This window comes from Desulfomicrobium apsheronum, assembly GCF_900114115.1.
Classification (GTDB): domain Bacteria; phylum Desulfobacterota; class Desulfovibrionia; order Desulfovibrionales; family Desulfomicrobiaceae; genus Desulfomicrobium; species Desulfomicrobium apsheronum.
The window spans coordinates 1-54,128 of record NZ_FORX01000025.1 but is presented as its reverse complement, the minus strand read 5'-3'; the positions used below and the strand labels follow the sequence as shown (position 1 = coordinate 54,128).

45 protein-coding genes are annotated in these 54,128 nt (G+C 60.0%); 20 read left to right on the top strand and 25 right to left on the bottom strand.

Going from position 1 to position 54,128, the window contains the following annotated elements; genetic code table 11:
• The 4 genes from BMZ40_RS19830 to BMZ40_RS17705 form a co-directional block, all read left to right on the top strand.
• Positions 1 to 186, top strand: a 186-nt coding sequence (locus BMZ40_RS19830) for a hypothetical protein (protein ID WP_218143796.1), incomplete at its 5' end; no start/stop codon positions are given.
• A gap of 96 nt (positions 187 to 282) precedes the next feature.
• Positions 283 to 996 (top strand): AlbA family DNA-binding domain-containing protein, encoded by a 714-nt coding sequence (locus BMZ40_RS17715; RefSeq protein WP_092379094.1) that lies wholly within the window; start codon positions 283 to 285, stop codon positions 994 to 996.
• Positions 997 to 1,038: 42 nt separating this feature from the next.
• Positions 1,039 to 2,175, top strand: a complete 1,137-nt coding sequence (locus BMZ40_RS17710; RefSeq protein WP_177193260.1) for an ATP-binding protein — start codon at positions 1,039 to 1,041, stop codon at positions 2,173 to 2,175.
• A gap of 150 nt (positions 2,176 to 2,325) precedes the next feature.
• Positions 2,326 to 3,117 (top strand): ATP-binding protein, encoded by a 792-nt coding sequence (locus tag BMZ40_RS17705; RefSeq protein ID WP_092379088.1) that lies wholly within the window; start codon positions 2,326 to 2,328, stop codon positions 3,115 to 3,117.
• Positions 3,118 to 3,166: 49 nt separating this feature from the next.
• On the opposite strand, the gene BMZ40_RS17700 is transcribed toward BMZ40_RS17705, so the two are convergent.
• Positions 3,167 to 4,168: a DMT family transporter gene (locus tag BMZ40_RS17700; protein ID WP_092379085.1), complete on the bottom strand. Its 1,002-nt coding sequence runs from the start codon at positions 4,166 to 4,168 to the stop codon at positions 3,167 to 3,169.
• A 101-nt stretch (positions 4,169 to 4,269) separates the two neighbouring features.
• Between BMZ40_RS17700 and BMZ40_RS17695 the strand changes: the two genes are divergently transcribed.
• Positions 4,270 to 5,787 carry an AAA family ATPase gene (locus BMZ40_RS17695; RefSeq protein ID WP_092379083.1) on the top strand — a complete coding sequence of 506 codons (1,518 nt, stop codon included), beginning with the start codon at positions 4,270 to 4,272 and terminating at the stop codon, positions 5,785 to 5,787.
• Between the two features lie 75 nt (positions 5,788 to 5,862).
• Here the strand turns inward: BMZ40_RS17695 and BMZ40_RS17690 are convergent, their stop codons facing one another.
• From BMZ40_RS17690 to rpsF, 5 genes are read right to left on the bottom strand one after another with little or no spacing between them, the layout of a single operon-like run.
• Positions 5,863 to 7,155, bottom strand: a complete 1,293-nt coding sequence (locus tag BMZ40_RS17690) for a phenylacetate--CoA ligase family protein (protein ID WP_092379080.1) — start codon at positions 7,153 to 7,155, stop codon at positions 5,863 to 5,865.
• Between the two features lie 39 nt (positions 7,156 to 7,194).
• Positions 7,195 to 8,643 (bottom strand): replicative DNA helicase, encoded by a 1,449-nt coding sequence (dnaB, locus tag BMZ40_RS17685; protein WP_092379077.1) that lies wholly within the window; start codon positions 8,641 to 8,643, stop codon positions 7,195 to 7,197.
• Entirely contained in the window at positions 8,615 to 9,124 is a 510-nt protein-coding gene (gene rplI, locus BMZ40_RS17680) for a 50S ribosomal protein L9 (protein ID WP_177193258.1), read from the bottom strand. The genes dnaB and rplI overlap by 29 nt, the downstream gene beginning before the upstream one ends.
• 11 nt (positions 9,125 to 9,135) lie before the next feature.
• On the bottom strand, positions 9,136 to 9,399 hold the full coding sequence (rpsR, locus tag BMZ40_RS17675; RefSeq protein WP_015774011.1) for a 30S ribosomal protein S18: 264 nt from the start codon (positions 9,397 to 9,399) through the stop codon (positions 9,136 to 9,138).
• 1 nt (position 9,400) lies between these two features.
• The gene (gene rpsF, locus BMZ40_RS17670) at positions 9,401 to 9,715 is read right to left on the bottom strand and encodes a 30S ribosomal protein S6 (protein WP_177193261.1); all 315 of its coding nucleotides are present in this window, start codon (positions 9,713 to 9,715) and stop codon (positions 9,401 to 9,403) included.
• 148 nt (positions 9,716 to 9,863) lie between these two features.
• Here rpsF and BMZ40_RS17665 point away from each other — a divergent pair, with 148 nt between their 5' ends.
• Together BMZ40_RS17665 and BMZ40_RS17660 are read left to right on the top strand one after the other, a co-directional pair.
• Positions 9,864 to 12,248, top strand: a complete 2,385-nt coding sequence (locus BMZ40_RS17665; protein WP_092379071.1) for an ATP-binding protein — start codon at positions 9,864 to 9,866, stop codon at positions 12,246 to 12,248.
• Positions 12,245 to 13,606, top strand: a complete 1,362-nt coding sequence (locus tag BMZ40_RS17660; RefSeq protein ID WP_092379068.1) for a sigma-54-dependent transcriptional regulator — start codon at positions 12,245 to 12,247, stop codon at positions 13,604 to 13,606. Before BMZ40_RS17665 ends, BMZ40_RS17660 begins: the two co-directional genes overlap by 4 nt.
• Before the next feature lie 28 nt (positions 13,607 to 13,634).
• On the opposite strand, the gene BMZ40_RS17655 is transcribed toward BMZ40_RS17660, so the two are convergent.
• Genes BMZ40_RS17655 through BMZ40_RS17645 form a run of 3 tightly spaced genes read right to left on the bottom strand, consistent with a single transcriptional unit; the run spans position 13,635 to position 17,776 of the window.
• A complete protein-coding gene (locus tag BMZ40_RS17655; RefSeq protein ID WP_092379064.1) occupies positions 13,635 to 15,017 on the bottom strand; it encodes a sigma-54-dependent transcriptional regulator in 1,383 nt (460 codons plus the stop codon).
• Positions 15,017 to 17,227 carry a sensor histidine kinase gene (locus BMZ40_RS17650; protein WP_092379061.1) on the bottom strand — a complete coding sequence of 737 codons (2,211 nt, stop codon included), beginning with the start codon at positions 17,225 to 17,227 and terminating at the stop codon, positions 15,017 to 15,019. Before BMZ40_RS17650 ends, BMZ40_RS17655 begins: the two co-directional genes overlap by 1 nt.
• Positions 17,228 to 17,248: 21 nt before the next feature.
• Positions 17,249 to 17,776, bottom strand: coding sequence for a DUF4390 domain-containing protein (locus tag BMZ40_RS17645; protein ID WP_177193257.1), 528 nt, complete (start codon positions 17,774 to 17,776; stop codon positions 17,249 to 17,251).
• A gap of 230 nt (positions 17,777 to 18,006) precedes the next feature.
• On the opposite strand from BMZ40_RS17645, the gene sucD reads away from it, so the two are divergent.
• Complete coding sequence (gene sucD / locus BMZ40_RS17640; protein WP_092379056.1) at positions 18,007 to 20,076, top strand: succinate--CoA ligase subunit alpha; 2,070 nt, start codon at positions 18,007 to 18,009, stop codon at positions 20,074 to 20,076.
• A gap of 109 nt (positions 20,077 to 20,185) precedes the next feature.
• Here sucD and BMZ40_RS17635 read toward each other — a convergent pair whose 3' ends face one another.
• The 7 genes from BMZ40_RS17635 to potA form a co-directional block, all read right to left on the bottom strand.
• Positions 20,186 to 21,511, bottom strand: coding sequence for a UDP-glucose dehydrogenase family protein (locus tag BMZ40_RS17635; protein WP_092379053.1), 1,326 nt, complete (start codon positions 21,509 to 21,511; stop codon positions 20,186 to 20,188).
• 32 nt (positions 21,512 to 21,543) lie between these two features.
• Positions 21,544 to 22,851 (bottom strand): L-cysteine desulfidase family protein, encoded by a 1,308-nt coding sequence (locus BMZ40_RS17630; protein ID WP_092379050.1) that lies wholly within the window; start codon positions 22,849 to 22,851, stop codon positions 21,544 to 21,546.
• A gap of 69 nt (positions 22,852 to 22,920) precedes the next feature.
• Entirely contained in the window at positions 22,921 to 23,112 is a 192-nt protein-coding gene (locus BMZ40_RS17625; RefSeq protein WP_092379047.1) for a hypothetical protein, read from the bottom strand.
• A 211-nt stretch (positions 23,113 to 23,323) separates the two neighbouring features.
• Complete coding sequence (locus BMZ40_RS17620) at positions 23,324 to 24,352, bottom strand: extracellular solute-binding protein (protein ID WP_092379044.1); 1,029 nt, start codon at positions 24,350 to 24,352, stop codon at positions 23,324 to 23,326.
• Positions 24,349 to 25,113 carry a spermidine/putrescine ABC transporter permease PotC gene (potC, locus tag BMZ40_RS17615; RefSeq protein WP_092379041.1) on the bottom strand — a complete coding sequence of 255 codons (765 nt, stop codon included), beginning with the start codon at positions 25,111 to 25,113 and terminating at the stop codon, positions 24,349 to 24,351. The genes BMZ40_RS17620 and potC overlap by 4 nt, the downstream gene beginning before the upstream one ends.
• A complete protein-coding gene (gene potB / locus BMZ40_RS17610; protein ID WP_092379038.1) occupies positions 25,113 to 25,964 on the bottom strand; it encodes a spermidine/putrescine ABC transporter permease PotB in 852 nt (283 codons plus the stop codon). The genes potC and potB overlap by 1 nt, the downstream gene beginning before the upstream one ends.
• Positions 25,954 to 27,099 (bottom strand): spermidine/putrescine ABC transporter ATP-binding protein PotA, encoded by a 1,146-nt coding sequence (gene potA, locus BMZ40_RS17605; protein WP_092379035.1) that lies wholly within the window; start codon positions 27,097 to 27,099, stop codon positions 25,954 to 25,956. Before potA ends, potB begins: the two co-directional genes overlap by 11 nt.
• A 267-nt stretch (positions 27,100 to 27,366) precedes the next feature.
• Here potA and BMZ40_RS17600 point away from each other — a divergent pair, with 267 nt between their 5' ends.
• Genes BMZ40_RS17600 through BMZ40_RS17585 form a run of 4 tightly spaced genes read left to right on the top strand, consistent with a single transcriptional unit; the run spans position 27,367 to position 31,092 of the window.
• A complete protein-coding gene (locus tag BMZ40_RS17600; protein ID WP_092379032.1) occupies positions 27,367 to 28,923 on the top strand; it encodes an NAD(P)H-hydrate dehydratase in 1,557 nt (518 codons plus the stop codon).
• Entirely contained in the window at positions 28,899 to 29,354 is a 456-nt protein-coding gene (locus BMZ40_RS17595) for a CBS domain-containing protein (RefSeq protein ID WP_092379029.1), read from the top strand. Before BMZ40_RS17600 ends, BMZ40_RS17595 begins: the two co-directional genes overlap by 25 nt.
• Complete coding sequence (gene tsaE / locus BMZ40_RS17590) at positions 29,351 to 29,827, top strand: tRNA (adenosine(37)-N6)-threonylcarbamoyltransferase complex ATPase subunit type 1 TsaE (RefSeq protein ID WP_092379026.1); 477 nt, start codon at positions 29,351 to 29,353, stop codon at positions 29,825 to 29,827. The genes BMZ40_RS17595 and tsaE overlap by 4 nt, the downstream gene beginning before the upstream one ends.
• A 14-nt stretch (positions 29,828 to 29,841) precedes the next feature.
• On the top strand, positions 29,842 to 31,092 hold the full coding sequence (locus BMZ40_RS17585) for a replication-associated recombination protein A (RefSeq protein WP_425429373.1): 1,251 nt from the start codon (positions 29,842 to 29,844) through the stop codon (positions 31,090 to 31,092).
• 233 nt (positions 31,093 to 31,325) lie between these two features.
• On the opposite strand, the gene radA is transcribed toward BMZ40_RS17585, so the two are convergent.
• Genes radA through BMZ40_RS17560 form a run of 5 tightly spaced genes read right to left on the bottom strand, consistent with a single transcriptional unit; the run spans position 31,326 to position 37,337 of the window.
• Positions 31,326 to 32,657 carry a DNA repair protein RadA gene (gene radA / locus BMZ40_RS17580; RefSeq protein ID WP_092379023.1) on the bottom strand — a complete coding sequence of 444 codons (1,332 nt, stop codon included), beginning with the start codon at positions 32,655 to 32,657 and terminating at the stop codon, positions 31,326 to 31,328.
• A 53-nt stretch (positions 32,658 to 32,710) separates the two neighbouring features.
• Positions 32,711 to 33,835, bottom strand: a complete 1,125-nt coding sequence (locus BMZ40_RS17575) for a DUF3426 domain-containing protein (protein ID WP_092379020.1) — start codon at positions 33,833 to 33,835, stop codon at positions 32,711 to 32,713.
• 38 nt (positions 33,836 to 33,873) lie between these two features.
• Complete coding sequence (gene hpt, locus BMZ40_RS17570; protein WP_092379017.1) at positions 33,874 to 34,398, bottom strand: hypoxanthine phosphoribosyltransferase; 525 nt, start codon at positions 34,396 to 34,398, stop codon at positions 33,874 to 33,876.
• Between the two features lie 31 nt (positions 34,399 to 34,429).
• Positions 34,430 to 34,897, bottom strand: a complete 468-nt coding sequence (locus tag BMZ40_RS17565) for an N-acetyltransferase (RefSeq protein ID WP_092379014.1) — start codon at positions 34,895 to 34,897, stop codon at positions 34,430 to 34,432.
• A gap of 28 nt (positions 34,898 to 34,925) precedes the next feature.
• Positions 34,926 to 37,337: a homocysteine S-methyltransferase family protein gene (locus tag BMZ40_RS17560; RefSeq protein ID WP_092379011.1), complete on the bottom strand. Its 2,412-nt coding sequence runs from the start codon at positions 37,335 to 37,337 to the stop codon at positions 34,926 to 34,928.
• Between the two features lie 178 nt (positions 37,338 to 37,515).
• Between BMZ40_RS17560 and BMZ40_RS17555 the strand changes: the two genes are divergently transcribed.
• Genes BMZ40_RS17555 through glpX form a run of 8 tightly spaced genes read left to right on the top strand, consistent with a single transcriptional unit; the run spans position 37,516 to position 45,592 of the window.
• Positions 37,516 to 38,586 (top strand): sigma-70 family RNA polymerase sigma factor, encoded by a 1,071-nt coding sequence (locus BMZ40_RS17555; RefSeq protein ID WP_092379008.1) that lies wholly within the window; start codon positions 37,516 to 37,518, stop codon positions 38,584 to 38,586.
• Positions 38,576 to 39,349: an HD domain-containing protein gene (locus BMZ40_RS17550; protein WP_092379005.1), complete on the top strand. Its 774-nt coding sequence runs from the start codon at positions 38,576 to 38,578 to the stop codon at positions 39,347 to 39,349. Before BMZ40_RS17555 ends, BMZ40_RS17550 begins: the two co-directional genes overlap by 11 nt.
• Positions 39,346 to 41,043: a tetratricopeptide repeat protein gene (locus BMZ40_RS17545; protein WP_092379002.1), complete on the top strand. Its 1,698-nt coding sequence runs from the start codon at positions 39,346 to 39,348 to the stop codon at positions 41,041 to 41,043. Before BMZ40_RS17550 ends, BMZ40_RS17545 begins: the two co-directional genes overlap by 4 nt.
• Positions 41,040 to 41,810 carry a hypothetical protein gene (locus tag BMZ40_RS17540; RefSeq protein ID WP_092379000.1) on the top strand — a complete coding sequence of 257 codons (771 nt, stop codon included), beginning with the start codon at positions 41,040 to 41,042 and terminating at the stop codon, positions 41,808 to 41,810. The genes BMZ40_RS17545 and BMZ40_RS17540 overlap by 4 nt, the downstream gene beginning before the upstream one ends.
• A 20-nt stretch (positions 41,811 to 41,830) precedes the next feature.
• On the top strand, positions 41,831 to 42,157 hold the full coding sequence (locus BMZ40_RS17535) for a hypothetical protein (RefSeq protein ID WP_092378997.1): 327 nt from the start codon (positions 41,831 to 41,833) through the stop codon (positions 42,155 to 42,157).
• Entirely contained in the window at positions 42,158 to 42,607 is a 450-nt protein-coding gene (gene rpiB, locus BMZ40_RS17530; RefSeq protein WP_092378994.1) for a ribose 5-phosphate isomerase B, read from the top strand.
• Positions 42,608 to 42,636: 29 nt separating this feature from the next.
• Positions 42,637 to 44,610, top strand: a complete 1,974-nt coding sequence (gene tkt, locus BMZ40_RS17525) for a transketolase (RefSeq protein WP_092378991.1) — start codon at positions 42,637 to 42,639, stop codon at positions 44,608 to 44,610.
• A 1-nt stretch (position 44,611) separates the two neighbouring features.
• Positions 44,612 to 45,592 carry a class II fructose-bisphosphatase gene (gene glpX, locus BMZ40_RS17520; RefSeq protein ID WP_092378988.1) on the top strand — a complete coding sequence of 327 codons (981 nt, stop codon included), beginning with the start codon at positions 44,612 to 44,614 and terminating at the stop codon, positions 45,590 to 45,592.
• A 456-nt stretch (positions 45,593 to 46,048) separates the two neighbouring features.
• Here the strand turns inward: glpX and BMZ40_RS17515 are convergent, their stop codons facing one another.
• The 4 genes from BMZ40_RS17515 to BMZ40_RS17500 form a co-directional block, all read right to left on the bottom strand.
• On the bottom strand, positions 46,049 to 46,579 hold the full coding sequence (locus BMZ40_RS17515) for a DUF6691 family protein (RefSeq protein WP_092378985.1): 531 nt from the start codon (positions 46,577 to 46,579) through the stop codon (positions 46,049 to 46,051).
• Complete coding sequence (locus tag BMZ40_RS17510; RefSeq protein WP_245751141.1) at positions 46,576 to 47,115, bottom strand: YeeE/YedE thiosulfate transporter family protein; 540 nt, start codon at positions 47,113 to 47,115, stop codon at positions 46,576 to 46,578. Before BMZ40_RS17510 ends, BMZ40_RS17515 begins: the two co-directional genes overlap by 4 nt.
• A gap of 877 nt (positions 47,116 to 47,992) precedes the next feature.
• Positions 47,993 to 49,462, bottom strand: coding sequence for a TolC family outer membrane protein (locus BMZ40_RS17505; RefSeq protein ID WP_245751140.1), 1,470 nt, complete (start codon positions 49,460 to 49,462; stop codon positions 47,993 to 47,995).
• A gap of 461 nt (positions 49,463 to 49,923) precedes the next feature.
• Positions 49,924 to 54,128: cadherin-like domain-containing protein (locus tag BMZ40_RS17500; RefSeq protein WP_177193254.1), on the bottom strand; the 4,205-nt coding region annotated here is incomplete at its 5' end.

Sequence of the window (54,128 nt, the reverse complement as noted above, 5' to 3'; positions counted from 1 at the left end):
CGAAAATCGAGATTTCTTCATCTTGCCCTCCGTGAGGCAATCTTTACCAGAAATCTCTATTTTTCAATGGCCCTGTTTTACGGGAAGGTTACAAACAAAATAAGAAACTCAAATGATATAATCTACTATTTCTCCAAGTCTTTTATCTTTGAGAAATTTGGAGTGCTTCGCGGCTGCGGTGCATAGTCGGTGATTTGAGTTGAGCGATCTGATATTTTTGTCCACTGTCGTACATGGCAAAATCGATGTTCACTGATTCCAAGCCATAACTGAGGAGACCGCATGAACGCTACGGAAGCCATCAATCCAATCAATATTCTTGAAAAACTGGACTGGCTCGAAAAGGATGACTTGGAATTCAAGTCCGCGCGTGGAGGTGTGCCAAAAAGCCTCTGGGAAACATACAGCGCCATGGCAAACACCCACGGCGGCGTGATCTTGTTGGGCGTGGAAGACGACGGCCACATCAGTGGCGTCAGCAACCTGAAGAACATCAAAAAATCGTTCTGGGACACCATCAACAATCGCGGAAAAGTGAGCATTAACCTGCTGGCCAGCCAGGATGTCCAAGAGGTTGTCCATCCTTCCGGAACCATTCTCGTCATCAAAGTGCCGCAAGCCAACCGGTATCAGAGGCCTGTTTTCCTAGAAAGAAACCCCCTTACAGGTACCTATCGTCGCAATTGTGAAGGCGATTATCACTGTTCGGAACAGGAAGTCAGCCGCATGTTGTCGGACCGGGCCGAAGATCCAGCCGACAGCAGGATACTGAAACATTTTTCTCTGGCAGACCTTGATCAAACAAGTGTGCAGCAATACCGGCAACGGTTCGCGTCGCATAAACCGACTCATCCTTGGCTTGGCGAAGATGACCAGGGACTGCTGCTGAAGCTCGGAGGTTGGCGTCGCAATCGTCATGACGGAAGCGAAGGACTCACAGTGGCCGGTTTGTTGATGTTCGGCCGGGAGGAGACAATCCGCGAAGTTCTTCCTTAATACCATGTGGATTTTCGGGAAAAGCTTTCAGACGATCCCCAAGTGCGCTGGACTGACAGGCTGACTTTAGACGGTACGTGGGCAGGTAACCTTTTTCAATTCTATTTGCGTGTCATCCAACGACTGTCAGTCGACCTCAAACTTCAATTTCAACTCGATACAGATCTTTTTCGAAAAGGAGAGACAGTTGTCCATGAGGCCATTCGCGAAGCTCTGGCCAACGCCCTGATTCATGCCGACCACCAAGGTCAGGGAGGCATCATCGTTGAACGGTACCGCGACAGATTCGAGTTTTCCAATCCCGGCACCCTACTCATTTCCATCGATCAATTGCTACGAGGAAATGTCAGCGAATGCAGGAATAAATCCTTGCAGCTTATGTTCATGATGATCGGCGGCGCGGAAAAGGCGGGTTCAGGTGTCGACAAGATCCGCCGTGGTTGGGAATCCCAGCATTGGCGCTCCCCCAAAGTCAGTGAACAGGTTCAGCCTGATCGTGTTTTGTGGATGCTGCCGATGGTCAGCATGATCCCGGAAGTGTCGTTGGAGCGTCTGAACGCGCTGTTCGGAGCAAGGTTTCTAAAATTCGACAAACTTGAAGTACAAGCTCTTGTAACAGCGGATCTAGAGGGGAGCGTGGACAATGCCCGCATGCGACAGATCACAGATGGACATCCCGCCGATATGACGAGGCTGCTACAATCCCTGGTTGCAAGAGCGGCATTACTTCAAGAAGGTCACGGTCGCTGGAGCCGTTATCGCCTTCCAGTTTCAACCGGTCTTTCCGCGAAGAAAAGTCACTCCCTACATAACGACGTTGACTCCCTACATAGCGACGTTAACTCCCTACATAACGACGTTGACTCCCTATATAAAGGCGACCATTCCTTATCCAAGGTCCAGAACTCCCTGCATAACGAAGAACTTCTGACCTTGGCTGCTCCGGCCAGAGAGCGTCAACGTATCTCCCCGAAGGATATGGAAAAAATCGTATTGGATCTCTGCCGGGGAAGATGGCTCTCACGCAATGAAATCGCCACGCTTGTAGCCCGCAATTCCGAAGGTTTGCGCCAGCGTTTTTTGAATCCCATGGTTGAACATGGACTCCTGCGGCTACGTTACCCTGACAAACCAAACCGGACCGATCAGGCATATACTGCGGCAAATGGGGAAAATTGATGTCCCAAACCATGCGCGCATCGTTTAAAGATCAATAGCACGAGCCACTGATCCTCCCCCCCCCAAATCTCTTCATTTTTGACATGGCTCAAAGCGACCATATCTCAAAGCCCATAGACAGGACTCACGCAACAAACAGCGGAGGAACACATGAAAAGAAAAATCATCGAAATAGACGAAGAAAAATGCACGGGCTGCGGTCAGTGCGTGACTGGATGCGCCGAGGGCGCTTTGGCCATCATCGACGGCAAGGCCAAGATTGTAAGGGATATGTTTTGTGATGGGCTTGGGGCCTGCATCGGGCACTGCCCCGAGGACGCGCTGCATATCATCGAACGCGAAGCCGAAGAATTCGACGAGGACGCCGCCATGGAACATGTGCGCAAGATGGGCGGATCGGGCCATCACTCGGGATGCCCCTCGGCCCAGGTCTCGACCCGCGCTCCCGGTCACGGGGGATGCCCTTCGGCCGGCATGATGCAAATGAGCCCCTGCGAGCAGGCCAACGTGCCCGCCGGGCAGGTCGGTTCCGCCCTGGCCCACTGGCCGGTTCAGATTCGACTGATTCCGCCTCACGCGCCCTTCCTGCAGGACGCGGATCTTTTGATCGCGGGCGACTGCTGCCCTGTGGCGGCCCCGGACTTCCACGCTCGGTTCCTGGCGGGCAGGACCATCATGCTCGGTTGCCCGAAATTCGACAACGCCGGGGAATACGTGGAGAGATTGACGCAGGTCTTTGCCCAGAACAGGATCAAGTCCGTGACCATCCTGGAGATGGAAGTGCCCTGCTGCTCCGGACTTTCGCGCATCGTCGCCCAGGCTCTGGCCGGAAGCGGCAAAAACATCCCTTGCGTGCGGGCCATCGTGGGCCGGGACGGCAAGACCACCGAAGAAGCGTTTACTCCCGCCGTGGCGGCTCCTGCAGGACTGACCCGGCTCTAGACTCAACCGCCGGTTCACGACGCACCCCTTGAACCGGGCGCCCGTTCAATCAGTCCTTGCCGCGCACCGGGACAAGGACACTTTCAAGAGACGTCCCGTCGAGGGAGACCGTCACGGATTCAACCAGAGCACCCTCTTCCGACAGATCGCGGACGAGGGTGTTTCTGTTTTCAGTCTCCGGCCACTGCTGACACAGCAGCACGCCGGCAAAAACCACTCCCACTCCCGCAAGTTGCGAAAAATTGAGCCGCTCATCGAGGCAAAGCCAGCCCAGGAGCATGGAAAAGACCGGGATGAGGTTGACAAAAGCCGTGGCCTGCCAGGCCGGAAGCTTGCTGATCCCGTAATTGTAGAAACCGTACGCGCCTATGCTTATGAACACGCACAGGTAGAGCACGGCCAGACTTGGGCCGACGGGAAAAGCCACCGGCAACGCTGTCGATGGCAGAAAAAGCAGCGGAAAAAAGAAAACCGTGCCCACCATGGACTGCACGGCGGTCAGGAACCATGGGGAATAGCGGGCGCAGAGCTTTTTCATGCTCACGGTGTACCCCGCCGCGCAAAACATGGCGAGCAGCTCAAGAAAATTGCCCAATAGCGGACGTGGAGCCGTTTCCGTTGCAACACCCGAGATGCTGACCCAGACCACCCCGGCCAGGGCCAGGACAAGTCCGGTCCATGAGCGCGAGGTCAGTTGCTCGCCAAGAAAAAAGCCCGCGCAGACCGCCACCAGAATCGGCAGCGTGGCCGCGACCATGCCTGCCTGGGAAGCCGAGGTCAGGGTCAGAGCCTGGCCCTCGAACACGAAATAGAAACACGGTTCGCACAGGGCCATGAAAACCATGAACCCCAGATCCTCCCTGCGCAGATTACGGGGACGCCAGCGCGGCAGCACGAGCAGAAACAGAAAACCCGAAAGGGCCATGCGCATGAAGACGACGACAATGGGGTCGAAAAACATCACGGCGTACTTGAATGCCACAAAGGAGCTGCCCCAAAGCAGCATGCCGACAAACAGAGAGATAAAGGGAAGAGCTGGAAAAAATGCCATCGTGATCCACCAAACCATGCATAATAGCAGTATATTTTAAAAAAAAGCTTGCATAGAATTAAGGCTGCACCTACGTATTAAGCGAAGGCTCATAAATAATCATGAGTATCAGGCGCTACCCCGATAACTTTTCGAAAAGCAGACATTCCATGCACGACTCACCTTTTGAAAACATGTCCGAAACTGCACAGCACTTCAGTACTCCGCAGCTTGAAGACATTTTTCAATCTGTCTTGAGTGACATACAAAACCATCGTCTGCTGAGCTGTGTGATCGGATTTCCAAAATCAGGCAAGACTTTTTTTCTGAACCGTCTCAAGTCTGCCCAAAGCGCCCATACATTAAGCATCACCGCATCATCAGGACTGACACTTTCTCAAACTATAAATGAAAATTTGTCTCCTGAGAAAGAAAATAAAGCGGCTTTGACCCAACTGCTTCGCGAGAAGAAGCACGTCATTCTGTTTGTCGACAATGCCCATCTGCTCACGGATGCGGATTTCGCCTTTCTTGGAGGTCTTTTCAGCCTGACAAAGCACCTTACAACAGTGCTTCAGGTTGTCCTGGTCGGAAACGGCGAGATCGTGCACCGGCTGGCCCGGCCCGAAAACAGGCCCATCTACAACATGCTTGGAGCCATCTGGACTCTTCCCAAGCTGACCCGCGAACAGTCCCTGGCCTACATCCGCTTTCTCCTCGACGGAGCCGGACTGGCGACAGACCTCATCGGCAATCCCGAAGCGGTGGCCAAACGCGCGGCCGGAGTGATCGGCATCCTGCGCATGCTGACCATGACGCTCGCCTTGAAGGCCTTGCATTCGGATCAATCATGCGACGCGGAAGAAGCGCTGAACTTTAAAAGCAACTGCCCCGAAGCTCAGGCACAGGTGCCGGACGAAGCCATGCCTACCCAGAACATGGCCTCCGGCAACTCCTGGATGGCAGGCGTGGTCCTGGCCCTGAGCATGGCGGCAATCATCGGAACATTTCTATTCTTTTTTTCCTGGCTCATGCCGGAGGCGCGCCTGGGAGATCTTTTTCATGACTTCACCGGAACGCCACGGGAAACGAATGTCGAACCCGCGCCAAGCGCTCCAGTCCGCCAGCAAGACATCCACACCGCATCCGGCCCCGTGCACTGGCAGAGCGTGGCCAAAACCGTCTTCCGCAAGCGTACCACCGACGGCCCCTATTCGCTCCAACTCGGCGCCTATCCAACCATGGAATCCCTCTTGCTGCACCTGCCGCGCTTCATGGACCAGAAACAACCCCTGTTCTGGAACCAGGACCAGAGCGGCGAAGCCCCATTCACTCTGTTCGTGGGCCGCTTCGAAAGTTTCGAGCAGGCCGGAAAATTCGCGTCCCAAAACAGCCTGTCCGATACGCCGGTGGTCTTCAGGCCCTTTGTGGCCACGGTGGGTCCGCTCACGGATCAGCAGCAGATCGACCGCGCAAGCATGAGCCTTGGACTGCCAGAGCAGCTGAACATTTTCGAACGCGAACTGGTCAGCGGCATCGAGATCCAGTTCGCCCTCGAACGGTCCCGCGACGATGCCCTGGCGCATTGCACCCGCGCCGAGAAAAAAGGGCTGTCCTGCGCGGTCACGCAATACGAATGAAAAAAGGACGACTCCGGCCTTTTGCGGCCAGGGTCGTCCCGAACGTCTGATCTGAAATCAGTTGGAGACAGCTCTTTATTCGCGCAGGTCCAGCACCCGCTGCGCCTTGCCTTCCGACTTGGGCAAGGAATTCTGCTCCACCAGATCGATGCGCGCGGTAATGAGGATCTCGTCGCGCAGCCTGGAACTGATGCGACTTTGCAGGCTCTTCAGTTCGCGCATGTCTTCCACGAAATACTCTTCCTTGACCTCCACCTTGACGCGCATCTGGTCCAGATAGCCGTCCCGCTCCAGCACGATCAGATAATTCTGTCCGACCTCCGGAATGCTCATCAGCACCTGCTCAACCTGCATGGGGTAGATGTTGACCCCCTTCAGGATGATCATGTCGTCGGCGCGGCCCATGATGCGGTCCAGGCGGCGATGCTTGCGACCGCAGGCGCAGTCGCCGGGAATGAAGCGGGTCAGGTCCTTGGTGCGATAGCGGATGAGCGGCATGCCCTCGCGACAAAGGGTGGTGATGACCAGCTCGCCGACTTCGCCGTCCGGCAACTGCTCGCCCGTTTCCGGATCGACGATTTCGGCCAGGTAGGCGTCTTCCCATATGTGCATGCCGTTCTGCTCAAGGCACTCGAAAGCCACGCCCGGCCCGTTCATCTCGGACAGCCCGTAGGAATTGTAGGCCTTGATCCCGTAGACTTCCTCGATGCGCTCACGGATGGCCGCAGTGTGCGGCTCCGCGCCGATGAGGGCCACGCGCAGGTTCAGGCGATCGGGAGTGTAGCCAAGCTCGTCTTTGACCGTGCCCAGGTGCAGGGCATAGGACGGGATGATATGAACGACGGAAACCTGAAAATCCTCCAGAAGCTTGAGCTGGCGCTTGGAATTGCCCGCCCCGGCCGGGATGGTCAGGCAGCCCAGACGCTCCGCGCCGTAATGGATGCCAAGGCCGCCGGTGAAGAGGCCGTAGCCGGACATGTTCTGAAAAGTGTCCTCGGCCCTGATTCCGACCATGTGCATGCACCGGGCCATGAGATCGGCCCAGGAATCGATGTCGTTTCTGGTGTAGTAGATGACCGTGGCCGAACCCGTGGTGCCCGAGGAAGCGTGCAGGCGGACCATATCGGTCACGGGCCGGGTCAGCATGCGCGCGGGATAGGCGCTGCGCAGGTCATCCTTGGTGGTGAAGGGCAGCCGCGTGATGTCGGCGGCGCAAGTGATCGCCTCGGGGCGTATTCCCATTTCGGCGAAACGGTGGCCATAAAATTCGGATTTGGCGGCACGTTCGAGAGTGGTTGCAAGACGCGTTTTCTGAACCTTGTCCAATTCGCTGCGCGAAAAAAATTCTTCCGGGCAATAGGCTTTCATGGGTTTGTCCGCTCTTGAGTTGAAGGTACGCGGGATTGATCAGTACACGCCGCCGTTCTCGGACGGCAACCCCACTTCCGTAAGATTCTCGAAAACCGTGTACTGACCGAAATAGCCCAGACGGATGGCCCCGACAGGGCCGTTACGCTGTTTGCCGATGATGATCTCGGCGATATTCTTGTTCGGATTGTCCTCGGCCTTGTTGTAGGCCGCGTCGCGGTAGATGAAGACGATGACGTCGGCATCCTGCTCGATGGCTCCGGATTCGCGCAAATCCGAGATCATGGGCCGTTTGTCGGAACGCTCCTCGACCTTGCGGTTGAGCTGCGACAGGGCGATGACCGGCACCTCAAGCTCCTTGGCCAGGGCCTTGAGGTTACGCGAAATGTCCGAAATTTCCTGCTCGCGGGAGTCGCTCTTGTGGGAGGAGCGCATGAGCTGCAGATAGTCGACGATGATGAGCCCGACGCCCTTCTCGGCCTTGAGGCGCCTGCTGCGGGCCCGTATTTCCATGGTCGAGAGGGCCGGAGTGTCGTCGATGTAAATGGGCGCCCGGGAAAGATCCTCGGCGGCCTGATAGAGCCTGCTCCAGTCCTCGTCGTTCAGGTAGCCGCTGCGCAGACGGCTCAGGTCCACCCGTCCGTGACAGCCCAAAAGGCGCATCATGAGCTGGTCCATGGACATTTCAAGCGAAAAGACCGCCACGGGAACATCGTGCTGAATGGCCGCGCGCATGCCCATGTTCAATGCCAGGGCGGTCTTGCCCATGGACGGACGGGCCGCGAGAATGATCAGGTCGGACTTCTGCAGTCCGGCGGTCATCTGATCGAAATCGGTGTAGCCCGTGGGCACGCCCGTGACCAGCTCGCCCTGCCCGGCCCGCATCTCAAGCTGCTCGAAGACCCGCTGGACCAGGTCCTTGCTGCTCATGAAGACGGGCTTGCCCTTGGATTCGGCGATGGAGAAAATCTGCTGCTCGGCCTGATCCAGCAGGGATTCGGTCTGCTCACCAGCTTCGAAGCAGCTGGTCAGGATCTCGGAGGAAGTCTGGATGAGCCTGCGGCGCACGGACTTGTCACGCACGATCTGGGCGTGAAAGACGGAATTGGACGCCGAGGCCACGGACTCGGCCAGGGAGGCGAGATAGACCGTGCCGCCGACCTCGTCGAGCTGACCCTTGGTCTGCAGATATTCGGCTACCGTGACCAGATCGACGGGTTCGCGGCGACGGTAGAGTTCCTGGAAGGCCTGATAGATGGTGCGGTGCACCGGAGAATAGAAATCCTCGTCGTTTATCGTGTCGACCAGGGTATGAAAAATGTCGTTACGCAGAAAAACCCCGCCCAGCACCGCCTGTTCGGCTTCGGTGTTATGCGGGGGGACTCGGCGCAACAAATCAGAAGAGGCCTTTTGCAAGGCCTCCTCTGGTTGGATTCGAGTTTCGAGGCGCTGCCCGAACTTATTCCGCGGTGGCTTCTTCGGTTGCATCGGCCTGCGGTTCGGGTTCGTTCACCTGCTCAGGACGACCAAACTTGACCACGTTCACGGTCAGCTTGGCCACAACTTCAGGATGCAGCTTCACGTCGATGACGTATTCGCCTAGGGAGCGGATGCCGTCTTCGAGCTGGATCTTGCGGCGATCCACTTCCACGCCCTGCTCTTCCAGGATCGTGGCGATCTGGGGAGTGGTGACGGAGCCGTAAAGCTTGTCGCCGTCGCCAACGCGCACTTCGATCACGACCTTGGCGGCCTCGATCCTGGCGGCCAAAGCGGCAGCCTCGGCCTTGACGGCGTCGTTCATGGCCTGCAGCTTGCGGCGTTCCTGTTCAAAGACCTTCAGGTTGCCGGGAGTTGCCATGGAGGCAAGACCCTGAGGCAACAGATAATTTCTGCCATAACCGGGACGGACCGCGACGATGTCGCCAAGTCGGCCCAGATTATCCACGTCTGCTCTCAAAATGACCTTCATGATCAAATCTCCTAGACTCTAGATTTTTTGAGCACGTCGGTGCTGTGGGTAGCCGTGTAGAACATCAGAGCCATCTGGCGAGCGCGCTTCACTTCGCGGGTGAGAGCCCGCTGGTGCTTGGCGCAGGTGCCGGTGATGCGGCTGGCAATGATCTTGCCGCGATCGGTCACGAAATCGTTCAGGACTTCGGGATGCTTGTAATCAAGCAGAATCTCGGGATTCTCGCAGAAACGGCAGTACTTTCTCCGGGGTGCGAATTTCTTCTTAAAGGACATGCTATGCCTCCTCGGTTGCCGCAACAGGAGTCTCGGCGAGTCTGACGGTGATGAACTTGAACACGCCATCGGTGATGCGGACATTACGTTCCAATTCCGCGACAGCCTTGCCGGGCATGTTCAGTTCCATGCGGACGTACCGGCCACGGTTGAACTTGCGCACCGGATATGCCGTATCCTTGACGCCCCAGTCGTCAATCTTGAGGACGGTGCCGCCCTCGCGCTCGACAATGGCGCTGAAGTTGTTCACGATTTCGCGACATTCTTCCACACCCAGCTCAGGGCTGAGCAGGATCAATTCCTCGTACCTGGTCATCATTATAAATCCTCCTTACGGGTAAAAGCCCACCCCATTCCATTCGGGGGAGCAAGGAAACAAGGATGGTTATTCCCATCCTCCCAGCCTGTCAAGGACAGCGGCTCTCAGACTTGAAGGTCGCAAGGATTGCGCTTACACCGTGCCCATGACGCGCATCATTCTTTTCCTCCTGCTGCTCCTGCCGCCCCTGCCGCTCCTGGCCGCACCGCCAAGCGTACTCGTCCTGCACTCATATCATCCGGGCCTGTCCTGGACCGACACCCTCAACATGGGCATCAGCGAAACGTTTCACGCCGAGCTGTCCGGAGCCCTGCTCTGGGTTGAATATCTGGACACCAAGCGCAACACCGACACGTCCTATCTCTCCCTGCAGGCCGCGCTCCTGCGGCACAAGCTCGCCGAAAGCACCTTCAACCTGATCATCACCACCGACAATGACGCCCTGGAGTTCGTGCTCGAATACCGGGACAGCATCTTTCGCGGCGCGCCCGTCGTGTTTTGCGGCGTCAACGATTTCACGCCCGGGCAATTGCGCGGCCAGAAGGACATCACAGGCCTGGCCGAGAATCCGGCCTTTGCCGAAACCATGCTCTCGGCCCTCTCCCTGCACCCCGGCACACGGGAGTTCGTGGTCATCGGCGCGGACCAGTCCATCACCGACCTGCTCACGGACCGCTCCCTGCACGCCCTGGAACGGCAATTTCCCGGCATCCGCTTCACCTACTGGAACAACCTCGACGCGCTGGAACTGCGCGAACGGCTCAAGGAACTGGGCCCCGGCCAGGTCATCCTCATCCACGGAGTCATGCGCAACGAGGAGGGGGTGCTGGTCGATTATCGCGGCAAGAATCTCTTCCTCTCCACCCACACCAAAGTGCCCATTTACGGATTCTGGGATTTCGAGATGGGCACGGGCTGCGTGGGCGGAAAGATGGTGCAGGGGCGCACCGAGGGCGAGCGCGCGGCCCGGCTGGCCATGGAGGTCCTCGGCGGAACCGACCCTGACGACATCCCCGTGCACACGAAGACCCCTTCGCGCTTCATCTTCGACTACATCCAGTTGCAGCGCCTTGGAATCAGCGAGAAGGCCCTGCCTGCGGGCAGCCTCGTGCTCAACCAGCCCGCCCGTTTCTACCAGATCGACAAGCGCTACATCTGGACCGCCACCGTGGGCGTGGCCGTGCTGCTGGCCGCCCTGGCCATGCTCCTGAGCTCCATCCGCCGCCGTCAGGAGGCCCAGGCCGTGCTGCGCCGTCACAAGGAGCAGCTCGAAGAGGCGGTCCGCGCCCGTACCGAGCATCTGCGCACGGCCAATGACGAGCTCGAACGCGAAGTCCACGAGCGCATCCGGGCCGAAGGCGATCTGCGCAAGGCGCGCGCCAGCCTGGAGATCGAGGTGGATCGCCGCACCACCGATCTTCGCTTCGAGATCGAACAGCGCCGCCTGGCCGAGGCCCATATCCGCGACCGCGAGGCCAAGGCCCGGGCGCTCATCAACGCCCCGACAGAAACCCTGCTGCTCATGGATCAGGCCGGAATCATCCTCGACATCAACGAAACCGGGGCATCGCGCCTGGGCAGAAACCGGGAGTCCCTCTACGGCTTGTCCCTGTACGCCCTGCTGCCCGAAACGCACGCCGGACGGTTCCGTCAAGTCGTGGACAAGGTCTTCGCCACCGGAGAAGTCCGCTCCATCAACGAGTACGGGGAAGAGCGCGATCTGGACCTGCGCTTCTACCCCGTCCTGGACGATCTCGGACAGGTCACGCGCGTGGCCGTGTTCATGGCCGACGTCACCGGAGCCCGGCGCATGGCCCGGCAGATCATGCTCCTCGACAAGATCAATTCCCTGGGCCGCATGGCCGCCGGCATCGCCCACGAGATCCGCAACCCCCTGACCGGCATCCACGGATATCTCTACGCCATGGACGAGATCTGCGACGACCTTCCGGTCACGGAGCCCGCCTCGGTCCTGCGCGAGACCATCGCCAAGATCCGCAAGGCCGCCGGCAAGATGGAGTCAGTCATCCGCAGGGTGCTGGATTTCTCCAAACCCGGTACGCCCCGCCTCGAACTGCTCGACCTGTCTATTCCGGTACAGGAGGGCCTGAGCCTCATGCTCCCGACCCTGCGCAAGGCCGGGATCAGCGTGGACACGGATTTTACCGCCGCGCCGGCCATCCTCGGGGACCGCATGCAGCTTGAGCAGGCGGTCATCAACATCGTGGACAACGCGGCCCGGGCAGTGCGTCACAACGAGGGCGCCAAGAACATCTCGCTGCGCATCCTGTCCGACCAGGACCGGCTCAGCCTTTGCGTCGCGGACAACGGGCCAGGCATAGCCCCGGCCGACCGGGAACGGATTTTCGACCCCTTCTACACCACCGCGAACGACGGCACGGGCATCGGCCTGTCCATCGTGCAACGCATCGTCGCCGACCACAGCGGCACCATCCACGTGGGCGAAAGCCCCTCGGGCGGAGCGGAATTCAAACTCGAATTCCCCCTCCCGGCCCCGGAGCACCAATGAACTATTCCCTGCTCATCATCGACGACGAAGAATCCATCCGAGACAGCCTGTCCATGGCCCTCGGCCGCCACTACACGGTCAGCGCCCTGGCCAGCGGCAAGGAAGCCCTGGAAGCGCTGCCCGCCCTGGCCCCGGACCTCGTGCTCCTGGACATAGGGCTGCCGGACATAAGCGGCCTTGAGGTGCTGGATCACATTCGAGGGCAGGCGCCCCATGCCGCCGTGATCATGATCACGGCCTTCGAGGATCTGGACACGGTCATTTCGGCCATGAAGCGCGGCGCTTTCGACTATCTTCTGAAGCCGCTGCGCATGGACGCCCTCAAGCTCTGTCTGGACCGGGCGGGGAGTTCCATCCGCCTCGGCAAGGAGATCCGTCTCCTGCAGGACAAGGCCCTCAGGGAACAGATTCCCTTTTTCGTGGCCGAGAGCGAGGCCCTGACCGACGTGGTCCAGACCGTGGCCAAGGTCGCGGTCAGCCCGGACACGCCGGTGCTCGTCGAAGGCGACACGGGCACGGGCAAGGAGCTCATCGCCAGCGCCATCCATTACCGCAGCCCGAATTTTCGCGGCCCGCTGGTAACGGTCAACTGCGCGGCCATCCCGGCGGAACTGATCGAGAGCGAACTTTTCGGCTACGCGCCGGGAGCCTTCAGCGGCGCCGGAAAAAGGGGCAAGACGGGCCTCGTTGAGGAAGCGGCCGGAGGCACGCTCTTTTTGGACGAGATCGGAGAGCTGCCGGGCAGCGCCCAGGCCAAGCTGCTGCGCTTTTTGCAGGAGGGCGAATTCTACGCCCTGGGCTCCACGGCCAAGCGCACGGTGCGCACCCGGGTCGTGGCCGCGACCAACCGTGACCTCGAAGACATGGTCCGCACCGGAACGTTCCGGCAGGACCTCTTCTACCGGCTGGCGGTGGTCCGCATCCGCGTGCCCTCGCTGGCCCGCCGCAAGGAGGACATCCTGCCGCTGGCGCGGCTCTTCCTGCATCAATACGGGGAAAAATTCGGCAAGAAATTCAACGACCTCACCCAGAACGCCCGCAACGCCCTGCTCGGCCATTCATGGACGGGCAACGTGCGCGAACTACGCAACATCATGGAGCGGGCCACGCTCATGGCCTGCGGGCCGGATCTGGATGCCGGGGATCTCGGGCTTGCGAAGGAGTGCGCGCCGGTCGCTGAAAACCGGGCCGCGCTCACGCGGGAAGGAGTGAATCTGCCGTCCCTGCTGCATGATCTGGAACGCGGGTATTACGAGCAGGCGCTGGCCTTGGCGGAAGGAAACGAATCCCAGGCCGCCAGACTGCTTGGGGTTTCAAGGGACACCTTCAGATACAGACGCGGCAAGCTGGGCGTCTAGAAGCCGGGATGCACATTCGCCTGCCGCGCTAGCGCCCCTCTTCAGCGCCGAGGCCGTAGGTCTTGAGCTTGCGGTACAGATACGTCCGCTCCAACCCTATGTTTTCCGACATCCGCGCGACGTTACCGTCCGCGCGGGCCAGCTCGCGGCGCAGGAAGGCTTCCTCGAACCGGGCCCGGGCTTCCTTGAAATCCGTGATTCCGTCCGGGACCATGGCCAGGGTGTCAAGGGCGACGCTGGCCCTGTATTCCGGGGGAAGCATGGAGACGTTCACTTCCTGGCCCTGATACAGAATGAAGAGCCGCTCCACGAAATTCTTGAGCTCGCGCACATTGCCGGGCCAGGCATAACGCTTGAGCAGATCCAGGGACTCCCGGTCGAAGCGCACGGGTTTCAAGCTTTGCTCCTCGATCATGCGCCGCGAGAAAAACTCGATCATCTCCGGAATGTCCTCGGCCCGCTCGCGCAGGGGCGGAACGGACAGGGGAAAGACATTGAGCCGGTAATACAGATCCTGCCTGAAACGCCCCTCGACCATCTCCTGCACGAGGTCCTTGTTGGTGGCCGCGATGACGCGCACGTCAACCTTGAAGGTCTTGGTGCCCCCGACCCGCTCGAATTTCTGCTCCTGCAGGATGCGCAGAATCTTGGCCTGGGTCTTGAGGCTCATGTCGGCTATTTCATCCAGAAACAGAGTGCTCTTGTCGGCCAGCTCGAACTTGCCCTTCTTGGCCTTGTCCGCGCCGGTGAAAGCGCCCTTCTCGTGACCGAACAGCTCGGATTCGATCAGTTCCTCGGGGATGGCCGCACAGTTGACGCAGATCATCTCCTTGGCGGCCCGTTTGCTGGCGCGATGGATGGCCCGGGCCGCGATCTCCTTGCCGGTTCCGTTTTCACCGGTGATGAGCACCCAGGCCTCGGTGGGGCCGACCTGGGCGACAAGCTCGCGCAACCGGACGATGCCCGGCGAGGACCCGGTGATGGTCGGAGACTCGTCGGGCTGGATGCGGGAACGCAGCTCCCTGTTTTCACGCTTGAGCAGGGACAGCTCCAGGGCCTTGCCCGCCGTGACCAGGACGTTGTCCAGGGACAGGGGCTTCTCGATGAAGTCGAAGGCTCCGTTCTTGAGGGCCGTGACCGCCGTCTCGATGTTTCCGTGGCCGGAGATCATGATCACCGGGGTGTCCACGCCCTTGTCCCGCAGCGCGCACAAAACCGCCATGCCGTCCATGCCGGGCATCCAGATATCGAGAAAGATGAGATCGAAATCCCCGTCCAGCGCCAGCCCAAGCCCCTCGGTTCCGTTGCCGGCCTCGGCCACCTGCCAGTCTTCGTCCTCGAAAATTCCGCGTAGGGACAGGCGGATGTCCTGTTCATCGTCGATAATGAGAATGGAAGCGTTGGTATGCATCATGCCTCGCCGCGTGCGGCTGGAAGTTCAATGACAAAGGTGGTTCCGGCCGGTTCGTTGGGTTTGACCCGGATATGCCCATGATGATCGCTGATGATGGATTTGACGATGGCCAGACCAAGGCCGGTGCCGCTGCGCTTGGTCGAGTAGTAGGGCTCGAACATGCGCGACTGCTCCTCGGGCTTGATGCCGGGACCGTTGTCGCTGATCTCTATGTAGATCCGGCCCTTGCGCTTGCGCGCATAGAGAACGGTCTCGACCCGTCCGTCTTCCTGATCGGCCAATACCTCGGCCGCGTTCAGCAGGATGTTGTAGATGGCACGGCCCATGGCTTCGCGGTCGAGCATGACAGCAGGTACATCCTCGGCCCTAAGGACCCAGCGAATGGACGCGTGACTGTTCGAAAAAACCGAGATGGCCTCCTGCAGCAGGGGCTCGACGCGACCGGCGGAAAGCATCACCTCGGGCAGTTTGGCAAAGCTTGAAAACTCCCGCACCATTTCCTGCAGATGCTCGACCTGCTTGACGATGAGCCCGGTGCACTGGGTGAAGACAGGGTCCGCCACCACGGGCCCGAACTTGCGTTCCAGACGCTCGGCCGAGAGTTTGATGGGGGTCAGCGGATTCTTGATCTCATGGGCGATGCGCCGGGCCACTTCCTTCCAGGCGTCGAGGCGCTGCATCTTTTCAAGCTCCGAAATGTTCTCAAAAACAGCGACAATGCCGCTGTCCCCGCCCTCGTTGTCCATCAGCGCCACCGCGTTGATCAGAAGCTTGACGGTTTCACCGCCGACCTCCAGATCGAGCCTGCGCTGCCACTGGGAACCAGGGCTGCCGCGCAGCAACTGACTGACTTCCTGCACCAGCCCGCGATGAGCCGGACCCATGAGATCCAGGGCGGATTCACCGATGAGCGCTCCGGCTTCAAGGCCAAGAATGCCCTCGGCCGCGCGGTTCATGGTCGTGATCCGTCCGGCCCTGTCCAAGGAGACGACGCCTGCGGTGATATTCTCCAAAATGGCTTGTACGTAGTGATTCTTGGCGATAAGCGCCTGATACTGCTCTTCGAGCTGCAGATTGGCGCGGGTCAGGTGCGTGCGGCTCTGCTCCAGATCCTCGGCCATGCTGTTGAATGACTGAACCAGAAGACCGAGCTCGTCGCGGGATTCGTCCATGAGCCGGACCGAAAGGTCACCCTGGGCGATACGCTGGGTTCCCGCCGCCAGCGCCTGAATGGGGGCGCTGAGCTCCCGGGCCAGCCGAAAACCGAACCAGGTCGCCCCGAGAAAGATGAGCATGGTCATGAGTCCAAGGACCATGTACAGGGTCATCTTCAAGGGATATTTGAGGCTGCGCAGCTGTTTGTACTCGCCTACGCCCTGGGCGATCAGTTCCAGCCGGTCCAGAAAACCCTCTCCCACCTCCGCGCCCACGACAAGAAAGGCCGACCCGGCCTCGTCCACGGACATGACCCCGATCACCAGATCCGAGTCCGCATGCGGCCAGAGAGTGGCCCAGTATTTCATGCCCTTGCCCATCTCGGCAAAAGGCACCTCGGCCATGATCCGGGGCCAGACGTCGTTCCAGACCGGAGTGGACTCCCAGTGTTTTTGCTGCATGGTACCGGTGATCACGCCGCTCAGGCTCAGCCTGTACTCACGGCTCTTTTGCCGCAGGGCCTCGTCCGCCCCCTTGGCCTTGAAGTCCAGCTTCCGTTCCCGCAAATGCTCAAGAATCCCAAGCGCCTTGATCTCAAGACCGGATTCGGCGGACGCATAAAAATCCTGTCCCACGCTCAAGGCCTGATCCATGGACGTCTCGACCTGGGCCTGGAACCAGTAATCGACGGAGGTCTGCACGAACCAGGTCGACAGAACGAACATGATGAAGGTCGGGACCATGGACAGTGTGACGAAAACAAGGACCAGCTTGGCCCTCAGGCCCGACCCGAGCACCCTCCTGCGCCGGTCCAGCACGAGTTTTATGACATTGCGCAAAACCAGGAAGAGAACCAGAATGAGAAGAATCAGATTGACGTTGAAGAGGGCGAAGAAAAGGTAGGAATTGAGACCCAGCAGGCGCAGCTCGATCCAGGTCAGAATGACGATGAGGAAGATGCCCACGGCGGCCAGGGTGATTTCCCGTTGCCGCTTGCGACGTTCATGCGCGGTGCGTTCCTGCACGGGAATGTGACGAGATGACTTGTCCATGCTCCTCGCGGCTGGTTGAAATCAGAAATCGAAATCCAGTACGTACACCACTTCGGGAACCAGGTCCCAGCTGACGAAAAAGAGAGGCTTGCTGACCCAGCCCGGAACATTGGTTCGCGTGACGCTGAACGTGAGCACGACGCGGTAGGCCTGTCCGCGCTCGATGGCATCCCAGCTGCCCATGGGCAAGGACAGGCGGGACCAGAAACGGTTCAGTTCTTCCTCCAGGCCCGTGAACTCGAGGGTATGGGTGCCCCTGTGATCCGTGACCACGCATTCACGCGCGATGGGCTTGCTCGCCACGGTGCATGAGTACTCGGCCTCGGCCAGGAAGGCGTCCCAGAAACCAAGGCGGCGCTTGTAAAGCTTACCGGAACAACGCACCTCGTATTGTCCGCCGTTCTGCAAGGCCTCCATCAGGGGGGCCATTTCATTGATCACGACGCTAAAACCCACGGAGACGGAGCCTTGGGCGTTATCCACCCCGAGATCCGTAAGCGCGATGGAATCGGCTCGCAGCACGGACGCCGAAAAAAGATTCAACGTCAAGGCCAGTCCGATGATGATTAAAATTCTGAATTTTTGCATTTTTGACGGATTACATGAATAAAAAAAGAGTGTTGTCGTAATTTTTCTTGATTTTCAACCCAAGGCAGGTATGCAACAGACAAAATCGCAAGGCCCGGGCAGGCACCACCCGGAAGCCCCGTCCCGAATGTCATTTCGCGGTGATAGTCCAAGGCATGGTATTTGACAACAGCTGAAGCGAGGAGAGAGTCATGAAGCTCAATGAACACAACAGCAAGCGACTTTTCGAGGAGGCGGGCATCCCTGTCCCTCAAGGGACGCTTCTCGGTCCGGGAGACGAACCGGCCCCCCCTTTCGCGCTGCCCTGGGTCCTTAAATCGCAGGTCTTGAGCGGCGGCAGGGGCAAGGCCGGCGGCATCCGCATGGCGGACACCCGTGAGCAGGCCCAAAGCGAACTGGCCAAGCTCTTCACGCTCGCCATCAAGGACGAAAAAGTCCAGCTGGTGCGCATCGAACCCAAGGCCGCGTACACTCGCGAACTGTATCTCTCCATAACCCTGGACCGTCAAAGCCGCTCTTTCTGTATCACCGCCGGACGCTTCGGCGGGGTGGACATCGAGGCCTGCGCCCCGGAGACCCTGCTGATCGAACACGCCGCCCCCGACACCGGACTGGCCCCCTTCCAGATCCGCAACATCTTTTTCCACCTGGGCCTGCCCAAGGAACTTTCAAAGCCCTTCCATGCCCTGCTCACGAACCTCTTCGATTGCTGCCTGCGCCATCGCCTGCTTCTAGCCGAAATCAACCCCCTGGTCATCACCACGGACGGAAGGCTTCTGGCCCTGGACGGCAAGGTCGAGATCGACGGACACAGGATCGGCATCGATCCTTCCCTGAACCGCTTTTTCGAGGCAGCGCACCTAAGCGACGAGGAAAACAGATCCCGCGAGGCGGGTCTTAGTTACCACAAGCTCGACGGGTATGTCGGACTCATGGTCAACGGTGCGGGCCTGGCCATGGCCAGCATGGACATTCTCAATTATTCCGGCCTTGAGGCGGCAAATTTTCTGGATCTGGGCGGAGGCGCGGACAGTGAGGCCATGCGCACGGCCCTGGACATTCTTTTTGACGACTCCCGCGTGGGCATGGTCTTCATCAACATTTTCGGCGGAATCCTGTCCTGTCACAAGGTGGCCCGGTCCATGCTCGAAGCGCTGGACGGGCAGGAACCGCGCAAACCCATCGTGGTCCGCTTTGCGGGCAACGGCTCGGCCCAGGGGCTGGAACTTTTGAACCAGGCAGCCCTGAACGGACTGCATCTGTGCCCCGATCTGACATCGGCCCGCGCCGCCCTGGAAAAACTCAAGGGCGACAGGCCCGCAGCCCGGCACAAGCCCCTGATCGTTCCGTCCACGGCTCCACGGCTCCCGGCCCGGCCGCGCCAGACAAGCACGCCCTTTCCCCTACCCGCCGACTGCCGCATCCTGGTCCAGGGCCTGACCGGCAAGCAGGGCCAGCTGCACTGCCGCCTGATGCAGGAATACGGTTCGAAGGTCGTGGCCGGAGTGACACCCGGCAAGGGCGGGACCGAGGTCCTTGGAGTCCCGGTCTTCGACACCGTGCGCGAGGCCGTAAACGCCATGCGCATCGACGCGTCCATCATCTTCGTGCCCGGAGCCATGGCTCCGGATGCGGTACTGGAGGCCGCAGCCTCGGGGATCGGCTGGGTGGTCTGCATCACCGACGGCATCCCCCAGCTCGACATGCTGCGCGCCCTTGAGCGCCTGAAAGGAAGCCCGACACGGGTCATCGGGCCCAACTGCCCCGGCCTGGTCATGGCCGGCAAGACCAAAATCGGCATCATGCCCGGCGACATCTTCACCCCCGGCCCTGTGGCCGTCTTCTCGCGCAGCGGCACCCTGACCTACGAATGCGTGGACCGGCTGACCAAAGCGGGGATCGGGCAATCCGTGTGCGTCGGCATCGGCGGCGATCCTTTCGTGGGCACCTCCTTCACGGACCTGTGCAAGCTGGTGCGCCACGATCCGGACACCCGGGCCGTGATCATCCTGGGCGAGATCGGCGGAAAGGCCGAGGAGGAGCTTGGGCAATACATGCGCGAAAGCGGCTTCGAGCTCCCGGTCTTCGGCTTCATCGCGGGCCGCACGGCCCCTCCAGGCAAGCGCCTGGGCCACGCCGGAGCCATCCTTGAAAAAGGGGCTGGCGGCATAGAAGTCAAACTCCAGGCCATGGCCGACTCCGGCTTCCACCTCATCGACGACCTGGACCAGATCGCGGAGGCGGTGGCGCAGGTGCTCTAGCCCCGCGTCACGGCGAACACGGCGTATTCACATGCAGACGACAAAGCCCCGACCGGAGAGTTCCGGCCGGGGCTTTGCTTGTTATGAGAGGAGATTTCGCGCTGGAGCCTCAGCGGCCCACGCAGAAATAGGCGAACCCTTCGGATGCAAGGAGCGCCGGAGAATAGAGGTTGCGGCCGTCAAAGAGGATGGGAGCGGCCAGAGCCGCCTTGATCCTTGCGAATTCCGGGTTTCGGAACTGGTTCCATTCCGTGACCACGGCCAGGGCCTCGGCGCCCTTGAGCGTCTCGTACTGATCCTCGCATATTTCCACCAGCGGGTTGTCCGCAAGGATGCGACGGGCATTGGGACCGGCCACGGGATCGAAGGCGCGCACGCGCATGCCAAGGTCGGTCAGATGCCGGATCAGCTCCAGGGACGGAGCCTCGCGCATATCGTCGGTGTTGGCCTTGAAGGCCAGGCCCCACAAGGCCAGGGTCTTGCCCTTCACACCGCCCTGCTCGGCGAAATAGGCCTCGATCTTGCGCGCGATGACGGTTTTCTGGCGATCGTTGACCTCGTCCACGGCATTCAGGAGCTGCGGCTCATAGCCCACGCCCTGGGCCGTGCCGATGAGCGCCTTCACGTCCTTGGGGAAGCAGGACCCGCCATAACCCACGCCGGGATAGATGAACTGATAGCCGATGCGATGATCAGCCCCTATGCCGTGGCGCACGTCGCGCACGTCGGCCCCGACCTTCTCGCAGATGTTGGCGATCTCATTGATGAAGGAGATCTTGGTGGCCAGCATGCAATTGGCGGCATACTTGGTCATCTCCGCGCTGCGCACGCCCATGACGATCAATTTCTCGCGGCTGCGGGCGTAGGGAGCGTAGAGGCTCTTCAGGAGTTCGGCCGTGCGCACGTTATCGGTGCCCACGACCACGCGGTCGGGCTTCATGAAGTCGTTGACCGCGTCGCCTTCCTTCAGAAATTCGGGGTTGGAGACGACGTCGAACTCGATCTTGAGCCCGCGCTTGTCCAGTTCCTCCTGCACGGTGGCGCGCACGCTGTCGGCGGTGCCCACGGGCACGGTCGATTTGTCCACGATGATCTTGTAGTCGTTCATCTGGCGGCCCACGTCGCGGGCCACCTGATGCACGTAGCGCAGATCGGCGGTGCCGTCCTCGCCTTCGGGGGTGCCCACGCAGCAAAAGACAAAGAGGCTGTCCTTGAGGCCTTCGCCCAGATCCGTGGTGAAGGTCAGGCGGCCTTCCTGGAAATTGCGGCGGACCATGGCCTCAAGGCCGGGCTCGTAGATGTGCACGTCGCCCTTCTTGAGCCGCTCGATCACGTCGGGATTGATGTCGACGCAGGTCACCGCGTTGCCCATCTCGGCGAAACAGGCCGCGGACACCAGCCCTACGTAACCCGTTCCAACAATGCATATATTCATCGGTATGTACTCCTATTGGCTGGCGTCCGGTATCAGAATCCGGAGAAGCGTTTGGCCAGCATTATTTTTAAAATGGTCCGGTCGGTCTCGATCATGCCTTCGGTGCTGAGCATGCCTATGTTCTGCATGGTCTGCTCGGGCGAAGCGCCGATGATGCCGTCGGTGTCCATGACATTGACGCCTTGCAGCGAAAAAAGCGCGGCCTGCACGGCCGTTCCCGCAGCCGTGGCCAGTTTCAGCGAACAGCCGGCCTTGGCTCCGTCGCAGATGACTCCGGCCAGGTCCTCGATGATGTTCTTGATGGCCCCTGCGATATGCGCCAGATTGCCGCCCAGCAGATAGGCCACCCCGGCGCTGGCTCCGGCCCCGGCCGCCACGGAACAGCCACAGACGGCGGAAAGCCGTCCGGTGTGGGCCTTGACGTAGGCCGTGACCAGATGACTGAGCGCCATGGCTTCGAGCACGTCCTTCTCTTCGCAGGTGATGAATTCGCGGATGGCCCAGATGGGCAGGATGGCGGTCAGTCCGTGGTTTCCGCTTCCGGCGGAACTCATGGCCGGAAGCTTGACTCCGCCCATGCGCGCATCGGAGGCGGCCGAGGTCAGGATGCGCGCGGCCAGGATCATGTCCCGGCAGACGAGCTTCTGCCGGACCAGCCGGTCCAGGGCCTTGCCTATGCCAAGGCCGGGCCCGAACTTCAGGCCATGCTCGGCGAGGCGAACATTGGTGCGCACCCCTTCCATCAGAAATTCGCGGTCCTCATCGTCCAGATCGTCGAGCAGGCGGACAAGATCCTCGAGGGCCAGGCCCTTGATCCAGGCCTCAAGACGCGGCATCTCGCTTGAGACGGCGACTTTCCCGGAAGTCTGGGCGCGAGGCAACAGGGCGCCGTCCAGGCTCACGCTGACCACGTTGTCGTGCATGTCGCGAACGACCGCCTCGGCCACATGCGAGCCGTCGAAAACCTCGGCGCGGATAAAGAGCCCTCGCTGCTCATGCAGCAGGTTGAGGGTCACCCCGCCGTCACGCACCAGAGACCGCGCGGCCTGCACTGACTCGTCGTTTAGCGGTTCGAGGACTTCCAGGCCCAGCGCGGCGTCCCCGCCGAAAACGCCCAGCGCCCCGGCCAGATCCAGACCGCTCAGGCCGCCCGTGCCGGGAATGATGACGGCCAGACCGTTCTTGTAAATATTGGGGTCGACCCACAAATCCAGCCGCTCGGGTCTGCCGGGCAGAACAGCCGTGGCAGCGGCGGCGGCCAGGGCCACGGCCACGGGCTCGGTGCAGCCCAGTGCCGGCGCGACCTGCATGCGCAGAATATCCTTGACGCAAAAGCTCATTGCCGCCTCACGAAAATGTTCGCAAAAGCCGAGTTCATGGCCGACTTGGCCGGGGCTGTCAATTCAGCGCTAGTCGCGAACTTCAAGCCGGGGCTCGAAAAGCTGGACCAGACGCACAAAGAGGTCCGGAATCCTGTCCGGATCGGCGGCGGCCGATCCGGCGTAAATCTTGGTGATCTCCAGAGCCGTGTCGATGCCGGTGGTCTTGCCGAAACCCACATCGAAAAAATCATCCAGGCGTTTGCGCAATTCGGAATCCATGGCCACCCCCCAGAATAAATTCGTGTCCGGCAAAGAAGCTTCGCCGCGTTGGTGCTCACGCCGTGCCTGTTACCATGTCCAGGCACGAATTCCAACGCCAAACCTGCGAAAAGTCGATTTGAAACGCGATCAATAGAAACGAAACCGACAAGACAAAAAAAGGCGCGCCCCCACCGGGACGCGCCGCGAATATTCATCCGAATCTTTAGTGCTACCTGGTCTTGAGCCGCATCCAGCATTCCTCATACGCCTTCACGGCGGGCCCGAGATCGGTCTCGAATTCGCCCCGGGCCATGTCCTCGGCCCCGGGATAGACAATGGCGTTGTCGCGCACGTCATCGGGAAGGATCGCCTGAGCCGCAAGATTCGGAGTGGAATAGCCCATCTCCTGGCAAATGAACGCCGCCACTTCGGGACGCAAGAGGTAGTCGATGAAGAGATGGGCGTTGTCCGCGTTGCCCGCATTCTTGGGAATGCAGAGGTTGTCGATCCAGAGGCTATAGCCTTCTGTCGGATAGATGTAGCGGATATCCGGATTTTCGCCGGTTGCGATGTACGCCTCGCCGTTCCAGAGCACCGCCGCCTGCACCTCGTTGTTGAGCATGGCCTGCTTGGGCGAATCGGAATCAAAGACGCGCACGCTGGACATGAGCGACTGCAGAAGCTCGCAGGCCTCGGCGACCTTGGCCGGGTCGGTCTCGTTGAGCGAATAGCCCAGCCGCTTGAGGCCCATGCCGAGTACGCCGCGCATGTCGTTGGGCAAAAGAATCTTGCCTGCCAGTTCAGGCTTCCACAGGTCGGCGAACGAAGTCACCGAGGCTGCGGCCGGATCCTTGGTGTTCACGGCGATGGCCGTTGATCCCCACATGTAGGGCACGCTGTAGTTGTTGTCCGGATCGAAGGACTGATTCATCAGCTTTGGATTGAGGTTGCCAAGATTGCTCAGCTTGGACTTGTCCAGCTTCATGAGCAGGCCTTCCTTGTGCATGCGCGCCACAAAATCGGTGGACGGCACGATAAGATCGTATCCCTTGGCCTCGATCATCCGAATCTTTGCGTACAGGGCCTCGTTGCTGTCATAGGTCGACATGATGACCTTGACTCCGGTCTCCTTCGTAAAATCCTCAAGCACGCTGTCCGGCATGTATTCGGACCAATTGTAGACATAGAGTTCCTTGGATGCCGCAAGAACCTGGGTGGCCAGCATGAGGCACAGGACCGTCAATACCAATCGTTTCATGATTTCTCCTTCAAAAAGCGCTGCGACGCGAAGACCGCCACAGCGGTTATAAGAATCATGATCGCGCACAGGGCGTTGACCTCGGGCTTGAGCCCCAGTCGGACCATGGAATAGATGCGCAAGGGCAGTACCTCGAACGTGGGTCCGGTGGTGAAGAAACTGATGATGACGTCGTCGATGGACAGGGTGAAACTCAAAAACCACCCGGCCAGAACGGCGGGAAAGACCATGGGCAGGACCACGTGGCGAAAGACCTCGTACTCCCCCGCCCCGAGATCACGGGCGGCCTCCACCACATGCGGGTCAAACCCCTGGAGCCGGCCATAGACCGTGATGCCGACAAAGGGCACGCACAGGGTGATGTGGGCCATGAGCAGGGTCCAGAAGCCCAGCGGCAGGGACAGGGCCATGAAGAGCACCAGAAGCGAAATGCCGATGACGATGTCCGGAGACATCATCATGACGAAAAGCGAGGTGCGGATGACCTTGCGCGACGGAAAGCGCCAGCGCTGCAGCGCCATGGCTATGAGCGTGCCCAGGATGCTGGAGCAGGTCGCCGCGAGAGCCGCGATGAAAAGCGAGTGCAGGGCCGCCTGCATGAGCGCGGTGTTGCCGAAGAGCTTGACGTACCAGTCCAGGGTCAGGCCCTTCCAGGCCATGGAAAACCGGGACGAGTTGAAGGAGTAGGCGATCATGACCCCAAGCGGCAAATACAGGAAGACAAAGACCAGCGTGGCGTAGAGAATGCGCAATTTTCGCATCATGCCTCCTTCCTGCCCAGCCGGGCGGCGCTTTTCCAGTACAGGAGCAGCATGAGCCCCATGAGCACGGTCAGGGTCACGCTGGCCGCCGCGCCCAGAGGCCAGTCGCGGGTGGTCAGGAACTGGTCGCGGATGAAGTTGCCAAGCAGCATGGCCTTGGCACCGCCAAGCACGTCGGACACGTAAAACATGCCGATGCCCGGCAGGAAGACCAGCATGCAGCCGGAGACGATGCCGGGCATGGTCAGGGGCACGACCACTTTCCAGAACGCCCGCCAGGGGCTCGCGCCCAGGTCCCGGGCCGCTTCGAGATAGCGGCGGTCCAGGCGCTCAAGGGCGGCGTACAGGGGCAGGATCATAAACGGCAGGAGCGTGTATACAAGACCCAGAACCACGGCGCCGGGGGTGTACATCATGGCCAGAGGCGAATCGATGACGCCCAGAAACAGCAGCACGTTGTTCACGATGCCGCTGGAGTTGAGCATGGCAGTCATGGCGTAGGTGCGCACCAGGGAATTCGTCCAGAAGGGGATGACCACCAGCAGGAGCAGCGTGTTGCGCAGCGGCTTGCGGGTCCGAGCCAGGATGGCGGCGAAGGGATAGGCCGTGACCAGACAGATGACCGTGACCAGCCCCGAGAGCCGCAGGGATGACAGCAGAATGTCGAGATGCGTCGTGTCCATCAGCCGGGCGTAATTGTTCAGGGAAAAGCCGGGCTCGATGAAATTCGCGGACGATGTGGAGCTGAAACTGGCCAAAAAGACCAGAACATTGGGCACAAAAGCGAAAATCGCCATCCAGGAGATGACGCCGACTATGACGGCAAGCTTGAAGAAGCCGTCATTTTTCATACGGCAGCACCACTTCCCAGCCTTCGACCCAGCTCACGGCCACCCGATCCGAGGCCTTGAAATATACGGTCTCGTCGTCCTCGTTGAAAAATTCCGTGGCCGTGACGATGCCTCCGGCATCCAGCCTGACCACGACATCGTAGGTCGCGCCCTTGTAGATGGTCTCCTCCACAGTGCCGACGAGGGAGCGGTCGCGGGAGAAGACATCCTCCAATTCCGGATCCTCGGCCAGGTCCTTCAGGGTCTCGACCCGCAGATCCTCGGGGCGCAGCAGGATGTGCACCTTCTCGCCCGGATGGAAGGCGTGGCTGGTGCGCATGAACACGTCCAGCCCCTGGGCCCGCACCCTGGCGCGCCCCTCGCCAAGCTCCACAACCTCGGCATTGATAATGTTGATCTCGCCCACGAAGCGGGCCACGTAGAGATTGCGGGGCTCCTCGTAAACGCTGACCGGGGTGCCGATCTGCTCGATGTGGCCGTTGTTCATGACCACGACGCGATCGGACATGGAAAATGCCTCCTCCTGATCGTGGGTGACGAGGACGAAGGTGATGCCGAGCTTGCGCTGCAGGTGTTTGAGATCGAGCTGCATCTGCTTGCGCAGCCGGTAATCAAGAGCGGAGAGCGGTTCGTCCAGAAGCAGGACAAGCGGCCGGTTGATGATGGCCCGGGCGATGGCCACGCGCTGCTGCTGGCCGCCGGAGAGCTTGCCGACCATGCGCGCCTCGAAGCCCTCAAGCTGGACCAGACGCAAGGTTTCGCGCACTTCGATGGCGATCTCGGCGGCGGGGCGCTTCTTCATGCGCAGCCCGAAGGCCACGTTGTCGAACACGTTCATGTGCGGAAAAAGAGCGTAACTCTGAAAGACCGTATTGACGTTGCGCCGCTCCGGAGGAAGGTCGGTCACGATCTTGCCGTCAATGGAGATGACTCCGGCGGTGGCGCTTTCAAAGCCGGCCACCAGACGCAGGATGGTCGTCTTGCCGCAGCCGGAGGGCCCAAGAATGGTCAGAAACTCGCCGCGCTGCACGTCGAGGGATACGTCCGTCAAGGCATGCTGCCCATCGTAACTCTTTGCCACATTTCGCAATTGAACAACCGGCAATGCCTGGCTCTGCGCCGCCGAATCCGTCATGACCCCTCCGGACAAATAATTCAGCCGGGGCGCGGACATGGCGACACTTCCCAGCAAGCCCTTTTTTTTGGAGAAGATAGAGTGTTGAGTCAAGGACAATTTTCCCGAAATCGGCTTGGTTTCGATGCAAGATCGTGAGGAAAAGGACATGGGTGGCGCATGACAAAAAATAATGGCACAGAGCCCTCTCATATACACAAGGCCGCAACCGGGCCTCGGCTTCCACTTTGGAAGACAGCGACGAAGACCTCACACGAAGGAGATCAAATGGTTACCCTTTTGCCCACTCCCGAGGAAATGTCCCGTTGGGACAGACTGACCATCAACGAATTCGGGTTGTCCGGACAAATTCTGATGGAAAACGCCAGCAGGGCCGCTCTTTACGCCCTCAAAAAAGAATTCGGACCCTTGCGTGACGCATCAGTCATGGTTTTTGCCGGTCCCGGCAACAACGGAGGCGACGCCTTCGCCCTGGCCAGGCATCTGGTCAATCTCGGAGCGACCGTGCTCATCCTGCACGCCAAGCACCTCGCGCAGTACACCCATGACTCCGCCTACCACCTGAAACTGGCCATGGACATGGGCATCCCCTGCTCCTACCTGCCCGAATACGAGATGGATCTGGTGCCGAGGATCGACATTATCGTGGACGGCCTGCTCGGAACCGGCTTCGAGGATTCGCTGCGCCCCAACATGCAGGGCTGGATCAAATCCATCAACAAACTGGGCGTGCATTCCCATGTCCTGTCTCTGGACATCCCCTCGGGGCTGAACGGCACCACTGGCCAGCCCATGCCGATCGCGGTCAAGGCCGACCTGACCGTGACCTTCGAGGAGGCCAAGCTCGGGCTCTTCCTGCCTCCCGCCAAAGGCCATGTGGGCAATCTGGTCACGTCCAAGATCGGCATTCCCCGGCACATCAAGGACCGGCACCCCACAGCCCACATCGCGCTGGGGCCGGACCTTGCCAACCTGCTGCCCGAACCGGGCTCGACCATGCACAAGGGAGAGGCGGGACACATCCTGGTCCTGGGCGGCTCACCCGGACTGACCGGCGCGCCCATGCTTGCGGCCCGCGCGGCCTTCCGCTCCGGCGCGGGACTGGTCAGCATCGCCTGCCCCAAGGCCCTGACCCCGGTCTACGGCTGCTTCCCCGAAGTCATGACCCTGGGCCTTGGCAATTCGGACCAATGGAGCGCCGAATGTTTCGAGTCCCTGCGGCCGAACCTTTCGCGCTTCTCGGCCGTGGTCTTCGGACCCGGCTTTGGACGCAGTGACGGAGCCATGGCATTCCTGGAACGCTATCTGGCCAATCCGCATGCCAAAACCCTCTACGACGCCGACGCCCTCTTTCTCCTGGCCCAGCGCCCCGACCTTCTGGCCCTGGTCGGCCAGGACGCCGTGCTGACACCGCATCCCGGCGAGATGGCCAATTTCTTCGGGGTCACGGCCGGGGCCATCAACCTTGCCAGAGCCCGATACGCAAGGGAATTTTCTTTCGGACACCGCGTCAACCTGGTCTTGAAAGGCGCGGCGACCATCGTCGCCGGACACGAGGACCCCATCGCCATCTCGCCGTTCTGCGCCCCGAACCTGGCCATTGCCGGATCGGGCGACGTGCTCGCCGGAATCATCGGCAGCCTCATGGCCCAGGGGCACCCGCCATTGACCGCCGCCCGGATCGGCGTGTACTGGCATGGTTATGCGGGCACTCAGCTCGCCAATGATTTCCCGTACCGGGGCAACACCCCCATGGAAATCGCCGATCACCTGCCAACCGCCCTGAAGGAGTGGAAAAAATGCGTACAGCTCAAGATATCATGACCGCCGAGGTCATCACCATCAGCCCCGATGCAGACATAACCGAAGCCGTGAAGATCCTGCTCGACAAGGGCGTCAACGGACTCCCCGTGGTCGATGAAAGCGGCCATCTGGTCGGCATTCTGTGCCAGAGCGATCTGGTCCGCATGCAGAAAAGCCTGCCCATCCCCTCTCTTTTCACCCTGCTTGACGGCTTCGTGCCCCTGTCCTCCTCGACGCTGCTCGAAGCGGAGGTCAAACGCATTGCCGCCTCCAAGGTTTCCGACGCCATGAGCACCAAAGTGGTGACCATCGGCCCGGACATGACCATCGACGAAATCGCGGCCCTCATGGTCGACAAGAAATTCCACACCCTGCCTGTCGCGGACAACGGCAAGTTGCTGGGCATTGTCGGCAAGAAGGACGTTCTCAAAACCCTGATCCCGCGTTCATGATCCTTGTTTTGACCTCCCTGGAGGCCACGACAGCCCTGGCCCAGGCCTTCGCAGAATGCATCGCCGACAGTCCGGCCCTGCCCCCCGTGCTCCTGCACGGACAGCTCGGGGCCGGAAAGACGACCTTCATCCGCGAACTGGTCCAGGCCCTTCCGGGAAGCGAGAACGCCGAGGTCAGCAGCCCCAGCTTCAACATCCTGAACCTCTACCCCACGACGCCGCCCGTGGGGCATTTCGACCTTTACCGCACCGAGGGCCGGGATTTTGATCCCGATCTGGAAGAGACCCTCTTCGCCCCGGACCATTTCTGCCTGCTGGAATGGGCCGAATACCTCCCCGCGGACTGCATGCCCGACTCCCATATAAACATGTCCTGGACGGCCGAAGAAGAGACCAGGACCGTGGAGATCACCGCCCACGGGCCAGAAGCCCAGGCCCTTCTGGAGTGCCTGGAACAGGCCACAAGCATTTAGCCGGAATTATCATCGTGTCCCAAAAACGACCTCTCGCCGAATCCCTGCGCCCGGAGTCCCTCGACGACTTCATCGGCCAAAGCCATTTTCGCCAGCGTTTGCGCACGCTGATGCAGTCCAAGGACCTGCCGAGCCTTCTGCTCTTCGGTCCTCCCGGTTGCGGCAAATCCACGGTGGCCCTGCTTCTGGCCAGGCATGCGGGCAAGCCGTTCGTGCGGGTCAGCGCTCCGGAGGTAGGCATCACCGCCCTGCGCAAGCAGATCCAGGACAAGGAAATCCTCATCCTGGACGAACTGCACCGCTATTCCAAGGCCCAGCAGGATTTCTTCCTGCCGCTCCTTGAGACGGGTGAACTGACGCTCATCGCCACGACCACGGAAAACCCGTCTTTTAGCGTCACGCGCCAGCTTCTTTCACGGCTGCACGTATTGCGCCTGCGCTCGCTCGGCATGGCCGAACTGGTGGATGTGGGCAAACGGGGCATGGAGAAACTGGGCCCACGCATCCCGGAAAAAAGCCTGGAGCTTCTGGCCACCCTCTCGGGCGGGGATGCGCGCACCATGCTCAATCTGGTGGAGTTCGCGGCGGGGCTTGAAGAAAAGGATCTGGAACCCGACCAGCTCAAGACCCGATTGCCGGAGATCGTGCTGCGCGGAGACCGGGAAGGTGATTCGCATTACGAACTGGCGTCGGCGCTGATCAAATCCATCAGGGGCTCGGACCCGGATGCGGCCCTGTATTATCTGGCATGTCTGGTGGAGACGGGCGAGGATCCGCGTTTCATCTGCCGCAGGCTGATTCTCTCGGCGGCCGAGGATGTCGGCCTTGGCGACCCCATGGCCCTGCCCCTGGCCGTATCATGTGAACAGGCGGTGGAACGCATCGGCATGCCCGAGGGCTGGATTCCCATGGCCGAAGCGACCGTGTATTTGGCCCTGGCGCCCAAAAGCAACTCGGCCTACGCAGGGTATCTCGCGGCCATGAAGGAAGTGCGGACCAATGGCGCAAGGCCCGTGCCGCTGCATCTACGCAACGCCTCCACAAGCCTGCAAAAGGAATGGGGCTACGGCCAGGGCTACAAATATCCCCACGCCTACCCAGAGGCATGGGTCGAACAGGATTACCTGCCTCCGGAGCTCAAGGGACGCATCTTCTACCAAGCCAAAACCAGCGGCCACGAGGAACGTCTATCCCTGTGGACCCGCAAGCTCAAGGCCTCGCGAGTCAAGCCCAAATCCAAGGACGCAAAGGACTGGACGAGATAAAAGAATGCCAAATCCCGATCCGAGCGGTGCCGATTGGGCCGGGCGGGGGGCGCCGACTGTCTGACTGAGTCAGGCATCGTTTGCCGAACCGTTGCCGCTCGTCTCACCCCGACTTTTCGACCCGGCACGCAACGATTCGGCATTACGAGGCCCACGAAGGAGTTTCGGCGGCCCCCGTCCGGCTGAGCCGGCACCGCGACCGCCACTCCTCGATCCGTTAACGCATCAAATCCTCACACCTTCCCTGTCTGCCCGAACAGCATCCTCTGCACATCCCCGAGCCGCGACCATCCCTTCCCCCCGGCTCCGGTCTTGGGATGGACCATGGGCGCATAGCCGAGGTTCGCGGCCTGGCGCAGCCTCACATCATGCCCCGTGACCGGCCTGATCTGGCCGTTCAAGTCCACTTCGCCCCAGAACACCGCGCCCTCGGGCAGAGACCGGTCATAAAAGGATGACAGGATGGCCGCGACAATGCCCAGGTCAAGACCGGGGTCCTTCATGCGCAGTCCGCCTCCGACCTTGGCGTAGACATCGACCTGCCCCAGGCTGATTTGCAGACGCTTCTCCATTACCGCGATCAGAAGATGCAGTCGGTTGGCGTCAAAACCCAGGGCCGTTCGCCGGGGAAAGGCCAGGAAGGTGCGCGTGACCAGCGCCTGCACCTCGACCACAAAGGGCCGCTGGGACTCCATGGACATGACCAGGGCCGTGCCCGAGAGCGCCGTGTCGCGGGCCTGCAGAAAGAAGGTCGACGGGTCTTCGATGACGTTCATACCCTTTTCCCGCATCTCGAAAAGCAGGATCTCGTTGGACGGACCGAAACGGTTCTTGACCACGCGCAGGATGCGGAAAAGGTGCTCCTTGTCGCCTTCGAGGTACAGCACCGTGTCGACCATGTGCTCCAGCAGCTTGGGGCCGGCGATCTGGCCGTCCTTGGTCACATGCCCGACCAGGATGACCGTGACCCCGGTCTGCTTGGCCCGCTCGGTCAGGGCCGTAGCCACTGCCCGGACCTGGCTGACGGAACCCGGCAGGCCCTCGACCCTGGATGAAATCATGGTCTGCACCGAGTCCACGACAATGAGCGCGGGGGCGTCCTCCATGCAGGCCAGAATGTCGTCGACCTGGTTGGTGGCAAGAGCGGTCAGCCTGTCTCCGAGCATGCCCAGGCGTTCGGCCCGGCCGCGAATCTGGGACAGGGATTCTTCACCGGAAACATAGATGACGCCCTTGCCGGAGCGCTCCATGGACGCGCCCACCTGCAAGAGCAGCGTGGACTTGCCGATGCCCGGCTCCCCGCCGAGCAGGATGACGCCTCCGGGCACGAACCCGCTGCCGAGGATTCCGTCAAGCCCGGACAGCTGAGAGCTGACCCGGTCTTCAAGAAGCGTCGGCAGCTCGCGCAGATCGACGGGACGGTTCAGGGGCATGTCCATGGCCGAACCGGACTGCCGTATTGCCGGCTCCAAGGTATTCCAGGCCAGGCATTTGGGACACTGCCCCTGCCAGCGGGGACTGACAGCCTTGCAGGCTGTACACACATAAGCGGTCTTTGTTTTCATGGGGGAATAAAAAAGGCAGACTTGCGTCTGCCTTTCGTGGGTCAAAAGTTGTGCTATTGTTGCGGGACGCTGGATTGGATCACTTCCAGCCCGAATTCCTCGACAGATTCCGGGGTCTGGAAAAACACGGCCATGAACGGCACGGACGCTCCGGGCTGAATATTGGTGTTGTTGGTCAGAATGCCGACCTTGGCGGTCAGGGCCGTCTCAATGTCCGCCCGGGTCGAAACCTGAAGCTGGTACAGGGAGACGACGTTGCCGCACATGAATTCCTGGGAGGCGACCTCGCCGCCCTGTCTGTCGAAGAGGGAGGCCTTGATGCGAATGAGCTCACGCGCTTCGGGAAAACGATTCACGGCCTTGCCTTCAATGATGAAAAGCTGCCCTTCCTTTTCGTTGGGGACAAAGTACTGGCGCACGTTCTCCAAAGCGATCTGGGCCGCACCTTCACGCGCGACGGTTTCCTGGGTCGCGGGAGCGTCCGGAACCGAGGGCGCAAGTCCGAGCAAAGCCGGCTGGAAAAAATAGATTCCGCCCAGGCCGCAGGCCAGAAGCAGGACGACAAGGCCGATGATCAGGCCCGCGCTCCCGGATTTTCGGGACTTGCCGGCAGAACTGTCGGCGGATCGCAAATCGTGATCCAGCTGATCGCTCAAAGGCTGCTGAAAGGCGCCCTGAAGATCGGCGAGCATTTCCTGATCCACCGAGGACTTTGATTCGGCCTTGGTGCTTTTTTCTTCCAGCATGGCCGTCAGGTCGTCTTCAAAGGACTCGTTTGCGACGGATTTCGGCGCGGGCCGAGGCTTTTTCTCATCCAGCATGGCTGCCAGATCGTCTTCAAAGGCGTCGGCACCGGCGGTCTTCTTGGGGGCGGTCGCGGGCTTCACATCCTCGAACATGGCCGCGAACTCTTCCTCGAAGGAATCCTTCGCGGCAGGGGAAGCACCTTTTTTATTCTCGAAAGCCGACGCCAGATCGTCATCAAAAGAATCATCCTCGAATGCGCCGGCCGCGGAAGCTGGTTCGGGAACCTCCGGCGTCACGACATCCTCGGAGATGGGACGGAACACGGTGAACACATTCTGGCAACGCGTACAACGGACCTTGCTGCCGTCGTGTCCGATCTTGCTTTCATCCAGATTGTATTTGGTGGTGCACTCAGGGCATTGAACGAGCATGGCCTTTCCTTGAAAAAGTTCAGTCTGGAGGCAGGGGTCTATGCTTCCGAGAATTTGAGATCGTATATTCCGTCAAGTTCTCTGTATTGCTCGGCGTAGTCAAGTCCATAGCCGACGATGTATCCCTTATCCAGTGGGAAACCCACAAAATCCACATTCACATCAACCTCGCGGCGCTCTCTCTTGTCGATCATGGCCGCGATCTTGATGGATTTGGGACCACGCGCCTCGAGAACCTTGGTCAGAAAACCCATGGAGTGGCCCGTATCGACGATATCCTCGACCACGAGCACATGCTTGTCCCTGATATCGATCTCCATGTCCTTGGAGAAAACCATCTTCGATTTGCGGGAAGTCTGATCCGCATAACTGGAAAGGCGAACAAAATCCATGCTTGGATGGATGGTCAAATTACGCATCAGATCAGTAAAAAATGCGTAGGCGCCTTTAAGCACACATACGCAAACCAAGGGCTCGTCACCATAATGGCTGGATATTTCCCGACCCAGTTCCTGGGCCCGTGCTTCAATTTGCGAACGGTCGAAAAGCTGTACAAATTTCATGAATTCTCCCGGAGAACCGATATGTCATAACTTACAAATCAATCATCATGGCCACTTCGTCACATTCGGGAAACTGGGGGCATTTGAGACAATCGGCCCACACCTTTTGCGGCAGGATGTCCTTGCTCACTTCCGAAAAACCCAGTTTCTGAAAAAAGGGGACCTGATAGGTCAAGGCGAATACCTTGTAAACACCAAAGGTCACAGCTTCGCTGACGCAAAACTCCACCAGTCTGCGCCCCAGGCCCTGACCCTGGGCGCTCTCGGCAACCACCAGTGATCGGACTTCGGCCAGGGCTTCCCAGGTGATGGTCAAGGCGCAGCAGCCGACCACGGTTCCGGACTGCGCATCCTCGGCCACGATGAAATCCCTCAGGTGGGAATAGAGTTCACCGAAGGACCGGGGCAGAAGCAACCGTTTGGTGGCGCAATCCATGAGCAGCCGGTGGATGGCTTTGACATCGGTGATTGTCGCCTTTCTGAGTATATATTTTTCCATGCGTGCTCCCGCGTGATTCCTTGAAAGATCAGGCCGACCGGACCTCGGCGCACAGCCGGGTGGCCACGCGCACCGCCGCCACCGCGTCGTCGGCATAGCCGTCGGCACCGATCAGATCGGCATAGGACTGGCTGACCACCGCGCCACCGACCATGACCCGGCAGGGAAGGCCCTGCTCGCGGACCAGGCGCACGGTGTCCTCCATGCGGACCATGGTCGTGGTCATGAGCGCGGACAGGCCGATGACCGAGGCCTTGTGGGCCACTGCCGCCGCGACAATGTCCACGGCCGCCACATCCTTGCCCAGATCGACGACATTGTAGCCGAAATTCCTGAGCATCAGGCAAACGATATTCTTGCCGATGTCGTGAATGTCGCCCTCCACCGTGGCCATGACAATGGTGGCCTTGACCTCCTGTCCCTCGCGCACGAGCAGGTGCTTGATGGACTCGAAGCCGATCTGCATGGTTTCGGCGCAGAGCAGGAGTTGCGGCAGAAAATACTCTTTCTTCTCGTACTTTTCCCCCACCTTGGCAATGGCCGGAATCATCTCTCCGTCAACCAGGACAAAAGGATCCTCACCGTCCGCGATGCGATCGCGCAGCATCTCGACGATGCGATCCTTCTGGCCCTTGATCACCGCCAGCGCGACAGGGCTGCCTTCCTCGTCGGCCGGTCCGGAAGCGGCCTGGGCCACCGGATTTCCAGGATTCCATCCGGCATAGGAGGCGATGAAACCTGCCGCCTGGCTGTCCCGGCCAAGGAGCACCTCCGCCGCCGCCAGATTCTCGCGCAGGCGCACCGCGTTGGGATTGGCGATAAATGAGGTCATGCCAACGCCCATGGCCATGGCCAGGAAGGTCGAATTGATCAGATCCCGCGCAGGCAGACCAAAAGAGATGTTGGACAGTCCCATGGTCGAACCCAGGCCCCAGCGCTCACGGCAATGCCGGATGACATCAAGGCAGGCCTTGGCCGCCTCGGGCTTGGAGGACACGGTCAGGGCCAGGGCGTCGACCAGGATGAGGCGCCTCGGGATACGCAGGCTCTCGGCCTTGATCAAAAGCTCCTCGATGATGGCCAGGCGCTCGGCCGCCGTGACGGGCAGCTTGCGGCCTTTGAGCGGCAGCAGGATGAACGGCGCGCCGTAGTCTCGGCACAGCGGGCCAAGGATATCCATCCGCTCTTCCTCGCCGCTGATGGAATTGACCAGCGCCGAGCCCGGATAGGCCTCAAGGCCCGCCCGGATCGCCGAGATGTCGCTGGAGTCCAGGCACAGGGGGATGGAGTGTGCGCTGGTCAGGGTGCGCACGGCCAAAGGCAGCATGCGCGCTTCTTCAACCATGGGCGCGCCCACGTTGACGTCCAGAAGATCGGCTCCGCGCTCGGCCTGTTCCTCGGCGTAGACCATGAGGCGACGGGTCTCAAGGCGTTGCAGCTCGGCCGTGAGTTCGGCTTTGCCCGTGGGGTTGATCCGCTCGCCGATGATGCGGCAGGGACGATCAAATCCGAACTCCACCGCCCGGGAACGGGAGGTGACGATCAGGCAGGGAGGATTGAAAATCTCGGGCCGCGACACGCTCTTGCCGGTGCAAAGCGCATTCAGGGCCTGGATGTGCTCCGGCGTGGTGCCGCAACACCCTCCGAGGCAGGAGACGCCCACTTCCACCAGGGTCGAGACCGTGGCCGCAAAAGGGTCCGGGGGCAGGCGAAAAACCGTGGCCCCGTCCACCAGTTCGGGCAGCCCCGCGTTGGGCTCGATGAGCACCGGAGTTCGGCTTACGCGCAGCATGGCTCTCGCGACCTCGATCAGTTGCTCGGGGCCGGCGCTGCAATTGGAGGCGATGAGGTCCACGCCCATGTTTTCCATGGTCTGGGCAAAGATTTCCGGAGTGGTTCCGGTCAGGCTGACTCCGCCCTCGAAGGTCATGCTGATGCCCACGGGCAGATCACAGACTTCGCGCGCGGCCACTACCACCGCCCTGGCCTCGGCCAGATCGAAATGGGTCTCGCCCAGGATCAGGTCCGCGCCGCCTGCCGCCAGGCCGCGAATTTGCTCCTTGAAGACGTCCACCAGTCCGCGAAAAGAGATGTCACCCAAAGGCTCGATCATCTTGCCCGTGGGCCCGACGCTGCCAGCCACGAAAACCGCGTCACCCACGGCTTGACGCGCGGCGCGGGTCATGGTCTCATTGACCTCGAACACGTCCAGGCCGTGTGGAAGCTTGTAACGGGTCGCGCCAAACGTGTTGGTGGTGACCACATGCGCCCCGGAACGGGCGTATTCGGCATGGATCGCCGCGACAACATCCGGCCGCGCCATACCGAATTCCTCGGGGGACTGTCCGGCCTGAAGGCCGCGACGCTGGAGCAGGCTACCCATGCCCCCGTCAAAAATAAGAACGTTTCCGCCCTTGAGTGCCTGGCGAAAATCGCGCATTTCAACACCTCACATAGTTCAAAAATTCACACTCCGGTGAACGAAGGGCCCTACTGAAAATCATTGAAAAGGACAAACAAAAACTCTATGATGGAAAACTCCGAAATAACGGATCGCTTCTCCAGAGAGCTTCTCGCGGAACAGCCCCGGGCACATTTTTTCACCATTGCAGCACGTGATGCCCAAGAACCACCTCCAGTCACGCACCATCATGAATCCCAATAAACGACTCGAAGACAATGCTCCGGATGAAGAGCTCGAAACACCCTTGTCAGAAGACACCGAAGAATTCGATGCCGACGATATCGACGATTCCGACAAGGTCGACACTGTCGATATCGATGAAATCGCCCCGCTGGTCCTGGCCACCGTACCCAAACGGGAAGTCGCGACCCTGGACCCGCTGCACATCTACCTTCAGGAAATAAAGAAATTCAAACCGCTGGAACAGGATGAGGAATTCGACCTGGCACGGCGCTACCGGGATGAACAGGAAGAGCAGGCGGCTTTTATCCTCATCACCTCCAATCTGCGGTTGGTGGTCAAAATCGCCATGGACTTCCAGCGGCGATGGATGAAGAATGTGCTCGACCTGATCCAGGAAGGCAACGTGGGCCTCATGAAGGCGGTCCAGAAATTCGACCCGGACAAGGGCATCAAGTTTTCCTATTATGCCTCGTTCTGGATCAAGGCCTACATCCTGAAATTCATCATGGACAACTGGCGCATGGTCAAGATCGGGACCACCCAGGCCCAGCGCAAACTTTTCTACAACCTGGGCAAGGAGCGCCAGCGCCTGCAAGCCCAGGGGTTTGACCCGACCACATCGACCCTCTCCAAGAATCTGCAGGTCTCCGAAGCCGACATCGTGGAGATGGGTCAGCGTCTGGGTCAGCACGACGTGTCCCTGGACATGAAGATCGGAGACGATTCGAGCTTCACACCCATGGACTTCATACCGGCTCTTGAAGCCGGAATCGAAGAACAGATGGCCGCCGACGAGATCAGCGTGCTCATCCATGACAATATTGATGCCATACGAGACGGCCTGAACGAAAAGGAACTCGACATCCTTGAGCAGCGTCTTCTGGCCGATTCACCCATCACCCTGCGTGAAATCGGCGACAAGTACGGGATCACCCGCGAGCGGGTACGTCAGATCGAAGCCCGCCTGCTGCAAAAGATAAAGGCCCAGATGTCGAGCACCATCCAAGATTTCTCCGCAGAATGGATTGAACATGAAGAATGAAATTCTCCTTCGCATCAAACAGGAAAGTGCAGCCGTCACCCCTGACGCCCTGCCCAGCTTTTATACGGCCATGAGCGCGGAGCTTGCCTCCGCCCGGGACACCTTCTTTTCGCACCCCATGGTCCTGCGGTGCCGCGAGGATGTACTGCCCTTTCTTAACGACGAATTCGGACACGGCATCCACCACTCCAAAAAAGTCGCCATCGAATGCAGCGCGCTGATCCTTGGCGAGGCAGAGGCGCTGGGGCTGGAGCAGGCGCGGCGACTGAGTCTCCTGGCCATGCTCGCGGGCCTGTTGCATGACACCTGCCGCCTCGAAGGCGATCACGCCACGCGCGGCGCAGACCTTGCGCTGCTGATTCTCCGGGACTATCCCCTCACGGACGAGGAAAAACAGATGATCGCCGACGCGGTGCGCTGCCACGAAGCCTTCTCACCGCCAGCCGAGTTTGCCCACCACGGGACGCAGATCCTGGCCGACGCACTCTACGACGCGGACAAATTTCGCTGGGGGCCCGACAATTTCATCACCACCCTGTGGGAAATATGCAATTATCAGGAGTGGACCCTTGAGCAGATTCTGGATAAATTTCCCGCCGGGCTTGAGGTCGTGGCGTCCATCCAGAACACGTTCCGCACTTCCGCCGGGAAAATTTACGGGCCGGAATTCATAGAGTTGGGCCTCGACATGGGAAAGAAAATTTATCAAATAATCCAGGCATTTTGTAGAAAAAATGACTGCTCCGGACACATCACTGCATGATCAGAACGCTTGTCCACCGGCTCCTTCTCCCCGCCGCCTTAGCGGCTTCCCTGGGGTGCGCCCATCAGGTCGCACCAACGCCTTTGCCCGTGCCGCCCACGCCGGTGCCGGCCTCTGCCGAAGCCGAGGCCATCTATTCCTATCTGGCCTACCGAGAACTGCTCCAGGAAGACAAGAAAGACCAGGCAGCCCAGGCGCTTGAGCAGGCCATCGCGCTCGCCCCCACGCCGGAGCTCTACCTTGAACTGGGTAACCTGCACTGGCGGGCCTCCAAGTTTGCCGATGCCTTGGTTATCCTCAATCAGGGGCTGGCCCGATACCCTGATTCCGAAGCGTTGGTCAGCACCCTGGCCAAGACCTATGCGGCCCAGGGGCGTTTTGACGACGCAGTGCTCGTCCTGGACGACTACCGCGAGAAACACCCCGAGCAAATCGATCTGACCCATGAAGCCGCGCTTTATCGTCTTGAGCAAGGAGAGTTCGGCGAAGCCGTGGACAGGCTGAACGCCATTGCCAAAAAAGACACCACCGCGACAACCAAATTTCTCCTCGGCAAGGGCTTTTTCGGCCTCGAACTCTATGACAAGGCCATCACCGCCTACCAGCAGGCCGTAGCCGCGGATCCCGAGTATTACAATGCGTGGATAGAGCTCGGCCTGACCTACGAGGTCCAGAAAAACTATATCGACGCGGAACGCGTTTTCGCCAAACTCGTGGATTTGGGAATCGGGAACCAGCAGATTCTCTTTCGCCTGATCGAGCTCAACCTGAAGCTCAACAATCCCGATCAGGCTCTCGTCTATGTGCAGCAGGGCGCTGATGACCAGTCGCTGGTCCTGGAAGCGGCCAATCTGCTGCTCAACCAGGATTTTTTCGACCACGCGGCGGAGCTTCTGGACCCCATGGCCCAGGAAAATCCGATTCCCAGCGACGCGCTTTTTTTCCTGGCCGTGCTCGAATACGAAGGCCGCGACAATGCGGACAAGGCCATGGCCTATCTGGAAGCCATACCCACGAGCCATCGGCACTATGAGCGCAGCCTGATATTCCGCATCCATCTTCTCTATCAGAAAAACGACAGGGACACGGCGAAGGAGCTGTGTCTATCGGCCGTGACGCTTTTTCCCAGACAGCCGGAATTTCGCATCATCATGGCGGAAATGCACGAATTCGAAAAAGAATATCAGCAGGCGCTGGACGTGCTGCTTCAGGCCACGACCCTCTGGCCGGAGAACACGACCATCCTCTACCGCCTGGGCCTGATCTACGATCGTATGGAACACCGGGACCAGGCCATGATCATGATGGAGCAGGTCATCTCCAAGGATCCCGAGCACGCGGACGCGCTCAACTTCCTCGGGTACACCCTGGCGGAGCAAGGACGCGATCTGGAACGGGCGCAACTGCTGATCGAAAGCGCCCTCAAGGTCAAACCGGACAACGGCTACTTTGTCGACTCCCTGGCCTGGGTCTACTTCAAGCAGGGCAAGAACACGCTCGCCTGGCAGGAAATAAAGCGTGCCGTTCAGCTTGTGGATTCGGATCCGGTCATCTGGGAACACTACGGGGACATCGCCCGTGCCATGGGCCTCATCTCCCAGGCCCGCGAAGGCTATTCCAACTCGCTGGATCTTGAAGGCGAAAATGCCGAGAAAGTGCGGGCCAAACTCAATTCCCTGGGCCGGACGCGATGAGGGCTTTTGCTCTGTTCATCCTGCTTGCCGTCCTTGGGGGATGCGCCCCGCAAATACCGATCCAGGACCCGGACGCGGTTTCGCGCATCTGGTCCACCCTGCATCCCAGGTCCTCTGCCGCAGACCGCATAACGGCCCGCTTTTCCATGCACGTGGCAACCAGCGAGCGCACGGGACGCTTGGTGGGCCAGCTTTGGGGCTATCCTGCTTCCGTCATCCGCATGGACCTGTCCTCGGGCACCGGTGCATCGGTGGCCATGATCCGTGAAACCCCGGAACTCTGGACCGCCTTCATCCCGTCGGAGAACAAGGCCTACCACCATGCCGAGGCCCGGGCCGGGCTGGCCCTTTTCCAGATCCCCGTGCCGTTCGACGCCAGACAGATCGGCAGCCTGCTCGGCGGAGATCTCGGACCGGTCCTGCCGCCGGAATACACATCTGTGGAGGGTACCCGGGAAGGGCGCATCCGTTTCAATTTTTCCTCGGGCGACGTAGCCTATATGGAAACCCCGGAAAACATGGAAATGCTGATCCTTGGCGGCAGGAAGGGCTGGACGCTGACCTGCGAAGGGGCCTACGCGGCACCGGCATTTCCCGACCATGTCCTCTATGACAAACACACTTTTTCATCCCCCAGGGATGGCAAGGCCGTGCTCAGGGTCAAATCCCTTGACGCCGGCGGAGAATGGCAAAACCGCGACCTGGACCTGAGTCTACCCCAGGACGTGCAATGGATGCGCATCACATCCACGCCTCGACACAACTAAAACTTCATTGGAGGGAGTGAATGCTCAAGAACACGTTAAAACCCGTCACCAACGGATTCAAGCTCCTTGCCAGCGAGGGCAAGTGGGTATTCATCAAGGGTTTTCGGCGCTGGGAAATCCGGCAGATGGAAAAACGTCTGGCCGAGGAATTCCAGAACCTGGGCCGCAGCTATGCCGCAAGCCGGACCAAGGGCGAAAACTTTGACCCCAAGGCTAGCGACAATGACCTGACCTTGAAACAGATCAGCTTCCTGCAGGAAGAGATCGCCCATCTGGAACAGGAACTGGCCTCCACCCGGGCCGAATATGTCAAAAATCGCGCGGATAAACGCGACACCGAGGTCTAGATGCGCACCATCGTCTTCGGCTCCGACCACGCGGGTTTGGGCCTCAAGAACATTCTCATGGAGCACCTCGCGGGGCGCTTCAAGACCATCGATGTCGGCACCCACTCCCTGGAGAGTTGCGACTACCCGAATATCGCGGGCAAATTGGCTGAGGAGGTGCTGAATCTTGAAGCCACGGGCATCCTCATCTGCGGCTCCGGGATCGGCGTGTCCATCACAGCCAACCGCTTCGAGGGCATCCGCGCTGCCCTGTGCGCCAATGAATACATGGCCCGCATGAGCCGCATGCACAACGACGCCAATGTGCTGTGCATGGGCGAACGCATCATCGGAGTCGATCTGGCCAAGGCCATCGCCGACGCATTCCTGGGCACCGAATTCGAGGGCGGACGCCATCAGCGCCGCGTGGACCTGATCGACCGGCAGACTCCTGCACATAAACAATCATAACGCCTTTTCCGCACATCACGAGAATCATCATGACCACCAACGCTTCCCAAATAGATACCAAAGCCGTCAACGTCATCAAGGGCCTGATCATGGACACGGTCCGGGCCTCCAACTCCGGCCATCCCGGCGGAGCCATGTCCTCGGCCGACTTTGCCTATGTCCTGTTCAAGGAGTTCCTCAACTTCGATCCCAAGGACGCCAAATGGTTCAACCGCGACCGCTTCGTGCTGTCCGCTGGTCATGAATCCGCCTTGCTTTACTCCATCCTGACCTTGCAGGGCAGTCTGAGCGTCGATGACCTCAAGGCCTTCCGTCAGTTCGGCAGCAAGACTCCCGGGCACCCCGAACACGACATTACCGACGGCGTCGAGGCCACCACCGGCCCACTCGGCCAGGGTTTCGCCATGGCTGGCGGCATGGCCGTGGCCGAGGCGTTCCTGCGCGACTATCTGGACGCACAGAGCGCAGGGCACTTCACCTACGCGCTGGTCTCCGACGGTGACGTGCAGGAACCCATTTGCCTTGGTAGCGCCGCCCTCTTCGGCCATTGGGGGCTCGGAAGACTCATCGCCTACTATGACAGCAACAAGATCCAGCTGGCCGGTCCGACCTGCCGGGCGGACACGATCGACCACAAGGCTCTTTTCGAGAGCATGCACTGGCAGGTCATCGAAATCGACGGCCACGACCACGAGCAGATTCGAAAAGCCATCCTCGCAGGCCAGGCCGAAACGACAAAACCGACCCTGATCATCGGTCACACGACCATGGCCAAGGGCTGCGCCACTCTGGAAGGCAGCGAATCCACACACGGCTCTCCGTTGCCCGAGGCGGAAATCACGGCCACCAAAGCCAAGCTCGGACTGCCCGACGAGAATTTTTATCTCCCAGAAGACGTGCTCTCGCACTTCCGCGCCCGTTTCGCCTCCCTGGGCGCGGCCCGCAATGAATGGGACAAGCTGATCACCGCCAGGCTTTCGGATGCGGACTTCGCGGCCAGATGGGAAAGCGCGACCACTCCGGTCTGCCAGCGCAGCCTGAACTGGCCGGAATTCGAATCCGGAGCCAGCGTGGCCACTCGCAAGGCCTTTGGCGCCTGCCTCGGGGCCATGATGGAGCAACTGCCCACGCTCATGGGCGGTTCGGCCGACCTTGACCCATCCAACCAGACCGTCAAATTCCGTGAATTCGCAGGGATTTTCAACGCCGTCAGCAACGCAAAGGGCCGCAACCTCTGCTTCGGCGTGCGCGAATTTCCCATGGGCGCGATCCTTAACGGCATGACCCTGCACGGCGGCGTCGTTCCCTTCGGCGCAACCTTCCTCGTCTTCTCGGATTATGAAAGAAACGCCATCCGCATGTCCGCGCTGCAGCATCTGCCGGTCCTGCACGTCTTCACCCACGATTCCTTTTTCGTCGGCGAGGACGGCCCGACCCATCAGCCCATCGAACATGTCAGTTCCCTGCGCCTCATCCCGAACCTTCTGGTCCTGCGTCCCGCCGACGCACGCGAAAGCGCGGCCTGCATGGCGGTGGCCCTGAAACAGAAATCGCGGCCTTCCGTGCTGATCTTCACCCGCCAGGGCCTCCCCGTGCTCGACCTGCCGAAACCGCTGGAAGAACACGTGAGCAAGGGCGCATATGTGGTCCGCGACCCTGATGGCGACGCTCCCCAGATGCTGATTCTGGCCTCCGGCTCGGAAGTGCATCTGGCCCTGGAAGCCGCCGAGGCGTGCCCGGAGCTGAAAATCCGCGTCGTGTCCGTTCCGAGCATGGAACTTTTCGACGAACAGAGCGCACAGTACCGCGAATCCGTCATGCCCCGCGCCATCACCCGCCGCGTGGCCATCGAGGCCGGACGTTCGGACCTGTGGTACAAATATGTCGGTCTGGACGGAAAAGTGTGGGGCATCAACCACTTCGGAGCTTCGGCCCCGGCTAGCGTGCTGAAGGAAAAATACGGATTCACCACCGCCAACCTGATCAAGTTCATCAAGGAATAGCATGGAAGCCCCGCAACGAAATCTGGCCATGGACCTGGTCCGCGTCACTGAAGCCGCGGCCCTGGCCTCGGCCCGCTGGCTCGGCAAGGGCGCCAAGAACGAAGGCGACGGTGCTGCCGTGGACGCCATGCGGCTGTCCTTCAATACCCTGGATATCGACGGCCGCATCGTCATCGGCGAGGGAGAGAAGGACGAAGCTCCCATGCTCTACAACGGCGAGCACATCGGCACGGGCCGTGGCGCAGCCGTGGACGTGGCTGTCGATCCCGTCGAAGGCACCAATCTGCTGGCCTACGGACGGCCCAACGCCATTGCCGTGGTCGGACTGGCTCCAGCCGGGACCATGTTCAACCCGGGCCCCAGCTATTACATGAAGAAGCTTGTGGTTCCGGCCCAGGCCAAGGGCGTGGTCGACATGAACGCGCCCGTGGCCCACAATCTTGAGGCCACGGCCAGAGCCCTGGGTAAAAAAGTCGAGGATCTGGTCATCTTCGTCCTGGACAAACCCCGCCACAAGGACCTCATCACCCAGATCCGCACCGCCGGGGCGCGCATCCAGCTGCACACCGACGGTGACGTGGCCGGGGCGCTCATGGCCGTCGATCCATCATCCAACGTGGACATGATGTTCGGCACCGGAGGCACTCCCGAAGGCGTTTTGGCGGCCTGCGCCATCAAAGCCCTTGGTGGCGAGATCCTGGCCCAATTCGATCCCCAATCCGATTCCGAACGCAAGAATGTGCTCGAATTCGGACTGGACCTGAACCAGGTACTGACCACGGACACGCTCATCCGCGACGACAACGTCTTCTTCGCAGCCACGGGCATTTCGGGCGGCACGTTCCTGGGCGGCGTTTCCTACTCCGGCACGGGAGCCACCACGCACTCACTGGTCCTGCGCGGCAAGACCGGCACCATCCGCCGCATCACCTCGACCCACCAATGGGACAAGCTGATGCGTTTTTCGGCCATCAAGTACTAGACTCGCCAGCTCACAAAACATCAAGCGCCTCCTGCCAAAACCTGGCCGGAGGCGCTTTTTTCATTTCTGTACTTGCAGCAAAGAAACCCTTCCCACTCTTCACAAAACAAAGCCTAACCAATCCTCAAAATCCCCCCTCTCACCGCCACAAGGCCCGGGGCCGTCATGGTCTTGGGGGCCGTCGGCTGTCTGACTGATCCAGGCATCGTTTGTTGAATCGTTGCCTGGGAGCGGCCTTGATTATTCGCCCTGCACGCAACGATTCAACTCTACGAAGCCGGAGAAGGAGTTCCGGCGGGCCCCAAGGCCATGACGGCACCGGGCCGCTTGTCGCAAAAAACTTCTTCCAACTCTTCACAAAACACAGCCTGACCAATCCTTAAAATCCCCCCTCTCACCGCCACAAGGCCATGACGGCACCAGGCCGCTTGCCGCAAAATATCCAATTGAAAACGCCTAAAGCCCCCGGCTCTCAAACCAGCGAAAAAGCCCCAGCGCAACACAGATAAACACGATAATCACAACCCAGGGCGACACACCCAGGGCCTCGGGCAGTCCAATCTTGCCGAAGTCGGCCCAAGACAGAACCGTGCGCTGAAAAAAAGGATACAGCTCCGCGTAGATTGCCGCGCCCACCAACATGCCGGCAATGGCGAAGATCGCGTGCCAGCGTCCTTCTCCAAGCGCCCCCATGGAAGTACCAGGGCAGTAGCCCATGACTGCCCAACCGGCACCGAACAAGGCTCCGCCTACAAGAACCGCGCCAACGTTCATGGACTTGTGGCCAAGGGTGATCATCCCTGCGCTGGACATCCCGGCAATGCCGACCATGCCGACAATGATGGCGGAGAGCATGAACTTGAGGATGGTCATGTCTTTGAGCAACATGGCCCCGACCTGTTTCTCGAAGCGCAATACCCGTCCCTTCTGCAACAAAAAACCAAAAAGGATTCCGGTCACCAATCCGAGGATTTGATCCGTGCTCATCGTGACCTCCTTCCGTAAATGAACGCCGCAACGATTATACCCACACCAAAAAACATGCCCAGAGCCACAAAAGCGCTGACGGAGAGCTGCATCATGCCGCTGAGACCGTGACCGCTCGGGCAGCCGCTGGCCATGCGCGCCCCCATCATGGCCACGATTCCGCCCAAGAAAGCCCAGACGGCGCGTTTTCCAACTGATGGCCCGAAATGTTTTTCCCAAGTTGGAGGAACGCTTTCGAGCTTGAAGCTCTTGTCAGTACATGAAGCGATGAACGCTCCTGCAAAGATACCGAGGACCAGCATGAACTGCCAGTCAACCTTCACTTTTTGTTTAACGAAATATTCGTTGGCCTGTACGTGCTCCGGTGCAATTTGCTGTTCAATCACCCCCGCACCGCGAACAAATGTGGTGGAAGCTCCCAGATAACTTGTTTTCCCGAGCCAGACCGTCGTGGCATAGGCTGATAAAATGGCTAGTACGCCAACCAGAGCCCCGGCCAGATATGGATTCCATCCGCCGGAGTCCTGTTTTTTCATTCGCATACAACATACCTCCTGTTTGATTCCCGACAAATTAACCCAACAGAACAAACTAAGGCAAGTACATCCTCTACCACGTCGCAATCTGAAAATATTGAAAAGCAATGGACCCGGCCAATGTTGACGGGACCTGCTTTGCTGCCGCCAAATCATGAAGAGACACCCGGCGGCAAGACGCCACCAGGACAAATATGCACATACGCCGAACACGTGAGAATTTGGGAGCAAGGTCACGAAAATGGTTGGCGATGTCGCAGCTATACAGCTTCATTCGCCCGCATTTGAGCCCGGATAACAAGACTACATAATGCTTTTGTCTGCATCATGAGCAAACAATATAACGGGGAGACTCCCGCGAAGGACGTAAATGGAAATTCTCCGAGAAGTCACAGATGTTCCCGGTTCGGCTTTTTCACGCTCAATGATTGATCGCGAGAAGAACAAGGTTTTAAAGCGTAATTCAAGGCTCGAAAATCGATTTAAATGACGCCACTACAAAAAATCGTCATGCCCTTGAAGTAGAGGATTCATGCCTTTTAACTGTCTGATAAGAGTAAGTTTTGCGTTATTGCCCGACATTTGCGCCGTTACCCGGCATGCCCCGCCTACCCCTGCTGGGCACACATTCGCGGGAATGACAAACTGTTTCTTTCGCGACCTTCTGTAGTGTTGTCTTAAATGCGCAGCTGGACAAAACCCGAATGACGCTTTCAAAATTCGGATTCGCACAGGAATGCCAGTAGACCGGAAATCCATCGGAACGATCTTCTTGTTTCAGCAAATGAATTTTCCCTGAACAGCCGTTATAAACGACCATTCAGGGAAAATTGAAAGGAGACAGAAACGGTGCTTCCTTGACAATGCCCTTGGCCCGCTATTTAGCCTCGCCGAGATCCTTGACCTTGAGATCCACGCCAAGGGCGCTCATGAGCTGGGAAACGGGCATGCACAGTCGATAGTACGAGAAAGAGTGCGCCGTCATACCGTTCAGGAACACCTGTTGGGAACTGAACAGGCTCTTCTGCGCCGAGACAAGATCAACAAGAGTTCGTTGCCCCATGCGAAACTGATCCGTGTAGCTCGAAACCACCTGCGCATTTTCGTTCGTCAGGTTGCGCAGCACAGGCAGCAGCTTGCCCGTGGCCTTGTAGAAGCTGTACGCCGTACGCACATCCTCTTCGACCTGACGTTCGATATCCAGGGCATCCTGTTCGGCACGCAGCTTCTCATTCTTGGACTTGCGAATGGAAGCGGCATCCGAGCCGCCGCGGTAAAGATTGAAGTTCATTTCCAGCATGGCGGAGGCGTCGTGGTAACTTGCCTCGTAACCGCCTGTGTTGTCCGAACGAGCGGCGGTAACCTTGGCATGCAACTTGGGCATATACACACCTTTGGCCGACTTGATCTCCAGTTCCTTCTGCTGCACGGCCAGGCGAGCTGCCTTCAGGGCGCGATTGCCGTCCCGGGCCATGCTGATGGCGATGGCCTCGCTTTGGGGGATGGCCAGCAGCGGAGGCTCGGGCATGGATAAAACACCGGGCTTGTCGCCGAAAAATCGAGCATAACCCGCCACGGCGTCGTCCAGGGCTTGGTTGGCCTGGATCAATCGTGAACGCGCCTCCTGCAGCGCCGCTTCGGCCTGGGTCACGTCAGCCTGCGTGCCGCCGCCGCTATCCTGCCGGATGCGCGTCAGGTCAAGCAGCTTCTCGTGTTCTTCGATGTTGCGCACGCAAAGCTCCACCAGCCCCCTGGCCCGGATCACGTCCAGAAAATACTGCGTGGCGCTGAGGCCGACATCCTCGGCCGTATTGAAGAGCTCCTCCTTCTTGGACTCGGAGTACAACTTGTCGGCTTCAACCCTGGACCGCGTCAGACCGCCGTCGAAGAGCAGCTGGGACAGGACCAGACGCTGCTCGTCGGACCATTCATCGCCCTGACCGTCAGCCTCCCTGGCGATGGTCGTGTCGTTGCGACGCAGGCCATATCCACCCCTGGCCATGAAATCCAGCTGAGGCAGAAGCGCGCCGTAGGACTCGCGGTATGCGTCGTGTGAAATGGAATACGCGTGCTTCTGACTCAAAAACTTGGGATTGGAATCCATGGCGGCCTGGATGGAAGCCTTCAGGGAATCACCGCCCGCAGACACGTTCGTCAGCACCGACTCCACTCCCGGGGCACCCAGGGGCTCGATCCCGGTGCCTCTCTCCTGGACCACGAGAAGCTGAGCCGAGGACAGCGCCGGAATCAAAAACACGACAACCATCACCCAAAACATCCCGTGGTATACAAAACGCCTGTCTTTCATCTTGCCGTTCCTCCTTGGTGCGATCCCTGTTCGGGTCATGCGATTATCCTGTGTTTGATATTATGAAGCGAAGATTCAGCATGGTTTCTTACTGCGCATTTATAACACTCTGAATTCATATTAAAATATATATTCATAAATTAAAAATACATATCTGAATAAGTAGCTGAGCAAAAATCTACAAAAATATACTTATAGCGGAAGTTTTTGCAAAATTATGATCCACTTTTCACCACAAAGACAAATCAGCCTGTATGAATTTCAAGTCACGTCCTGCGTAGTTAAATCCGCTTGTCCCATGAAACCGGGATCGGGCCCAGGCATTGGCGCAGTGCAAAGAAAAAGGGCTCTTCGGGATGCATCCGAAAAGCCCTTTGGCGTTCAAGGGTCAGCCACTGATGTTCTGCTGGCTTGTCATATCCTCGTTCACCATGAGGTGAACGACGCTCGATCCGACAGAACAGTCTTCGTATTTCGAAAAGCCCTCAGGCGTTCTAGGTTCAGCCCGTGATGTTCTGGCTTGCAATATCCTCGGCCACCATGAGGTGAACGACGCTCGATCCGACAGTGTTCGTGTAATGATTGTATTCAAAACCATCGGAGCCGACCACGTCCGAGGCAACCAGGGACCATCCCGAATCCGTCGTGGACACCTCCTCGGTGCCGTCACCATGCACCCAAAGGGTGTCGGTGTCCGAAACCGCGAGCACATCACCGGCCCGCAGGGTCAGCACATTGGCATCGTCCGCGTCACCCAGGATGTCGATACGTTCGATACCGGAGATCCTTCCGTCCGAGACCATGGCGCTCAGGTCCAGAGCATGGCCGAGACCGGAATGGTCTTCGAGCCTGAACACGTCAAATCCGTCTCCTCCATGCACCGAATCGTCGGGCCCGCCGACAAGCAGGTCATCTCCGGAGTCGCCATGAAGCAGATCCTGTCCCAGGCCGCCGACCAGGGTATCGTCGCCGTCGCCACCGTACAGCGAATCGTCGCCGCCAAGGCCCACAAGGCTGTCGTCGCCGCCGAAGCCGCGCAGCTCGTCTTTGGAGCTCATCAAGAACACACCGTCCCAGTCGGTGTCGCGGCCCAGCAGCGTGTCACCGTGCTCCGAACCCCATACGCCGTCCATGTACCACAACCAGTCGCCGTGCTCCTCGCCCGTGGGGTCGGCACCTATCTGGCCGGGTTCGCCACGGCCCGTATATAAGGGACTCGGGATGCCGGGATAGGCGTAGTTCTGATCGTCCAGATCCACGAGCACTCCCTGCGCGGAATTCCGATAGCTGGCGATGTCGTGGCCGCCCCCGCCATGGATAAAGTCGGAGCCGGCGCCGCCCTCAAGGGTGTCATTGTCCGAATCCGAAGATGTGTACCCGCCATCGCCCCACAGACTGTCCTGCCCCGCGCCGCCGGTGATGAAGTCGTCACCGCCCATGCCTTTGAGCTCGTTGTCTGTTTCGAAACCGAGGATGGTATCGTCGAAGCCGGAACCGGCAACGTGATGGATGCCCAGCAGCGTATCGCCTTCGGCTTCACCGCCGCTCTGGGCCGCGATACCGTCCTGGCGGGTCAGGTCCACGTAAATCGCCGACGGCGAGTTGGCGTAAAAAGCCAGGACGTCCCCGTCCACACTGCCGAGAAGCAGATCGCCGTCCGCGCCACCCTCCAGGGTCTCACGGCCATGGTACCCGCCCCCCCCAAACAAGGTATCCCGCCCCGCGCCGCCGGAAAGGAAGTCCCCGCTGTTATCGAAAGCTTCGCTGTCGACAGGAATTGTATTGCCGCCGAAGAGGGTGTCCTGGTGGTCGTTGCCACCCACGATGAAATCGTCGCCATCCCCGCCATACAGAGAGTCTTTACCGAGACCGCCAATCAGGGTGTCATTCCCGGAGTCGCCCCACATCCGGTCTTGTCCGGCGCCTCCGAACATGGCGTCGTCGCCCGCGCCACCCCACATGCTGTCATTGCTTGTCTCCCACCAATTGAGACTGGACGGGTCATCGCCGATCATCGTGTCGTTGCCATCCAGACCCACGAGCCAGTTGTCGGCGTTGTCGCCCACGATTGAATCGTCATGCTCCGAGCCCATCACGTTCTCGAAGCCCGTGAGCGTGTCGCCTTGGGCGTCGCCGCCGCTCTGGGTCGCGATCCCGTCCTGGAGGTACAGATCCACGCTCACGCCCGCCGTGCTCGTGCTGTAGTCCACCCAGTCGCCGCTATTGTGGAGATTCGCATCCGTGTTCGTGCCGCCGTCCAGGAAATCGGCCCCGGAACCGCCGCGCAGCGTGTCGTCTCCCGCGCCGCCAATGAGAGTGTCTGCACCGGCCAGGCCGTCCAGGAAATTGTGGCTTCCATCGCCCGTGAGCGCGTCGCCTTGGGTGTCGTTCGTGCCGATGACGTTCTCGATGCCCACGAGGGTGTCGCCCAGGGCGTGGTTGCCCGCGCCGCCGCCCGTCTGGCCGCCCGCACTGTTCAGGTCGACGTTCACCCAGGACTCGCTCCGGCTGTAGTCGGCCGTGTCAGGGTAGTAGAAGTTCGTGGTCGCGGTCCAACCGCCGTCGAAAACTTCAACGACATCCAGCACGCTCTCACCGCCCACCAGGGAGTCCGCCCCGGCCAGGCCGGCGAACACGTTGCTCACGTAGTCCTGGCCGATGAGCGTGTCGCCGTGAGCCGAGCCGACCACGTTCTCGATGCCCGTCAGCACGTCGCCCTCGGCATGGCCGCCGCTCTGGGCTTCGGAACTGGTCAGATCCACGTGCACGGCCGCGCCGCTCGCGCAGTAATCCGCCCAGTCGCCGCCGGGCGTCGCCTCGTAGCGGATCACCGGATTAAGTAAAACGCCACCGATCTGGTTGTAGTGGTATTTGATGGACTCACCGACGGTGTTCGAACCCCCGTCGAGAATGTCCGCCCCGGCGTAGCCGACCAGGGTGTCGTCGCCGTCGCCGCCGTAGAGCGAATCGTCGCCGCCAAAACCCACGAGGCTGTCGTCGCCGGCCAGACCGGACAGAACGTTGTCCGCGTCGTCACCCGCCAGCATGTCGCCGTGCAGCGTATCGTTCGTGCCCAGGACGTGCTCGATGCCCGTCAGGGTGTCGCCGAGGCCGTGATTGTCCAACCCGCCGCCCGTTTGGGCGCCCGTGACGCTCAGGTCGATGTTCACCCATGTGGGGCTTGCACTGTAATCGGCCGTGTCGATGCCGTCGCCGCCGTCGAGAAGGTCCGCTCCGGCTCCGCCGATCAGGATGTCGTCGCCGCCGCTGCCGTACAGCTGGTTAGGAAACATATTCCCGATGAGCGTATCGCCATGGGAGGAACCAATGACGTTCCAAATGTAGTCCAGCGTATCCCCGATGGCGTCGTTCCCGTCCGCGCCGTTCCCCTGGACCTGAACCCTGTTGTTCAGATCGATTTCCACGGCCAGGCTTTGGCTGTAGCTGATCTTACTCAAATATTGTGTCGTATGCGTACCCGACATGTAGTCGGCTCCGGCGCCGCCCTCCATCAGGCCACCTGCGCTCCACAGCGAGTCGTTCCCGTCGCCTCCATAAAGCTCCGCGGTACCGTCGGCGTGAATCCTGTCGTCGCCGGAGCCGCCGTACGCTGCGCCAGCATGCAAAACAAGAAAATCGTTTCCGGCCCCGCCCATGAGGAGTCCTTCGCCATAATTGGGTCCGTACAGGGAGTCGTCGCCGTTTCCGCCAGACAAGGTATCGTGGGTCTCGCCGCTTACTAATACATTGTCGGCGTCATCGCCCGTGATCACGTTGCCCAACGCCAATGGGTCATACCAATTCCGCGCGCCCCTAACATCCTCGATGCCCCGCAGGACGTCACCCTCGCCGAAATTGCCGCTGTCGCCGCCGCTCTGTGGTCCTGTGACGTTCAGGTCGATGTGCACCGATGTGGGACTTTGGCGGTAAAAGGCAACGTCGACGCCGTCCCCCCCGTCGATGAAATCCGCTCCCGCATTGCCGTACACGAAATCGTCGCCGGCCCCGCCGTACAGGGTGTCGTCGCCCGCTCCGCTGTACAGCCAATCGTCGCCGTCAAAGCCGTAGACAAGAAACGTCGTGCCGACGCTGGTGAAGTCTGTCGCCCCTGCAAAGTCGTCGCCGCCATTGGTACCCCACACCTGAACGGGGATGCTGTGCATGTCGAAGGTCGATTCGGGGGTGACGGTCAGGCCGTCGGTCACGGTGAAGGTGAAGCTGTCGTCCTCCACGACCCGTACCTCTGAACCGGCCTCGGGAGCGAAGCGGTAGGAGACCCGTCCAGCATCGATATCGGCCTGGGTGAAGACCGTGCCGGAGAAATCCGTGATGGCGACGCCATCCAGCATCAGCGTGCCGAACTCCGGAGCGTGGGTAATCGTATAGGCGAGTTCCGACGCCGCATTGTCGACATCCCCGGCATGGAGGTATCCCGCAAGGGAGACGGTGGCTTCGGCTTCCACGTTGATCGGGGCGTTGACGTCGATGCCCGGCGCGTCGTTGACCGGATTGACGGTCAGGTTTGCGGACGTGTCGATCGTGCCGCCGTTTCCGTCGGAGACCGTGTAGTTGAAGATGACGGCGCCGTTCCAGTCGGCAGAGGGCGCGAAGGTCCACGTGCCGTCCCCGTTGTCGGTCAGCGTGCCGTCGCCCGAGGCGACGGAAAGTCCGGTCACGGTAAGGGCGTCGCCGTCCGCGTCCGAGG

Excerpts from the sequence above, each read along its gene's own strand:
- BMZ40_RS17715 (WP_092379094.1), top strand. The coding sequence starts at position 283 with ATGAACGCTACGGAAGCCATCAATCCAATCAATATTCTTGAAAAACTG.
- BMZ40_RS17705 (WP_092379088.1), top strand. The coding sequence starts at position 2,326 with ATGAAAAGAAAAATCATCGAAATAGACGAAGAAAAATGCACGGGCTGC.
- BMZ40_RS17700 (WP_092379085.1), bottom strand. The coding sequence starts at position 4,168 with ATGGCATTTTTTCCAGCTCTTCCCTTTATCTCTCTGTTTGTCGGCATG.
- BMZ40_RS17695 (WP_092379083.1), top strand. The coding sequence starts at position 4,270 with ATGAGTATCAGGCGCTACCCCGATAACTTTTCGAAAAGCAGACATTCC.
- BMZ40_RS17690 (WP_092379080.1), bottom strand. The coding sequence starts at position 7,155 with ATGAAAGCCTATTGCCCGGAAGAATTTTTTTCGCGCAGCGAATTGGAC.
- dnaB (WP_092379077.1), bottom strand. The coding sequence starts at position 8,643 with ATGCAACCGAAGAAGCCACCGCGGAATAAGTTCGGGCAGCGCCTCGAA.
- rplI (WP_177193258.1), bottom strand. The coding sequence starts at position 9,124 with ATGAAGGTCATTTTGAGAGCAGACGTGGATAATCTGGGCCGACTTGGC.
- rpsR (WP_015774011.1), bottom strand. The coding sequence starts at position 9,399 with ATGTCCTTTAAGAAGAAATTCGCACCCCGGAGAAAGTACTGCCGTTTC.
- rpsF (WP_177193261.1), bottom strand. The coding sequence starts at position 9,715 with ATGACCAGGTACGAGGAATTGATCCTGCTCAGCCCTGAGCTGGGTGTG.
- BMZ40_RS17665 (WP_092379071.1), top strand. The coding sequence starts at position 9,864 with ATGACGCGCATCATTCTTTTCCTCCTGCTGCTCCTGCCGCCCCTGCCG.
- BMZ40_RS17660 (WP_092379068.1), top strand. The coding sequence starts at position 12,245 with ATGAACTATTCCCTGCTCATCATCGACGACGAAGAATCCATCCGAGAC.
- BMZ40_RS17655 (WP_092379064.1), bottom strand. The coding sequence starts at position 15,017 with ATGCATACCAACGCTTCCATTCTCATTATCGACGATGAACAGGACATC.
- BMZ40_RS17650 (WP_092379061.1), bottom strand. The coding sequence starts at position 17,227 with ATGGACAAGTCATCTCGTCACATTCCCGTGCAGGAACGCACCGCGCAT.
- sucD (WP_092379056.1), top strand. The coding sequence starts at position 18,007 with ATGAAGCTCAATGAACACAACAGCAAGCGACTTTTCGAGGAGGCGGGC.
- BMZ40_RS17635 (WP_092379053.1), bottom strand. The coding sequence starts at position 21,511 with ATGAATATATGCATTGTTGGAACGGGTTACGTAGGGCTGGTGTCCGCG.
- BMZ40_RS17630 (WP_092379050.1), bottom strand. The coding sequence starts at position 22,851 with ATGAGCTTTTGCGTCAAGGATATTCTGCGCATGCAGGTCGCGCCGGCA.
- BMZ40_RS17625 (WP_092379047.1), bottom strand. The coding sequence starts at position 23,112 with ATGGATTCCGAATTGCGCAAACGCCTGGATGATTTTTTCGATGTGGGT.
- BMZ40_RS17620 (WP_092379044.1), bottom strand. The coding sequence starts at position 24,352 with ATGAAACGATTGGTATTGACGGTCCTGTGCCTCATGCTGGCCACCCAG.
- potC (WP_092379041.1), bottom strand. The coding sequence starts at position 25,113 with ATGCGAAAATTGCGCATTCTCTACGCCACGCTGGTCTTTGTCTTCCTG.
- potB (WP_092379038.1), bottom strand. The coding sequence starts at position 25,964 with ATGAAAAATGACGGCTTCTTCAAGCTTGCCGTCATAGTCGGCGTCATC.
- potA (WP_092379035.1), bottom strand. The coding sequence starts at position 27,099 with ATGACGGATTCGGCGGCGCAGAGCCAGGCATTGCCGGTTGTTCAATTG.
- BMZ40_RS17600 (WP_092379032.1), top strand. The coding sequence starts at position 27,367 with ATGGTTACCCTTTTGCCCACTCCCGAGGAAATGTCCCGTTGGGACAGA.
- BMZ40_RS17595 (WP_092379029.1), top strand. The coding sequence starts at position 28,899 with ATGCGTACAGCTCAAGATATCATGACCGCCGAGGTCATCACCATCAGC.
- tsaE (WP_092379026.1), top strand. The coding sequence starts at position 29,351 with ATGATCCTTGTTTTGACCTCCCTGGAGGCCACGACAGCCCTGGCCCAG.
- radA (WP_092379023.1), bottom strand. The coding sequence starts at position 32,657 with ATGAAAACAAAGACCGCTTATGTGTGTACAGCCTGCAAGGCTGTCAGT.
- BMZ40_RS17575 (WP_092379020.1), bottom strand. The coding sequence starts at position 33,835 with ATGCTCGTTCAATGCCCTGAGTGCACCACCAAATACAATCTGGATGAA.
- hpt (WP_092379017.1), bottom strand. The coding sequence starts at position 34,398 with ATGAAATTTGTACAGCTTTTCGACCGTTCGCAAATTGAAGCACGGGCC.
- BMZ40_RS17565 (WP_092379014.1), bottom strand. The coding sequence starts at position 34,897 with ATGGAAAAATATATACTCAGAAAGGCGACAATCACCGATGTCAAAGCC.
- BMZ40_RS17560 (WP_092379011.1), bottom strand. The coding sequence starts at position 37,337 with ATGCGCGATTTTCGCCAGGCACTCAAGGGCGGAAACGTTCTTATTTTT.
- BMZ40_RS17555 (WP_092379008.1), top strand. The coding sequence starts at position 37,516 with ATGCCCAAGAACCACCTCCAGTCACGCACCATCATGAATCCCAATAAA.
- BMZ40_RS17550 (WP_092379005.1), top strand. The coding sequence starts at position 38,576 with ATGAAGAATGAAATTCTCCTTCGCATCAAACAGGAAAGTGCAGCCGTC.
- BMZ40_RS17545 (WP_092379002.1), top strand. The coding sequence starts at position 39,346 with ATGATCAGAACGCTTGTCCACCGGCTCCTTCTCCCCGCCGCCTTAGCG.
- BMZ40_RS17540 (WP_092379000.1), top strand. The coding sequence starts at position 41,040 with ATGAGGGCTTTTGCTCTGTTCATCCTGCTTGCCGTCCTTGGGGGATGC.
- BMZ40_RS17535 (WP_092378997.1), top strand. The coding sequence starts at position 41,831 with ATGCTCAAGAACACGTTAAAACCCGTCACCAACGGATTCAAGCTCCTT.
- rpiB (WP_092378994.1), top strand. The coding sequence starts at position 42,158 with ATGCGCACCATCGTCTTCGGCTCCGACCACGCGGGTTTGGGCCTCAAG.
- tkt (WP_092378991.1), top strand. The coding sequence starts at position 42,637 with ATGACCACCAACGCTTCCCAAATAGATACCAAAGCCGTCAACGTCATC.
- glpX (WP_092378988.1), top strand. The coding sequence starts at position 44,612 with ATGGAAGCCCCGCAACGAAATCTGGCCATGGACCTGGTCCGCGTCACT.
- BMZ40_RS17515 (WP_092378985.1), bottom strand. The coding sequence starts at position 46,579 with ATGAGCACGGATCAAATCCTCGGATTGGTGACCGGAATCCTTTTTGGT.
- BMZ40_RS17510 (WP_245751141.1), bottom strand. The coding sequence starts at position 47,115 with ATGAAAAAACAGGACTCCGGCGGATGGAATCCATATCTGGCCGGGGCT.
- BMZ40_RS17505 (WP_245751140.1), bottom strand. The coding sequence starts at position 49,462 with ATGACCCGAACAGGGATCGCACCAAGGAGGAACGGCAAGATGAAAGAC.